General features: G+C 48.4%; 54 protein-coding genes (1 of these 54 running past the window's edge). 48 read left to right on the top strand and 6 right to left on the bottom strand.

Annotated features, from left to right (window positions below; genetic code table 11):
- From H7U36_RS10820 to H7U36_RS10805, 4 genes are all read right to left on the bottom strand, one after another.
- Positions 1-651, bottom strand: the beginning of a protein-coding gene (locus H7U36_RS10820; RefSeq protein ID WP_033126012.1) for a UDP-N-acetylmuramoyl-tripeptide--D-alanyl-D-alanine ligase. Its footprint begins 720 nt before the window's first position; the window shows 651 of its 1,371 coding nt (coding positions 1-651); its start codon is at positions 649-651; its stop codon lies off the left edge, out of view.
- Positions 652-660: 9 nt separating this feature from the next.
- A complete protein-coding gene (locus H7U36_RS10815) occupies positions 661-1,722 on the bottom strand; it encodes a D-alanine--D-alanine ligase family protein (protein WP_138302921.1) in 1,062 nt (353 codons plus the stop codon).
- A 31-nt stretch (positions 1,723-1,753) separates the two neighbouring features.
- Positions 1,754-3,205: a nicotinate phosphoribosyltransferase gene (locus tag H7U36_RS10810; RefSeq protein ID WP_033126014.1), complete on the bottom strand. Its 1,452-nt coding sequence runs from the start codon at positions 3,203-3,205 to the stop codon at positions 1,754-1,756.
- A 92-nt stretch (positions 3,206-3,297) separates the two neighbouring features.
- Positions 3,298-4,032 carry a lysophospholipid acyltransferase family protein gene (locus H7U36_RS10805; protein WP_033126015.1) on the bottom strand — a complete coding sequence of 245 codons (735 nt, stop codon included), beginning with the start codon at positions 4,030-4,032 and terminating at the stop codon, positions 3,298-3,300.
- A 210-nt stretch (positions 4,033-4,242) separates the two neighbouring features.
- Here H7U36_RS10805 and H7U36_RS10800 point away from each other — a divergent pair, with 210 nt between their 5' ends.
- From H7U36_RS10800 to H7U36_RS10745, 12 genes are all read left to right on the top strand, one after another.
- Positions 4,243-4,653 (top strand): protease complex subunit PrcB family protein, encoded by a 411-nt coding sequence (locus H7U36_RS10800; RefSeq protein WP_052084034.1) that lies wholly within the window; start codon positions 4,243-4,245, stop codon positions 4,651-4,653.
- 11 nt (positions 4,654-4,664) lie between these two features.
- On the top strand, positions 4,665-6,224 hold the full coding sequence (locus H7U36_RS10795) for a DUF3794 and LysM peptidoglycan-binding domain-containing protein (protein WP_205156140.1): 1,560 nt from the start codon (positions 4,665-4,667) through the stop codon (positions 6,222-6,224).
- Positions 6,225-6,256: 32 nt separating this feature from the next.
- Positions 6,257-7,132, top strand: a complete 876-nt coding sequence (gene ispE / locus H7U36_RS10790) for a 4-(cytidine 5'-diphospho)-2-C-methyl-D-erythritol kinase (RefSeq protein ID WP_205156139.1) — start codon at positions 6,257-6,259, stop codon at positions 7,130-7,132.
- A complete protein-coding gene (locus tag H7U36_RS10785) occupies positions 7,133-7,810 on the top strand; it encodes a GntR family transcriptional regulator (RefSeq protein ID WP_033126018.1) in 678 nt (225 codons plus the stop codon).
- Positions 7,811-7,888: 78 nt separating this feature from the next.
- Positions 7,889-8,542 (top strand): stage II sporulation protein R, encoded by a 654-nt coding sequence (spoIIR, locus tag H7U36_RS10780; protein WP_205156138.1) that lies wholly within the window; start codon positions 7,889-7,891, stop codon positions 8,540-8,542.
- A gap of 67 nt (positions 8,543-8,609) precedes the next feature.
- Positions 8,610-9,797: a cation diffusion facilitator family transporter gene (locus tag H7U36_RS10775; protein ID WP_033126020.1), complete on the top strand. Its 1,188-nt coding sequence runs from the start codon at positions 8,610-8,612 to the stop codon at positions 9,795-9,797.
- A 1-nt stretch (position 9,798) separates the two neighbouring features.
- Positions 9,799-10,515: an acyl-[acyl-carrier-protein] thioesterase gene (locus H7U36_RS10770; protein ID WP_138302917.1), complete on the top strand. Its 717-nt coding sequence runs from the start codon at positions 9,799-9,801 to the stop codon at positions 10,513-10,515.
- A complete protein-coding gene (locus tag H7U36_RS10765) occupies positions 10,509-11,339 on the top strand; it encodes a CvfB family protein (protein ID WP_033126022.1) in 831 nt (276 codons plus the stop codon). The genes H7U36_RS10770 and H7U36_RS10765 overlap by 7 nt, the downstream gene beginning before the upstream one ends.
- 84 nt (positions 11,340-11,423) lie before the next feature.
- The gene (locus H7U36_RS10760) at positions 11,424-11,657 is read left to right on the top strand and encodes a hypothetical protein (RefSeq protein ID WP_033126023.1); all 234 of its coding nucleotides are present in this window, start codon (positions 11,424-11,426) and stop codon (positions 11,655-11,657) included.
- Positions 11,658-11,738: 81 nt separating this feature from the next.
- The gene (locus tag H7U36_RS10755; protein WP_205156137.1) at positions 11,739-15,215 is read left to right on the top strand and encodes a DNA polymerase III subunit alpha; all 3,477 of its coding nucleotides are present in this window, start codon (positions 11,739-11,741) and stop codon (positions 15,213-15,215) included.
- 69 nt (positions 15,216-15,284) lie between these two features.
- On the top strand, positions 15,285-16,265 hold the full coding sequence (gene pfkA, locus H7U36_RS10750) for a 6-phosphofructokinase (protein WP_033126025.1): 981 nt from the start codon (positions 15,285-15,287) through the stop codon (positions 16,263-16,265).
- Positions 16,266-16,742: a YwiB family protein gene (locus H7U36_RS10745; protein ID WP_033126026.1), complete on the top strand. Its 477-nt coding sequence runs from the start codon at positions 16,266-16,268 to the stop codon at positions 16,740-16,742.
- A 64-nt stretch (positions 16,743-16,806) separates the two neighbouring features.
- Here H7U36_RS10745 and H7U36_RS10740 read toward each other — a convergent pair whose 3' ends face one another.
- Entirely contained in the window at positions 16,807-17,250 is a 444-nt protein-coding gene (locus H7U36_RS10740) for a hypothetical protein (protein WP_033126027.1), read from the bottom strand.
- A gap of 226 nt (positions 17,251-17,476) precedes the next feature.
- Here H7U36_RS10740 and tig point away from each other — a divergent pair, with 226 nt between their 5' ends.
- The 36 genes from tig (at position 17,477) to H7U36_RS10560 (ending at position 57,164) form a co-directional block, all read left to right on the top strand.
- The gene (tig, locus tag H7U36_RS10735) at positions 17,477-18,532 is read left to right on the top strand and encodes a trigger factor (RefSeq protein ID WP_205148864.1); all 1,056 of its coding nucleotides are present in this window, start codon (positions 17,477-17,479) and stop codon (positions 18,530-18,532) included.
- A gap of 262 nt (positions 18,533-18,794) precedes the next feature.
- Positions 18,795-19,946 (top strand): hypothetical protein, encoded by a 1,152-nt coding sequence (locus H7U36_RS10730; RefSeq protein ID WP_205156136.1) that lies wholly within the window; start codon positions 18,795-18,797, stop codon positions 19,944-19,946.
- 94 nt (positions 19,947-20,040) lie between these two features.
- The gene (locus H7U36_RS10725; RefSeq protein ID WP_205156135.1) at positions 20,041-21,018 is read left to right on the top strand and encodes a tyrosine-type recombinase/integrase; all 978 of its coding nucleotides are present in this window, start codon (positions 20,041-20,043) and stop codon (positions 21,016-21,018) included.
- Positions 21,019-21,319: 301 nt separating this feature from the next.
- Positions 21,320-21,826, top strand: coding sequence for a transcription termination/antitermination NusG family protein (locus H7U36_RS10720; protein ID WP_205156134.1), 507 nt, complete (start codon positions 21,320-21,322; stop codon positions 21,824-21,826).
- A gap of 169 nt (positions 21,827-21,995) precedes the next feature.
- The gene (locus H7U36_RS10715; RefSeq protein ID WP_205156133.1) at positions 21,996-22,523 is read left to right on the top strand and encodes a transcription termination/antitermination NusG family protein; all 528 of its coding nucleotides are present in this window, start codon (positions 21,996-21,998) and stop codon (positions 22,521-22,523) included.
- Positions 22,524-22,584: 61 nt separating this feature from the next.
- On the top strand, positions 22,585-23,196 hold the full coding sequence (locus H7U36_RS10710; protein ID WP_205156132.1) for a DegT/DnrJ/EryC1/StrS family aminotransferase: 612 nt from the start codon (positions 22,585-22,587) through the stop codon (positions 23,194-23,196).
- Between the two features lie 551 nt (positions 23,197-23,747).
- Positions 23,748-24,965, top strand: a complete 1,218-nt coding sequence (locus H7U36_RS10705; RefSeq protein WP_205156131.1) for a DegT/DnrJ/EryC1/StrS family aminotransferase — start codon at positions 23,748-23,750, stop codon at positions 24,963-24,965.
- 24 nt (positions 24,966-24,989) lie between these two features.
- The gene (locus tag H7U36_RS10700) at positions 24,990-25,676 is read left to right on the top strand and encodes a sugar transferase (RefSeq protein ID WP_205156130.1); all 687 of its coding nucleotides are present in this window, start codon (positions 24,990-24,992) and stop codon (positions 25,674-25,676) included.
- A gap of 71 nt (positions 25,677-25,747) precedes the next feature.
- Positions 25,748-26,356, top strand: a complete 609-nt coding sequence (locus tag H7U36_RS10695; RefSeq protein WP_205156129.1) for a GNAT family N-acetyltransferase — start codon at positions 25,748-25,750, stop codon at positions 26,354-26,356.
- A 2-nt stretch (positions 26,357-26,358) separates the two neighbouring features.
- Entirely contained in the window at positions 26,359-27,606 is a 1,248-nt protein-coding gene (locus tag H7U36_RS10690; RefSeq protein WP_205156128.1) for a glycosyltransferase family 4 protein, read from the top strand.
- Between the two features lie 13 nt (positions 27,607-27,619).
- Positions 27,620-28,672 (top strand): glycosyltransferase family 4 protein, encoded by a 1,053-nt coding sequence (locus tag H7U36_RS10685; protein ID WP_205156127.1) that lies wholly within the window; start codon positions 27,620-27,622, stop codon positions 28,670-28,672.
- Positions 28,673-28,675: 3 nt separating this feature from the next.
- A complete protein-coding gene (locus H7U36_RS15225; protein ID WP_243426753.1) occupies positions 28,676-29,179 on the top strand; it encodes an acyltransferase in 504 nt (167 codons plus the stop codon).
- A gap of 177 nt (positions 29,180-29,356) precedes the next feature.
- The gene (locus H7U36_RS10675) at positions 29,357-30,451 is read left to right on the top strand and encodes a glycosyltransferase family 4 protein (protein WP_205156126.1); all 1,095 of its coding nucleotides are present in this window, start codon (positions 29,357-29,359) and stop codon (positions 30,449-30,451) included.
- Positions 30,448-31,623: a glycosyltransferase gene (locus H7U36_RS10670; protein WP_205156125.1), complete on the top strand. Its 1,176-nt coding sequence runs from the start codon at positions 30,448-30,450 to the stop codon at positions 31,621-31,623. The genes H7U36_RS10675 and H7U36_RS10670 overlap by 4 nt, the downstream gene beginning before the upstream one ends.
- A complete protein-coding gene (locus H7U36_RS10665) occupies positions 31,620-32,771 on the top strand; it encodes a glycosyltransferase (RefSeq protein WP_205156124.1) in 1,152 nt (383 codons plus the stop codon). The genes H7U36_RS10670 and H7U36_RS10665 overlap by 4 nt, the downstream gene beginning before the upstream one ends.
- A 41-nt stretch (positions 32,772-32,812) precedes the next feature.
- Positions 32,813-34,153: an O-antigen ligase family protein gene (locus H7U36_RS10660; RefSeq protein WP_205156123.1), complete on the top strand. Its 1,341-nt coding sequence runs from the start codon at positions 32,813-32,815 to the stop codon at positions 34,151-34,153.
- Positions 34,154-34,173: 20 nt separating this feature from the next.
- A complete protein-coding gene (locus tag H7U36_RS10655) occupies positions 34,174-35,193 on the top strand; it encodes a glycosyltransferase family 2 protein (RefSeq protein ID WP_205156122.1) in 1,020 nt (339 codons plus the stop codon).
- Positions 35,184-36,701, top strand: a complete 1,518-nt coding sequence (locus H7U36_RS10650) for a lipopolysaccharide biosynthesis protein (protein WP_205156121.1) — start codon at positions 35,184-35,186, stop codon at positions 36,699-36,701. The genes H7U36_RS10655 and H7U36_RS10650 overlap by 10 nt, the downstream gene beginning before the upstream one ends.
- Positions 36,702-36,814: 113 nt before the next feature.
- On the top strand, positions 36,815-37,945 hold the full coding sequence (locus H7U36_RS10645) for a CapA family protein (protein WP_205156120.1): 1,131 nt from the start codon (positions 36,815-36,817) through the stop codon (positions 37,943-37,945).
- 232 nt (positions 37,946-38,177) lie between these two features.
- Entirely contained in the window at positions 38,178-39,077 is a 900-nt protein-coding gene (locus tag H7U36_RS10640; protein ID WP_243426751.1) for an ATP-grasp fold amidoligase family protein, read from the top strand.
- Between the two features lie 4 nt (positions 39,078-39,081).
- Complete coding sequence (locus H7U36_RS10635; protein ID WP_205156119.1) at positions 39,082-40,041, top strand: N(5)-(carboxyethyl)ornithine synthase; 960 nt, start codon at positions 39,082-39,084, stop codon at positions 40,039-40,041.
- Between the two features lie 304 nt (positions 40,042-40,345).
- Positions 40,346-41,434 (top strand): NAD-dependent epimerase/dehydratase family protein, encoded by a 1,089-nt coding sequence (locus H7U36_RS10630; RefSeq protein ID WP_205156118.1) that lies wholly within the window; start codon positions 40,346-40,348, stop codon positions 41,432-41,434.
- 30 nt (positions 41,435-41,464) lie between these two features.
- Positions 41,465-42,715: a nucleotide sugar dehydrogenase gene (locus H7U36_RS10625; protein WP_205156117.1), complete on the top strand. Its 1,251-nt coding sequence runs from the start codon at positions 41,465-41,467 to the stop codon at positions 42,713-42,715.
- A 43-nt stretch (positions 42,716-42,758) separates the two neighbouring features.
- Complete coding sequence (locus H7U36_RS10620; RefSeq protein ID WP_205156116.1) at positions 42,759-43,823, top strand: polysaccharide biosynthesis protein; 1,065 nt, start codon at positions 42,759-42,761, stop codon at positions 43,821-43,823.
- A gap of 220 nt (positions 43,824-44,043) precedes the next feature.
- A complete protein-coding gene (locus H7U36_RS10615) occupies positions 44,044-45,240 on the top strand; it encodes a polysaccharide biosynthesis C-terminal domain-containing protein (protein ID WP_205156115.1) in 1,197 nt (398 codons plus the stop codon).
- 32 nt (positions 45,241-45,272) lie between these two features.
- A complete protein-coding gene (wecB, locus tag H7U36_RS10610; protein ID WP_205156114.1) occupies positions 45,273-46,460 on the top strand; it encodes a non-hydrolyzing UDP-N-acetylglucosamine 2-epimerase in 1,188 nt (395 codons plus the stop codon).
- A gap of 185 nt (positions 46,461-46,645) precedes the next feature.
- On the top strand, positions 46,646-47,140 hold the full coding sequence (locus tag H7U36_RS10605; protein ID WP_033126258.1) for a hypothetical protein: 495 nt from the start codon (positions 46,646-46,648) through the stop codon (positions 47,138-47,140).
- 150 nt (positions 47,141-47,290) lie between these two features.
- Complete coding sequence (locus H7U36_RS10600) at positions 47,291-48,100, top strand: RpnC/YadD family protein (protein ID WP_205156113.1); 810 nt, start codon at positions 47,291-47,293, stop codon at positions 48,098-48,100.
- A 149-nt stretch (positions 48,101-48,249) separates the two neighbouring features.
- On the top strand, positions 48,250-49,332 hold the full coding sequence (locus H7U36_RS10595; RefSeq protein WP_275951603.1) for an NAD-dependent epimerase/dehydratase family protein: 1,083 nt from the start codon (positions 48,250-48,252) through the stop codon (positions 49,330-49,332).
- Positions 49,333-49,337: 5 nt separating this feature from the next.
- Positions 49,338-49,910: a VanZ family protein gene (locus tag H7U36_RS10590; protein WP_205156112.1), complete on the top strand. Its 573-nt coding sequence runs from the start codon at positions 49,338-49,340 to the stop codon at positions 49,908-49,910.
- A gap of 4 nt (positions 49,911-49,914) precedes the next feature.
- The gene (locus H7U36_RS10585) at positions 49,915-51,147 is read left to right on the top strand and encodes a nucleotide sugar dehydrogenase (RefSeq protein ID WP_205156159.1); all 1,233 of its coding nucleotides are present in this window, start codon (positions 49,915-49,917) and stop codon (positions 51,145-51,147) included.
- A 35-nt stretch (positions 51,148-51,182) separates the two neighbouring features.
- On the top strand, positions 51,183-52,229 hold the full coding sequence (locus tag H7U36_RS10580; RefSeq protein ID WP_207750596.1) for a polysaccharide biosynthesis protein: 1,047 nt from the start codon (positions 51,183-51,185) through the stop codon (positions 52,227-52,229).
- Between the two features lies 1 nt (position 52,230).
- Positions 52,231-53,469 (top strand): nucleotidyltransferase domain-containing protein, encoded by a 1,239-nt coding sequence (locus tag H7U36_RS10575; RefSeq protein ID WP_205156111.1) that lies wholly within the window; start codon positions 52,231-52,233, stop codon positions 53,467-53,469.
- Between the two features lie 54 nt (positions 53,470-53,523).
- Complete coding sequence (locus H7U36_RS10570) at positions 53,524-54,720, top strand: capsular polysaccharide biosynthesis protein CapF (protein WP_205156110.1); 1,197 nt, start codon at positions 53,524-53,526, stop codon at positions 54,718-54,720.
- A 17-nt stretch (positions 54,721-54,737) separates the two neighbouring features.
- Positions 54,738-55,916: a non-hydrolyzing UDP-N-acetylglucosamine 2-epimerase gene (gene wecB / locus H7U36_RS10565; protein WP_205156109.1), complete on the top strand. Its 1,179-nt coding sequence runs from the start codon at positions 54,738-54,740 to the stop codon at positions 55,914-55,916.
- A gap of 306 nt (positions 55,917-56,222) precedes the next feature.
- On the top strand, positions 56,223-57,164 hold the full coding sequence (locus H7U36_RS10560; protein WP_330637101.1) for an RpnC/YadD family protein: 942 nt from the start codon (positions 56,223-56,225) through the stop codon (positions 57,162-57,164).
- Positions 57,165-57,387: 223 nt separating this feature from the next.
- Here the strand turns inward: H7U36_RS10560 and H7U36_RS10555 are convergent, their stop codons facing one another.
- Positions 57,388-57,582, bottom strand: a complete 195-nt coding sequence (locus tag H7U36_RS10555) for a hypothetical protein (RefSeq protein WP_205156108.1) — start codon at positions 57,580-57,582, stop codon at positions 57,388-57,390.
- Positions 57,583-57,671 lie beyond the last annotated feature (89 nt).

The raw sequence follows: 57,671 nt of genomic DNA, 5'->3' as shown, positions 1-57,671 counted from the left end.
GCCCGGCTTCATGTCCTGGAACATCTGCGTCTTCTCCTGCATGATGCCCTCCTGTGTCTTGAGAAATTCCAAGTGGGCCACACCGATGTTTGTGATCACGCACACATCGGGCTGAGCCACGGTGGAGAGCTTGCGCATTTCACCGAAATGGTTGATGCCCATTTCCAGGACGGACACTTCATTTTCCTCCTTCAGGTCAAAGACAGTCAGGGGGAGTCCGGACTCGCTGTTTAAGTTTCCCTGGGTCTTGTGGACATTGTACTTCTGAGACAGGACAGAGGCGATCATCTCCTTTGTGCTTGTCTTTCCCACGCTGCCGGAGATGCCTACCACCTTTACGTCAAAGGAGTCCCGGTACAGCTTTGCGATGTCCAGAAGGGCCTGGGCCGTTGACTCCACCTGGATATAGGGGAAGGCTGTCTCCCCCAGATCCTGCTCGGACACAGCGCAAAGGGCGCCCTTTTCCATGACACCCGGGATGAAGGAGTGGCCGTCCACCCGCTCGCCCTTGATGGCTACGAACACATCGCCGGGGCCGGCCTTGCGGCTGTCGATGACCACGTGGGCAGCCTCCCTTCCAAGGAGGCTGTCGCTGCCGTGATAAATGCCCCTGCAGGCCTTTGTCATATTTTCTATTGTGAGATTTTTCATGTTCTTCTCCTATCTGTATCTGGCGTCCAGAGATTTCTCGATGATCTGTTCGCAGAATTCACCGTACTCATATCCTGCCGCCTTTGCCGCCTTGGGCAGAAGGCTGGCGCTTGTCATGCCGGGGAGAGAGTTGACCTCCAGGCAGTAGAACTGTCCGGTGTGATTGTCTACGATAAAATCAGCCCTGCAGTACACGTTCAGGCGCAGAGCCTGGGCGGCCAGCACGCCGGTCTTCTGGATGGCCTCTGTAGTCTCCTTGTCCACGGATGTGGCGGGGCAGATCTCGGAGGCGCCGCCGCTCTGGTATTTGTGGACATAGTCGAATACGCCACCATCGGGGATGATCTCCACGAGAGGCAGGGCCTGACCGTCAAAGATCCCGCAGGCATATTCCCGGCCGTCGATGAAGGGCTCAATGACCACTTCGTCCTCCTTCTCGAAGGAGACGCGCATGGCCTCCCTGAACTCCTCCTCCGTATGTACAAAGTGGACTCCGATGCTGGAGCCGCCGGAGCAGGGCTTCACCACAAGGGGAAGGGGGATCTGAAGGGTCTCAAGGGAGATGTCCTTGTTCCTCCTGGAAACATGGGTTCCGTAGGGAGTGGGAACCCCGGCGGAGTGGAAGAGATCCTTTGTCACGCCCTTATCCATGGACAGGGCGCAGCCCAGAGAGTCAGGCCCTGTGTAGCGTATTCCCAGTGTGTCAAAGGCAGCCTGCAGCTTGCCGTTCTCGCCCAGTCCCCCGTGGAGGGCCAGGAAGGTGATGTCCGCCAGACCGCACAGCTCCAGCACGTTGGGGCCCAGGAAGCTGGGGGAATCCCCGGGGCGCGAGGCCCAGAGGGCGTCAAGGTCCGGCTCGGATGTCTGGATACCTGTGGCGATCTCAAGGCCGCCTCCCGGGAGTGTGAATACGTCCTCCAGGTTTTCGGGGGCCTTCTCAAGGCCAAGGAAAGCGTCCAGAAGATAGGCGTTGTGTCCTCTCTCCCGGAGCGCCCGGCAGATACTGCCTCCGGAGCTTAAGGACACATCCCGCTCGTTGCTGTAGCCGCCTGCCAGTACAATAATATTCATAGAAATAAATCCTCCTTAAAAATAAAACCAATTAATCCATATCCATCTGATCAAGCAGAGATTTCTTCACCTCGTAGAGTCTGTCAGACAGATCCACGTAGACCTGATGGGGGTAGAAGAGACGCTTTGTCTCCTCCCACAGGGTCTTTTTCTCCTGCTTGCAGTATTCCGCTATCTCCATGACGGAGGGCGACTGGTACACGCACTCTCCATTTCGGAAAATGGGCACAAGGATCTCCCGCATGGTGTAGGAGCCGCCCGGCAGCTTTGTCTTCTTCCATGTGTCGATGGGGTCGAAGATAAGAAGATCCTTTTCTGTGTCGTAGGTCTCGTCCGCGAAGCAGATCAGGTCTGCCCGGACCTTCCCTGTGGGCTTGTCGTAAATGCGCAGAACCGTCTTGTTTCCCGGGTTGGTGATCTTCTCCGTGTTCTCGGAAATCTTGATCTTAGGTACAAACTGTCCAGATTCATCCTGGATGGCCGCCAGCTTGTAGACGCCGCCGAAGGAGGGGCAGTCCTTTGAGGTGATCAGGTTGGTGCCCACACCCCAGGAGGTGATAGCCGCCTGCTGCATCTTCAGGTCGTGGAGCAGGTACTCATCCAGATCGTTTGACGCGGAGATCACTGCGTCTGTAAAGCCCGCCTCGTCCAGCATGGTCCTGGCCTTCTTGGACAGGTAGGCCAGATCGCCGCTGTCCAGGCGGATACCGTACTTTTTCATGGAAATCCCCGCGTCCCGCATCTCCGTAAATACGCGGATAGCGTTGGGAACGCCGGATTTCAATGTGTCGTAGGTGTCCACAAGGAGGATGCAGTTGTCCGGGTAGAGCTGCGCGTAATTCTTAAAGGCCGTGTACTCGTCCGGGAAGCTCATGATCCAGCTGTGGGCGTGAGTGCCGAGAACAGGCACGTCAAAGCGCTGGCCGGCCAGCACGTTGGAGGTGCCGATACAGCCGCCGATGATGGCAGCCCGGGCGCCGTAGAGCCCTGCGTCAGGGCCCTGTGCCCGGCGCAGGCCGAATTCCATGATGCCGTCTCCGCCCGCTGCGAACACGACGCGGGAGGCCTTTGTGGCGATGAGACACTGGTGATTCAGAATGTTGAGGATGGCTGTCTCCACAAGCTGGGCCTCCATGATGGGGGCAATCACCTTCAGGATGGGCTCCTTGGGGAAGATGACCGTCCCCTCGGGGATGGCGTAGATATCTCCTGTAAAGTGGAAGCCGCTCAAATAGTGGAGGAAATCCTCGCTGAACATGCCAAGGCTGCGCAGATAGTCCACGTCCTCGTATGTGAAATTCAGATTTTTTACGTACTCAATGACCTGGTCCAGGCCCGCGCAGATGGAGTAGCCTCCGTTGTTGGGGTTTTGGCGGAAGAACACATCGAAGATGACGGTCTCGTTCTGTCCTTTTTCGTAATATCCCTGCATCATGGTAAGCTCGTAGAAGTCCGTCAGCAGGGTCAAATCGTGTCTGCTCATTGTTCTCTTTTTTAAACTCCTTTGCATTTGTATCTGAAAAAGTTATCCCAATTATAGCACCCTGGGCATAAAAAGTAAAAACAAAGTAAAAATTAAACGAGGGACTGGTTTTTTATGATAGTCTCCTGAATGATGTTCTGGCAGTAGTCCCCCAGATGCCGCCGCGTCTGCTTATCAAGCTGGTTCGGGTAGATGGGCTTTCCGTACTCCAGCACCACGTGGGTCTTTCTCACAAAGGGAAGGTGTCCCTCGAAGATGGCCTGTGTGTTGTTCATGGACATGGGGATGACGGCGCAGCCGGTCTTCTCCGCAATCTTCAGGGCTCCGTCCTTGAAGGGCAGCATGGACAGCTCCGCCCCCTTGTTCCTTGTGCCCTCAGGGAAGATGCAGATGGAGATGCCGTTCTTCACATAGTCGATGGCCTGCAGGATAGTCTTGAGCCCCTCCTTGGGGGTGCTCCTGTCCAGGAAGAGGCAGTAGAGATTTTTCATCCAGTCCCGCAGGAGAGGGTAGCGGAGCATCTCCTTTTTCGCCACATACCCGGTCAGCCGTCTGCACCTGGAGTAGGTCAGCAGGATGTCAAAATAGCTCCTGTGGTTTCCTATATAAAGGACTGGCTCGTCGGGCACGTTTTCCTCCCCGATAACCGTCACCTTCACGCCCGCGATCTTCAGCATCAGCCGGAAGGTCCACTGCACCATCCGCAGGCAGGAGTAATCCTTCGCCCTCCGGTTCACCAGACCGACAAAATGTTCCACGATGAGAACCGGTATGCCGACGATGAGATAAACGAAAAGTACGATCACAATGGCAATAAATCTTATCATAATCCAGAAGCCTCTCCTTTGTATCTATCATTTTGCATCTATCATGATGTTGGGGCCAAAACCCCAGCTGCGATGCCTGCGGATTGTTCCGTGCCGCGCATTTCTACAATTCTACTCTGGCATCATACCATAAGCATCTTACCATAAAAATGTCATTTTTCAAAGGGGTGGCGTGTATGATAATAGAGAGAAAATCTATATGGTGAATATATGAAGGGACGGAGGATACTGTGCATATTTGCCGTGGCAGCCCTCCTGCTCTCCGGGTGCGGCGCCCGGCGGGCAGACATGGACAAAAAGGGGGATCTGGAGTACGAGACGGCCTGCGGCCCGGATCTGCCGGAGACCCTGAGGCAGAAGATAGAGGAGGAGAAGGCAGAGCCTTTCCTCGCGGCATACGGGGACGGGCAGCGGCTGTACATAGCTCTGGGGTATGGGGAGCAGGAGAGCGCTGGCTACAGTATCCAGATCGAGGAAGTGTATGAGACGGAGGACGCAGTCTTCATCCGCACCTGCCTGACAGGTCCGGATGAGGGGGAGGAGGTGGCGCAGGAGGCGGACTGCCCCTGGACGGCATTGGCGACAGGCTATACGGAAAAAAGAATTTTGTGGGAAATGTAAGGAGGAGCAAAATGGAGCAGATCAAAAAGACGGTCCGGGCAGGCCGGATCGGACCTGGTGTGACAGATCAGTTTTATGTAGATGAGGATATCAACATACCGGAGGCCAAATACGATGCCTCCCGGGTGGTGTACAGCAGCGGTCGGATCCATGTGGACGAGATACGCCCGGCGGAGCACTACGCCAGAGTGACAGGCAGGCTGGCCTACCAGATCCTCTACGAGACAGAGGGAGGGGCGGATCAGCTCTCCTCTCTGGCTGGCAGGCTGCCCTTTGAGGAGATGGTCTACATGGAGGAGGAGCCCCAGGACCAGCTTTTTGCCAGGGGAGCCACGGCGGAGGTCAGCGTGACCCTGATCAATTCCCGGAAAATGAACCTGAAGGCCTCCGTGGAACTGGAGATCGGGTCTGAGGGGGTGTCTGAGGAGCAGATCACCACGGACATGGAGGATGAGTCTCCTCTCTACAAAAAGTTCTCGGAGAAGGAGATCCTGGAGCTGTGCGGCGTGCAGAAGGATGTATACCGCATCAAGGAGGAGATTCACCTGCCCGCGGCCAAGGAGAACATCGGCAGCCTCCTCCTGGGGGAGAGCGCCCTTAGGAAGCTGGATACCAGGCTGGAGGAGGGAGGCCTTGTGCTGCGGGGAGAGCTGCAGATCTTCTGCCTCTACGAGTCCCAGAATATGAAGACTGAGTGGGTGGAGCAGAGCGTGCCCTTCGAGGGACGGCTGTCCTGCGACGGGGCGGAGGAGGAGATGTACCACTGCGTGTACGCCGCCCTGGGGGAGGACAGCATCGAGGCCAGGCTGGACGAGGACGGGGAGGTGCGCATCTTCGGGGTGGAGGCGTCCCTGGAGGTGCGCTGCTGCGTCTACCGGGAGGAGAAGATCCGGATCCTGGAGGATCTGTACGCGCCGGGGCGGCGGCTGATTCCCGAGCGGGAGGAGACGGTTCTGGAGAGCCTTGTCATGCAGAATCACTCAAAGTGCAGGCTGACGGAGCAGCTGAGCCTGCCGGAGATCCGGGAGGGGACGCTCCAGATCTGCCACAGCAGCGGCTTTCTGCAGATGGAGCCGGCCCAGATGCAGGGCGGGGAAATCCTTGCGGAGGGGGTGCTGAACGTCACCTTCCTCTACGTGCGGGCGGACGACGAGCAGCCCTTTGGGATCTGGCAGGGCATGGTGCCCTTCTCCCACTCCATCGAGTGCGGCGGCGCGTCGGATGAGATGCGCTGCGACATAGAGGGCAGCCTGGAGCAGCTCTCTGTCAGCCTGCTGGGAAGCGGGGAGGCGGAGGTGAAGGCGGCCCTGTCCTTCCAGGTATTCCTGCGAAGGCCCGAGAAAGTGGAGAACATCCTGGATGTGAGCGAGCAGCCGGTGGATCCGAAGGAGCTGGAAAACGCGCCCGGCATCGTAGGCTATATTGTGAAGGAAGGGGATACGCTGTGGGATCTGGCACGGCGGTACAACACTACGGAGGATGGCATAAGGGAGGTCAACGACCTGAAGGACGGACCCCTGAGAGCGGGAGAGAGGTTATTGATTTTTAAGGCAAACATGGGTATACTGTAAGTACACTGTATACAAGATACAAGGAGAGTACAATGGATAAACTGGAGTTGAAAGCACTGGGGAAGATCAATCTGGGACTTGACATTCTGGGCCGGAGGGGAAACGGCTACCACGATGTCAGGATGGTCATGCAGACGGTCTATCTCTACGACCGTGTGACCCTGGAGAAGACGCGGGAGCCGGGCATTGAAATTTCTACAAATCTGTCCTATCTGCCGGTCAATGAAAACAATATCGCCTACAAGGCGGCGGAGCTCCTGCGCGGCGAGTTTGGGATCCGGGAGGGGATCCGGATCACCCTGGAGAAGCACATCCCGGTGGCGGCCGGAATGGCGGGGGGAAGCTCCAACGCGGCGGCGGTGCTTTTCGGCATGAACCGGATGTTTGGCCTGGGACTCTCCGAGGAGGGACTGAAGGAGAGAGGCGTGACGCTGGGGGCAGATGTGCCCTACTGCATTATGCGGGGGACAGTCCTTGCGGAGGGGATCGGCGAGATCCTGACGCCCCTTCCCCCTCTGCCCAAATGCTACGTGTTGATCGCCAAGCCGCCCCTCTCGGCGTCCACCAGGACCGTGTACGAGAAGATTGACAGAGAGGGCATTAAGAGCCATCCGGATATCGACGGGATCCTTGCGGGACTTCAGGAGGGGGATCTGCAGCAGGTGGCCGGCAGCATGGGAAATGTGCTGGAGCAGGTCATGCTGGAGGAGCATCCGGTGCTGCAAAGGATCAAGGACGTGATGATCGGGGCCGGCGCCCTGAACGCCATGATGAGCGGAAGCGGCCCCACTGTATTCGGGATCTTTACTTCCCGGGGCAGGGCCAGGGCAGCGGCGGCCAGACTGAAGAGACAGACGCCTGTGAAGCAGGCCTATGTCACAAATGTACACAATGTCAGGAGGAAATAAATGAAGGAACCGAATTTTGAAGTCAGTATGAATGAGTACCTGCCGCTGCGGGACGTGGTATTCAACACACTGCGGCAGGCCATTTTGCGGGGGGAGCTCAAGCCCGGGGAAAGGCTCATGGAGATCCAGCTCGCCAACAAGCTGGGGGTCAGCCGGACCCCCATCCGCGAGGCCATCCGGAAGCTGGAGCTGGAGGGACTTGTGCTGATGATCCCCAGGAAGGGGGCTGAGGTGGCCGAGATCACAGAGAAGAGCCTGCGGGATGTGCTGGAGGTGCGCCGGGCTCTGGAGGAGCTGGCAGTGGAGCTGGTGTGCGAGAAGATCACAGACGAGCAGATCCAGGATCTGAAGGACGCCGCGGAGGAGTTTAAGGAGTCCTTGAAGGACGGGGATATCACCCGCATTGCGGAGGCGGACGTGAAGTTTCACGACGTCATCTACATGGCTACAGACAATCAGAAGCTGATCCAGCTCCTGAATAACCTGAGAGAGCAGATGTACCGGTACAGAGTGGAGTATCTGAAGCGGTCGGATTTCCATCAGCAGCTCATCGACGAGCACGAGGAGATCATCGAGACCATTGAGAGCGGCCAGAAGGACCGGGCGGTGCAGGTGGTGTGCCAGCACGTGGACAATCAGGTGGAGGCCGTGATGGATACCATCCGGACGAAAAAATAGAGGAGCCCTGCATAAAGACCAAAAAAACTGTGAAGACTCCTGATAGATCCCCGAGGGGACAGTCAGGAGGTACATAGTATGAGAAACAGGAACCGGAATAGAAGAAAGAAGGAGGCCATCTGTCTTGGCATTGCCCTCATATGCGGGGCTCTGCTGACAGGGCTCCTTCTTGTGCAGAGGGGGATGCTGGTGGAGGCCAGGGCCCGGAGAGCGGGACAGGAGCTGAGCCGGGAGGTGCTCCGCTTCCACGTGCTGGCTGACAGCGACAGCCCGGAGGATCAGCAGAGGAAGCTGGAGGTGAAGGAGGCGCTCCTTGCTTACATGGAAGAGGCCATGCCCCTGGATGCGGACCTGGAGGAGACCTGCTCCTGGGTCCGGGAGAACCTGGACAGCCTGGAGCAGACCGCGGAGGAGAGGCTCCGGGAGGATGGGTGCTCTGACCCTGTCCGGGCTGAGCTTGTCCGGGATTATTTCCCGGAGAAGACCTACGGGGACGTTACCTTTCCGGCTGGGGAGTACACGGCGCTTCGGATCCTCATCGGAGCGGGACAGGGGCACAACTGGTGGTGCTGCCTCTACCCGTCTCTCTGCTTTACGGATGCGGTGACAGCCCATGTGCCCGAGGAGGAGAAGGAGGAGCTGGGCCGCGTCCTGGGGGAAGACGAGTACGACATGATCACGGCGTACTCAGATTTCAGGATCAGATGGTTCTTCTTCGGAGACCGGGACTAGAGCGGCAGACCTTTGGATCGCGGGACAGACGCGGCGCACAAAAGAGCATACTTGAGAGGAAAAAGACATGACAGAATTTTTGATCAGACATTTTGTAAAAGACTATGAGCAGACAGAGAAGGTGTCCGTCCGCACCCAGTATGGCACGCTGGCGTCGGTGGTGGGCATCTTCTGCAATGTGCTGCTATTTGCGGCCAAGGCTGTGATCGGCCTTCTGATGCACAGCATCTCCGTCACAGCGGACGCCTTCAACAACCTGTCCGACGCGGCCTCATCGGTTATCGGCCTGATCGGCGTGAAGATGGCGGGAAAGCCGGCGGACAGCGAACACCCCTTTGGCCACGGACGGATGGAGTACATAACGGCTCTGGTAGTCTCCTTCCTTGTCATTGAAGTGGGCTTTACCTTTTTCAAGGACGCCATCGGCAGGATACGGGAGCCCCAGCACATGGAGTTCAGCATGGTGTCCGTGCTGATCCTGCTGCTGTCCATCTGCGTCAAGCTGTGGATGAGCTTCTTTAACAGGAAGCTGGGAAAACGGATCGACTCCAAGGTGATGCTGGCCACGGCGGCGGACGCCATCGGGGATGTCATCACCACGTCGGCCACGGTCTTTTCCCTCCTGTTCTTCAGCTTTACAGGGTGGAACATTGACGGCTTCATCGGACTGTGCGTGTCCCTTGTCGTCATGTGGGCCGGCATCGGCATTGCCCGGGATACCCTGAAGCCCCTCCTGGGGGAGGCCATCGACCCGGCGGACTACAAGAAGATATCCGGCTTTGTGGAGAGCTATGACGGGATCGTGGGAAGCCATGACCTGATCGTACATAACTACGGCCCCGGACGGAACATGGCTTCCATCCACGCCGAGGTGCCCAACGATGTGGACATAGAGACCTCCCATGAGATCATTGACCGCATCGAGAGGGACGCAGTGAGAGAGCTGGGCGTCTTCCTCGTCATCCATATGGATCCGGTGGAGACGAAGGACGAGAAGATCCTGCTCGTGAAGAGGCAGGTGCAGGAGACGGTGAGCAGTATCGATCCGGAGGTCTCCATCCATGACCTTCGGGTGGTGGAGGGAAAGGAGAGAGCCAATGTGATCTTCGACATGGTGGTTCCCTACCGCTACACGAAGGAAGAAGAAAAGGAACTGACAAAAAAGGTGAGAAAAGCACTCCAGCAGATCGACCACAGATATCAGTGCGTGATCACTACAGAAAAGAGCTACATAGCACAGGGAGAGGACGAGTAATATGTATGCATTTGACAGCAGGGTGAGGTTCAGTGAGGCAGACCACCACGAGACCATTACCCTTCCGGGGATCATCAATTATTTTCAGGACTGCAGTATTTTCCACTCAGAGGATGTGGGCCTTGGGATCGACTATCTGAAAGAGAAGAAGAGAGCCTGGGTGCTCACATCCTGGCAGATCGTTGTGGACCGGTATCCAAGGATCGGCGAGCGCATCCGGGCGGCCACCTGGGCCACGGAGTTCAACGGCCTGTACGGCTACAGAAATTTCTGCATGTGGGACGAGAAGGGGGAGAGGGCAGCCTGCGCCAACTCCATCTGGGCCTTTATGGACCTGGAGAAGGGGCGCCCGGTGAAGCCCCAGCCGGAGGATATAGAAAAATACGGCACGGAGGCGCCTCTGGAGATGGAGTACGCGCCGAGAAAGATCCGGCTCCCACAAAAGCTGGAGGAGGGAAGCGCGTTCCCGGTGCGTAAATATCACATTGACACAAACGAGCATGTCAACAACTGCCAGTATGTGCAGATGGCCCTGGAGGCGCTGCGTGAGGAGATGCTTGTGAGGCAGGTGCGGGTAGAATACAAAAGATCAGCTGTGCTGGGGGACATGATCTGTCCCAGGACGGCAAGGGAAGAAGAAAGGACAGTTGTGGAGCTGTGCAGTGCGGAGGGAAAGCCGTACGCAGTTGTGGAGCTGACAGGAGAAAAGAGATGTTAGAAAAAGAATTAGGGAAAAAACAGACGCTGACTGTGGTGAAGCAGACGGAGTTCGGCGTGTATCTGGGGACAGATGAGGAAAGGGTGCTGCTTCCCAGAAAGCAGGTGCCCGCAGGAACCCGGCTGGGAGACAAGATAGAGGTATTTCTCTACCGGGACTCACAGGACCGGATCATTGCCACCACTCATGAACCGAAGATCCAGCTCGGTGAGGTGAAGCTGCTGACGGTAAAGGATACCGCTCCCATCGGGGCCTTTCTGGACTGGGGGCTGGAGAAGGATCTCTTTCTCCCCTTTAAGCAGCAGACGGCAAAGGTGAGGAAGGGGGACGCCTGTCTTGTCAGTCTCTATGTGGACAAGAGCGGAAGGCTGTGCGCCACTATGAAGGTGTACGATAAGCTGGAAAAGAGATCCCCCTACAAAAAGGATGACAGAGTCACTGGCATCATCTACGAGAAGAGCCTGAACTTCGGCCTTTTCGTGGCTGTGGACGACCGGTACTGCGCCCTCATCCCCAAGAGGGAGGCCGCGGGAAAATATAAAGTGGGAGACCGCGTCGAGGCCCGTGTGACGGACGTGAAGCCTGACGGCAAGCTGGACTTAAGCCTGCGGGAGAAGGCCTTTATCCAGATGGACAGGGACGCGGAGGCTGTCATGGAAAAGCTGTTGGCAAACGGCGGGGAGCTCCCCTTCACGGACAAGGCGGATCCGGAGCTGATCCGGGCGGAGTTCGGCTTTGGCAAGAACGCCTTCAAGAGGGCGGTGGGACGCCTGCTCAAGGAGGGAAAAATCGAGATCCGAGAAAAAACCATTGCAATCCGGTGAGATGAGGTTATAATGGTGAGTGAGCAGGGGTGTCCGCTTGCGGGCAGTACCCATATATGAATCTGAGAGAAAGGAACAAAGAGCATGAAAGTACAGAATATTACCGATATCGATAAGTTTTTTAAGGTCGTTGACGACTGCAAGGGAAGAGTGGAGCTGGTGACAGGTGAGGGAGACAGACTGAATCTGAAGTCCAAGCTGTCTCAGTACGTGTCCATGGCCAACATATTCTCCAACGGCGAGATCCCGGAGCTGGAGATCATCGCATACGAGAAAGAGGATATTGACAGACTGGTCAGCTTTATGATCAACGGGTAGTGAAACACAGAATTCTTGCGCCTCCCTTTCAAACGTAGTACAATATTTCCAAGTACCACGTCTGAAAGGGAGGCTTTTTATATGAGTTTTGCGCATCTGCACGTCCACACAGAGTACAGTCTGCTGGACGGATCCAATAAAATAAAGGAATGTATCTCCCGGGTGAAGGAGCTGGGCATGGACAGCGTGGCCATCACGGATCACGGCGTCATGTACGGCGTGATCGACTTTTACAAGGCGGCCAAGGCGGCTGGAATCAAGCCGGTGCTTGGGTGCGAGGTGTATGTGGCCCCCGGCTCCCGCTTTGACAAGGAGGCCAGAGGCAACAGCGAGAGCAGGTACTACCACCTTGTGCTGCTGGCGGAAAATGACACCGGCTACCATAACCTGATGAAGCTGGTCTCCCGAGGATTTACGGAGGGCTACTACTACAAGCCCAGGGTGGACATGGAGCTCCTTCAGGAGTTTCACGAGGGGATTATCGCCCTCAGCGCCTGCCTGGCGGGGGAAGTGGCCAGAAATATCGTGCAGGGACTCTATGAGGAGGCCAAGGAGGCGGCCCTGCGGTATGAGAAAATCTTTGGAAAGGGCAATTTTTTCCTGGAGCTCCAGGATCACGGCATGTCCCAGCAGCAGATGGTGAACCAGGCTCTTGTGCGCATGAGCCGGGAGACGGGGATCCAGCTGGTGGCTACCAACGACGTCCATTACACCTATGCGGACGACGTGAAGCCCCACGATATCCTCCTCTGCCTCCAGACAGGGAAAAAGCTGGCGGACGAGGACCGGATGCGCTACGAGGGCGGCCAGTACTACATCAAGTCCGAGGAGGAGATGAGGGGACTCTTCCCCTACGCCCTGGAGGCTCTGGAGAACACCCAGAAGATCGCGGACCGATGCAATGTGGAGATCGAGTTCGGCGTGACCAAGCTGCCCAAGTACGATGTGCCGGAGGGATACACCTCCTGGGAATACTTAAATGAACTGTGCCACAAAGGGCTGGAGGAGAGGTATAGCCCTGTCACAGAGGAGCTGAAGGAGCGGCTGAAATACGAGCTGTCCGTCATCCACGACATGGGCTACGTGGACTATTTCCTCATTGTGTGGGACTTTATCAAATACGCCAGGGACAACGACATTATGGTGGGGCCCGGCCGCGGATCCGCTGCCGGCAGCATTGTGGCCTACTGCCTGGGCATCACCAGCATCGACCCCATCCGGTACCAGCTCCTCTTTGAGAGGTTCCTCAACCCGGAGCGTGTGTCCATGCCGGATATTGACGTGGACTTCTGCTTTGAGAGAAGGCAGGAGGTCATCGACTATGTGGTGCGCAAGTACGGCCCTGACCGGGTGGTGCAGATCGTCACCTTCGGTACTCTGGCGGCCCGGGGCGTCCTTAGGGATGTGGGCAGGGTCATGGATCTGCCCTACGCCTTTGTGGACACTATTGCGAAAATGGTTCCCACAGAGCTGAACATCACCCTGGATAAGGCCCTTGCCATGAATCCGGAGCTGAAGAAGCTGTACGAGGAGGACAGCCAGGTGCGGGAGCTTGTGGACATGTCCAAGAGGCTGGAGGGACTGCCAAGGCACACCTCCATGCACGCGGCCGGCGTGGTCATCAGCCAGAAGGCGGTGGACGAGTACGTGCCCCTGTCTCTTGGCTCTGACGGCTCCGTGACCACCCAGTTCACTATGACTACCCTGGAGGAGCTGGGCCTTCTGAAAATGGATTTCCTGGGCCTTCGGACCCTGACGGTGATCCAGAACGCGGTGGAGCTGGCCCAGAAGAGCACAGGAAAAGAGATTGACATACACAGCATCGACTACAATGACAAGGAGGTGCTGGACTCCATCGGCACGGGAAAGACAGACGGCGTGTTCCAGCTTGAGAGCACCGGGATGAAGGGCTTCATGAAGGAGCTGAAGCCCCAGAGCCTGGAGGATATCATTGCCGGGATTTCCCTGTACCGGCCCGGCCCCATGGACTTTATCCCCCAGTATATCAGGGGAAAAAACAACCCGGAGCTGATCACCTACGACTGCCCCCAGCTGGAGCCGATCCTGGCACCCACCTACGGGTGCATTGTCTACCAGGAGCAGGTTATGCAGATCGTCCGGGATCTGGCCGGCTACACCCTGGGACGAAGCGACCTTCTGCGCCGCGCCATGTCCAAGAAAAAGGGAGATGTGATGCAGAAGGAGCGGCAGAACTTTGTCTATGGCAACCCGGAGGAGGGAGTGCCCGGCTGTGTGAACAATGGCATAGATGAGAAGACGGCCAACAAGATTTACGACGAGATGATTGATTTCGCAAAATACGCCTTCAACAAGTCCCACGCGGCGGCCTACGCGGTGGTCTCCTACCAGACCGCCTGGCTGAAGTACTACTACCCGGTGGAATTTATGGCGGCTCTCATGACATCCGTGATTGAAAATCCATCCAAGGTGGCAGAATATATTTACAGCTGCCGCCAGATGGGCATTGACATCCTGCCCCCTGACATCAACAAGGGCGAGGGCAATTTCTCTGTGGACGGAGGCAATATCCGGTATGGCCTGGCAGCTATCAAGAGCATCGGGAAGCCGGTGATCCACTCCATCATCGAGGAGAGGGAACAAAACGGCCTCTTCCGCAGCCTGAAGGATTTCATCGAGAGAATGTCCGGAAAGGACGTGAACAGGCGCACCATCGAGAACTTCATCAAGGCGGGGGCCTTTGACGGGCTGGGAGGCACAAGGCGGCAGTTCATGGCCATCTACGTGCAGATCCTGGACCAGGTGAACCAGGAGAGAAAATACTCCATGACCGGTCAGATGTCCCTTTTTGACCTGGTGGATGATGAGCAGAAGAAGGAGTTTGACATTCCCCTCCCGGACGTGGGCGAGTATGACAAGGAGACAAAGCTGGCCTTTGAGAAGGAGGTCAGTGGCGTGTATCTGACCGGCCATCCCCTGGAGGACTACGAGGAGAAGTGGAAGAAAAATATTTCCAGAACCACCCTGGACTTTCAGATCGATGACTCTACCAGCCGCTCCAAGGTCCGGGACGGCGCCAGGGAGACAGTGGGCGGCATGATCACGGCAAAGACCATCAAGCACACGAAAAACAATAAGATGATGGCCTTCCTAACTCTGGAGGATCTGGCGGGCACGGTGGAGATCGTCGTATTTCCCCGGGATTACGAGAAATACCAGCGGATGCTGGGGCAGGATGACAAGGTGTTTATCCGGGGCAGAGTGTCCGAGGAGGACGACGCCCCCAGCAAGCTCATCTGCGAGAGCGTGGTGCCTTTTGAGCAGACGAAGAAGGAGCTGTGGATCCAGTATAAGGACAAAGCCTCCTACATGGAGGACGAAGAGCATCTCTTTGACATGCTCCGGGCCTCCGACGGGGACGACTCGGTGGTTATTTACTGCCGGGCGGAGAAGGCGGTGAAGCGTCTTCCGGCCGGAAAAAATATTTATATTGAGCCTGGAATACTGAGCAGATTGACGAATTATTTCGGAGAAAGTTGTGTAAAAGTTGTAGAAAAACCCATTGAAAGCATAAGGTAGATAATGTAGAATGGTAAAGAATAAGAGAAAGATCCAGATTATGAATACACGACAAATGGAGGAAAAATCATGGCAGAGAAGAAGGTAATTCGTACGATCGGAGTTTTGACAAGCGGCGGTGACGCCCCTGGAATGAACGCTGCGATCCGTGCGGTAGTGAGGACAGCTTTAGGGAAAGGCTTAAAGGTAAGGGGTATCCGCAAGGGATATCAGGGACTTCTGGATGAAGAGATCATAGACCTGACTGCGAGAGATGTATCCGACACGATCCAGAGAGGAGGCACCATTCTGCAGACAGCCCGCTGTGAGGAGATGCGCACAGAGGAGGGACAGCAGAAGGCTGCGGCTATCTGTAAGAAATACGGCATTGACGGCCTGGTAGTCATCGGAGGAGACGGCTCCTTCGCGGGCGCTCAGAAGCTGGCAAACCTGGGGATCAACACCATCGGTATCCCGGGAACCATCGACCTGGACATCGCCTGTACAGAATATACGATTGGATTTGACACAGCTGTAAACACAGCTATGGAGGCTATTGACAAGGTAAGAGATACTTCCACATCCCACGAGAGATGCTCCATCATCGAGGTTATGGGAAGAGACGCCGGATGGCTGGCCCTGTGGTGCGGTATCGCCAACGGCGCTGAGAGGATCCTTCTTCCCGAGGAGCACGACTTTGATGAGGCCGCGATCATCGCGGACATCCAGGAGTGCAGAAAGCGCGGAAAGAAGAACTATATCATCATCAACGCGGAGGGAATCGGCGGCTCCATTGAGCTGGCCAAGAGAATTGAGGCGGCCACAGGCATGGAGACAAGAGCCACCATCCTGGGACACATGCAGCGCGGCGGAAGCCCCACATGTAAGGATCGTGTGTACGCTTCCATCATGGGCGCGAAGGCAGTAGATCTTCTGATTGAGGGCAAGAGCAACCGCGTAGTTGGATACAAAGGCGGCGAGTATGTAGACTTTGATATCAACGAGGCGCTGAACATGCAGAAACAGATTCCTGCTTATCAGTATGAGATCGCGAGAGAGCTGGCACTGTAAATGACAAAGGATGTATTGATCAGTATTTCCGGACTCCACTTCGGTGCAGGGGAGGAGAACGGGGAGGGCGAGCCGGTGGAGATCATCACTCCGGCCGCCTATTATCTGAAGAATGACAGGCACTACGTACTCTACGACGAGGTCGTGGAGGGCGTGCCCGGCACGGTCAAAAATACGATCAAGATCATAGGCGACAGCCTGTTCGAGGTGCGCAAAAGCGGGATCGCCAACGCCCGGATGGTGTTTGAGAAGGGCAGGATGAACATGACCGCCTACGAGACGCCTTACGGGGAAATGATGGTGGGCATCCACACGAGAGATATCACCACCGAGGTGTCAGAGGACAGGATCGACGTACACATCAGCTACGCCCTGGACATCAACAGCGAGCCCCTGTCCGATTGTGAGATAGATGTGACCATCCGCCCGGTGCAGCCGGCACAGCCGGCGCAGGGTTCTGCCCCGGAGCAGATATAAAACCAGAAAAAAACTCCAGGCCTTTCAGCCTGGAGTTTTTTTGCCTCACTATACATGATACGTACTATATTTTGTCCCGAAGCCTGGCGATAAAGCCCTTCTTCTTCGGGGGCGCTTCCAGAGGACCGCGCAGGCCTCTCACCGCTGTGATATAGATGCCGCTCACGGTTGCCTTGACTTCCTTTTTCACGGGAATCAGGGGATACACCTTTGAGTCGCACATCAGCGTCATGATCTTTGGCCCAACCTTTGCCTTCACAACCGGCACCTTGGACCGGCGCAGATACTTGGGTGTGTTTTCCAGCACGATGGAAGGAAAGCCTGCGTCTCTCAGGCGCATGGTACGCTTGTCAATGATAAGCATGGTAACTGTCTGTGCCGCGGCGTCCAGCTGCTCCTGCTGCTCAGCCTGTCTCCTCTCCGCCTTTCTGCCGAGGAAGTACAGCACGATACACGCAATGATCAAAACGACCAGAATTACTAACAAAACAATCGTCAATGTATTCACGGGGAAACCTCCTCACTATGTAATAATCGCACAGTATATTTTAACATTGTTTAGGGGGTTGCGCAATGTTTTTCTTGGAGAGATTTGGCCTTTTGCGGGGAAAGACAATGAAAAAAGCATAAACTTACTTTTATTCAAAAGCGGGATGTGCTATACTGATACGAGTATCCGGTAAAGATGAAAGACAGGGTACGGAAGAAATCATAAACGATTAAGAGGTGTAGACATGAAAAGAAAAGCAGCGCTTTTACTGGCCGGCATGCTGGTATGCTCCGCCGCGCTGGCAGGATGCTCCGGCAGCAACCAGGCGTCAAATGACTATGTGACTGTCGGCGGCTACAAAGGGATAGAAGTGGACAAGGTGGCAGATCAGGAGGAAGTGACAGACGAGGATATTGACAACTATATAGCCTCTGTTCAGCAGCAGAATGCCCAGGAGGTGACAGACCGCCCTGTCCAGGAGGGAGACATTGCCAACATTGACTTTGTGGGCAAGATGGACGGACAGGAGTTCGACGGCGGCTCCGGTCAGGGCTATGATCTGACCATCGGCTCCGGCCAGTTTATCGATGGATTTGAGGACAGCATCATCGGGCACAATGTGGGAGAGACCTTTGACTGGAACGGTCAGTTTCCGGATCCCTATACTGGAAACCCGGATTTCTCCGGCAAGCCGGTGACATTTACCATCACAGTCAACTCTATCAGCACCCTTCCCGAGGTAAACGATGACTTTGTGAAGACCGTGTCTGATGAGTCAACGACAGTGGACGAGTACAGAGAGGAAGTCAAGAAAACTCTGGAGGAGTCCGCAAAGGACAACTACGACTACAGCCTGCAGGCAGAGGCCTGGGACGCGGTTCTTGAGAAGGCAGAGGTAGAGAAGTATCCGGAGGATGAGGTGAACGAGATCAAGGATCAGCTCATTCAGCAGTACAAGGACGCGGCAGAGTCCTACGGCATGACCTACGAGGACTTTATCTCAAGCCAGATGAACACGGATGTGGCCAGCTTTGAAAAGCAGGCGGAGGAGGCAGCTCAGCAGTCTATCAAGCAGAAGTATGTCGCCGAGGCCATCGCGGATAAGGAGAAGCTGACGCCTACAGATGAGGAGTACGAGGAGCATTTCCAGGAGCTGGCAGAGTCCTACGGCTTTGAGGATGTGGACGCGCTGAAGCAGGCGGCCTCAGAGGATGACCTGAAGGACATGGTGCTCCAGCAGATCGTGCAGGAGTGGCTGGCGGACAACTGCATACAGGTGGTCAATGACTCGGCGGAGTAGATGGAAGGGCCGGGTCAGGCTACAGACAAAGAGATTTTCAGGCAGGGCGTGGCTCTGCCTTTTTTATACTTCCAGGCATAAAGTACTGCTTGACAGTATATTGTAATTAATAAATTTGGCACATGTGTCAAAAATATTCAATGGAAGAGGCTCTGTATGGAGATTGGGAGAGAACAGCCTGAAGCTACAGACAGTATTTACCCAGATTTAACAATAACCCTCCTGTTTGCTTGCTATAATGAGAGCAGACAGGAGGGTTATTATGCACAAAGACAGCAGATTTATGAGAGAGCACCCGGTTGCCCTGATCGCACTGATCATAACCGTCGTGTGCCTGGCAGCAGGACTTTCCACAGGTGTCTCGGGGTTCCTGGGAGGAAAAGAGGGAATTTCCGGTTACATTTCCACCTGGGCCTGGAGGCTTGGAGTATCCTTTGCGGCTCTGTCCGCAGCGGCGTACATTGTTGTTCGGGAGATGAACGCAAACAAGCAGAAGGGACGGAGCATAGTCCGCACCGCCCTCATGGCCCTGGGAGTGGCGGTGTGCCTGCTTCTGGTGATCTGGCTGCTGCAGGCACCTATACGAGACATTCCCTATCTGATGGCGCCGGAAGGCGCCTATGTGCGCCAGCTCAGCTATGATGTGAGCACTGGTGAAGACACAGATCATTACTATGTGGAAGGGATCAGCGCAGAGGGAAAAGAGGTGCGTTTTCAGGTAAACAGATCCACGTACAGGCAAGGAAAAGAGCTGCTGGAGGAAAATCCGGGAGTGATCATGAAAATTGACTATCTTCCCCACACAGATGTGGTGATGGAACTGGATTACAAGGAAAATCTTGACCGAGCGGCCTATCAGGACAGGATCAGCCCGGAGCTCTCGGACAACCCTGAAAGCTTTCAGATCCAGATCGGACAGGATGTGTTTACAGTGCCCGTGGCAGTCAGCAGGCTGCGGGAGAAGGGCTGGAATTTTGTGAGTCAGGAGGAGGCAAATACAATGGTCGCATCTATTTTCGCCCCCTGGGAGAGCCGCTTTGAAGACCATCCCCTGATCCACCTTGTCAACGGCAGCGGACAGACCATCACAGTGTTTGTCCGCAATACGGCGGACCACGAGGCCCCTGCGCAGGACTGCATGGCAGATGTGATTTCCCTGAGCAATGACAATCTGGAATACGAGGGGATCGATGTGTTCCTTCCCGGAGAGCTGATCCTGTCCTGGTCCGGGAAAGAACAGATGACAGAGCAATACGGGAGACCGGATGAGATAAATGAGCTGGGAGATTATGAGACAGAATATACCTATCACCTTTTGGGAGAAGAGTACGGGCACAGGCTGCGGCTGGGCTACGGGGCAAATGATCTTCTGAACTCTATCTGGATAGAAAATTGGATAGAGGCGGATGATTGAAAAACGGGGCTGAAAACGTACAGAGACACACGGAATAGAATCCCGCTAAACCGTCCGATATAATTTTTACAAAAACGAGAGGACGGTTAGATCAATGGAGAACAAAAGAGACATGTCTGCGCTGCGCCGGCAGGAGCTGGCCCACATAGCGGCCTTTTGGCTGGAAAATGTCAGAAAGAGGATCAAGGAATCCTCCTACATCAAGTACGGGAACCTGCTTAAAAATCACATTTTACCGGAGCTTGGAGAACTGTATGTCACAGAGATCTCCACAGAGCGGGTGGATTGCTTTGTCCGGAGCAAGCTGCTGGAAGGGCGCAGGGATCACAGGGGCGGTCTGGCGGAGAAGACGGTGAAGGATATACTGGCGGTCCTGAAGGAGGTATGCGGCTTTGCCGTGCAGCTGGGCTATGAGATCCCCTGCCGGTTTGAGCTGATACGGCTGCGCCAGAGGGAGAGACAGATCCGGATACTGGACAGGGAGGAGCAGAGAGCGCTGGGAGCCTTTCTCTTCCAGGACGAGGGGCTTTTAAAGACAGGGGTTCTTCTCAGCCTCTACATGGGGCTGCGGATCGGCGAGGTCTGCGCCCTCAGGCGGGAGCATATCCGCTATGAGGAGGCGGTGCTCCAGGTGCGGCTTACCATGCAGCGCATCCAGGATCCGGAGGCGCACGGCGGGAAAAGGACCAAGATCATAGTGACAGCTCCCAAGAGCGGTAAATCCCTGCGGGACATCCCCATCCCGCAGCCGCTTTTTGGAAGGCTTCTCGCTTTTTCAGAAGATGTACCGGACAACGCCTATGTCCTTACCGGGCGGCCGGACCGGTTCATAGAGCCCAGGACAATGGAAAACGTGTTTAAGCGGTACCTGAGAGAATGTCACATGCCGGACATCAACTACCATGCCCTCCGGCACACCTTTGCCACCCGGTGCATTGAGAGTGGATTTGATGTGAAGACGCTCAGCGAGATCCTGGGGCATGCCAACGTAAATATCACCCTGAACAGATATGTCCACTCCTCCATAGAGCGCAAGCGGGAGAATATGGGCAGACTTCAGGTGCTGTACTAAAGTAAAAAGCCATTGCCTGGCCGGTGAAGAGTAACTCTTCATCTGTCAGGCAATGGCTTTTTCGTAGATTAATCAGCTCTACGAAAAGCAGGTGAGAAAAATGGGAATAAAATAATATGAAATGCAGAAATAAATTGATCAAATTTGCCCTGTATCGTGAAAAAAGCAGGGAAAACGCCCTGTAATCTTACACAAACTTAATACACCGGCAAAGGTTCCCTGTTGAATTATAAAAAAAAATGCGTTATAATAGCTTCGGTTTCGTAGAGCTGATTAATCTACGAAAAACAGGAGTGATTTTATGTGGTGCATACTCAGATGCCAGTCCGAAAAGACAGAGCAGATCATGGAATCCTGCCGGAGAAATATATCCGGCCAGGTGCTGCGAGATGTTTTTACATTTACATACGAGAGAATGCGCCGCTATGAGGGTAGCTGGCACACAGAGACCAGATCCATGTTTCCGGGCTACATTTTCCTGGAGACGGAAAAGCCGGATGAGCTGTCAGAGGCGCTTGAGCCGTACCGCGGCGTGGTGTCTGTCCTGGAAAATGACAGACTGCTGCTGAAGGTACAGCCGGAGGAAGAAGAGCTCCTCCGCAGTCTGTGCGGCAGAGAGCATCACCTGGCAATGTCACAGGGCTATATCCGCAATGGGATCACCCACATAACGGAAGGACCGCTTGTGGGGATGGAAAGACGGATACGGAGGATCGACAGGCATAAGCGACTTGCAGACATTGCATCGCCGGTACAGGGGATGGAAGGTCCGGTGCGGGCGGGCCTGGAGATCACATCCAAGAGTTGAAGAACAGGAACTCGATCAATCAGAAAAATACGAAGATCAGAGCCATTGTCTGTGGTCAGTGCCATGGGGAATGGAGATTTTTGTGATAGTGGTATGTGGCAGCAGTCCGGAATTTTTTGAAATTGCGGATATGGCGGAGCATACCCAAAAAGGGGCTGCATGAAGCGATATGTGGTATGTGATACAGACAACGACAGGCAGTGAAGAAGCGCTTGTCTGCATGATCAAGGAAATGATTTCTGAGGATTTCTATAGGGAATGCTTCTATATAAAAAGGGAGTGCGCCAGGAAAGAGGGGGATGGATGGCAGATACATCTCGCAGCCATGTTCCCAGGCTATCTCTTTGTGGACACGGACAAACCAAAGGAGATGTACATGGAGCTGAAGGGAGTCCCCAAGCTGACAAAACTCCTGAAAGAGGAGGGAGAGACATTTCTGGCAGTGTCGGAGGAAGAGCAGCGATTCCTGGAAGAAATCCAGGACAGACAGCATGTGGTGAGAAGATCCCTTGTGCAGCTGGATGCTGACAGGAAGATCATCAGCGCAGACGGACCGGTAGGACTGTATCTATCCCATATCGTCAGGCAGAGGATTCGCAAGCGCTATGTGCTGATAGAGAGGGAGCTTCTGGGAGAGAAGAGAAACATCTTATTTGGGATCAGACTGGAAGAAGATAAGCTGGTAGATGACGACTGAGAGAGTCGGGACATCTGCCGGCTGCTTTTTAGTATATGAACGTATTACCAAAACGGGGTATATGAACCATAAGAGTAAAACGGAGATAGGAGAAGATATAGATGAGGAATGTACCATTCAGCCCGCCGGATGTGGGGAGGAAGAGATTAAAGAGATAGCGCAGTACTGCCATACAAACAAGGCCGTGTGTCTGAACTCAGCTACCGCCTGTCTTGCATCCATCCTGCGCCTGCAGGGAATAGGGCCGGGGGATGAGGTCATTACATCCGCCTATACATTTACGGCATCAGCCAGTTCGGTGTGCTATGTAGGGGAAAAGCTGGTACTGGTGGATGTGCAGAAGGACAGTTATGAGATGGACTACGAGCTTTTGGGAAATGCTGTCATCGAAAGAGCGAAGGCCATTATCTTGGTTGATCTGGGAGGCGTTGTGTGCGATTACGAGAAGCTATATAAAATCACGAACCGGCAGAAAAATAAATTTCATCCGAACGGCCTCATACAGGAAGCATTTGGAAGGGGAGCTGTAGTGACAGATGCAGCCTACGTTTTTGGAGCTAGGAGAAAGATGGACGGTGACTGGAAAATGTGCGGGGAGATTGCAGATTTTACCAGCTTTTCATTCCATGCAGTCAACGTCTTTGAGACGGAAAGGGAGAGAATTGATTTGTAATAAATAGACAAAAATGAGGGTGAAAATGGGTGAGAATGAAGCTGTTTTTGTTGATTTATTACAAAAATGTGCGTATCTAAGAGATGTTCAGCCGATGGATGAGATGTATAAGCGTATACGAGATGGGTTGAACCGTTGGATGAGAAGTGTAGGAATGTCTCGAAAAGACGAGTTCCGAGCGGAATGAGAAAGAACATGATTTCTGAGGCTTTATTGATATTGCACAAGGAAAGTGCTTAAAATGGGTGGTTTAGAGAGATGTTTTTGTATAGTTATTACAAAAATGAACGTCTCAAAGATGGGGTGAGCCAAGATGAGAGCGGTATAAGTGTATAGAAGAGGCATTCTCCGTTGGATGATGAAGATAAGTGTCTCAAATAGACCATTTCCGGGGAAATGGGTGGAGAAGTAACTGATTATCACAGTAAAAAATGACCACAGAAGAAGACTTAAAAGTAGAAATCAAGAGACTGCCCCTCTGGGCAGTTTCTATACATAGCATTGGATTTTAGACCACATTTATAACCACATAGGAAAGGAAGGTAATCGTAATGAAAATACCATTTTCACCGCCAGATATGACGGAGCTGGAAGCACAGGGAGCCTCTGAAGCAATCCGGTCAGGATGGATTACCACAGGACCGAAAACAAAAGAATTTGAGCGCCAGATTGCTGAATACTGCCATGTAAATAAAGCTGTGTGTTTGAATTCGCAGACGGCTTGTGCAGAAATGGCACTCCGGCTTTTGGGCATCGGAGAACAGAATGGAGGCAGTTCATCTGATGAGGTGATTGTACCGGCCTATACATATACCGCATCGGCATCTGTTGTATGTCATGTCGGAGCAAAGTTGGTGCTGATTGACTCTCAGTCAGATTCACTGGAAATGGATTATGAGGCTTTGGAGAAGGCGATTAACGAACACACAAAGGCTATCATTCCGGTTGACCTTGGCGGAATTCCATGTGATTATAATCAGATTTTTGCCATTGTGGAGAATAAAAAGAATCTGTTTAAAGCAACGAGTGCTGTACAGGAAGCACTCGGCAGAGTAGCGATTTGTTCTGATGCTGCTCATGCGTTCGGGGCAAGCTGGCATGGAAAAATGGTAGGCAGTATAGCGGATTTTTCAAGCTTCTCCTTCCATGCTGTAAAAAACCTGACGACCGCCGAGGGAGGAGCACTGACCTGGAATATTCCGGGGATTGATGATGAAGAACTGTACCACCAGGCGCAGCTTTACAGTCTCCACGGACAGTCTAAGGATGCTCTTGCAAAGACACAGCTTGGGGCATGGGAATATGACATTGTAGGCCCTTGGTATAAGTGCAATATGACAGATATTATGGCAGCAATCGGTCTGGCACAGCTGTCCCGGTATGAAGGAATACTGGAAAGGCGTAAGGAGATTATAAGCAGATATGATGCGGCGTTTAAGAAACTCGGAGTGCAGGTGCTTCCCCATTACACAGATGATCATCAGTCTTCTGGGCATCTGTATATTACAAGAGTGCCGGGTATTGGATTAGAGCAGCGTCAGGAGATTATCGTAAAGATGGCTGAAGCTGGTATCGCCACAAATGTCCATTATAAGCCGCTTCCAATGATGACAGCGTATAAGAAGCTGGGCTTTGATATTAAGGATTATCCGAATGCTTATAAACAATTCGAGAATGAGATTACATTGCCGTTGCATACGAAACTGACAGATGAGGAAGTGGAGTATGTGATTGAGAAGTATTGTGAGATTGTTCAGGAGTATATCTAACCATTGTCTTGGGAGGACGGATTGATGACATTAAGAAACTGGGATGACCTCCCAAGGTTCATGCAGTGTGAGGAAGTACGGGAATACTACGATATTCTTGCCAAGAAGAAGCTGAGTTTAAAACTGAAAAGAGCATTTGATGTTGTAGCCGGAGTCTGTGTCTTAATCGTTACTGCGATACCAATGCTTATCATTGCCATAAAAGTTGCCATAGAATCTCCTGGGGGTGTGTTCTACCGTCAGGAGCGTATTACTACATATGGGAAGAAATTTAGAATACACAAGTTTCGCACCATGGTTGCAAATGCGGATAAAATTGGCTCTACAGTAACGGTTTCTGGTGACAGCCGTATCACGCCTACGGGAGCTTTTCTGAGAAAATACCGATTGGATGAGCTTCCACAAGTGTTTGACGTGCTGAGTGGAAACATGAGTTTTGTGGGCACTAGGCCGGAGGCGACTAAGTACGTCAAGAAATACACAAAAGAAATGAGAGCGACACTGCTGCTTCCAGCAGGGATTACATCTGAAGCCAGTATTCACTATAAGGATGAAGCAGAATTGTTAGACGCAGCTGATGACGTAGACAAGGTATATGTAGAACAAGTTTTACCGGCAAAGATGAAATACAACCTTGAGAGCATAAGGAAATTTAGCTTTTGGAGTGAGATTGTGACGATGATAAGGACTGTGTTGGCAGTTATTCTGTGAGATTTCTTATCGGTCAGAAGTGCGTTATTGAGTTCCACACTCGAAATCAGATAGAGCAGAGGTGAGCAACAATGGTATCTATTAATGTTTTAGATAAGACTGATACTGACTACATACAAAAGATTTCAAAATTGCACATGGTTGCATTTCCAGATTTCTTTCTTACACAGTTAGGATTACTTTTTCTTAAAACACTTTATAAAGGGTATCTGGAAGATGATAATTCGGGAATCATTGTGGCCGAGATAAACGGCAAACTAGCTGGATTCATAGCCTATTCAAACGAGTATTCCAAGTTTTATAAAGGTTTATTAAAAAGGCGTTTGATTCAATTTGCTTTTTGCTCATTGTTGGCTGTCATTCGACACCCTTCTTTTTTTAAACGGTTGTTAGGAGCATTTAGGAAAAGTGACGATGCGAAAAAAGAGGAACCATATGTGGAGCTTGCTTCAATCTGTGTAAATCCCAAGGCTGAGGGTAGAGGCATCGGATCCCAATTGATTGATAAATTGAAAGATATTACGGATTTTGCGATTTATTCGTACATAAATCTCGAGACAGATGCCTGTGATAACGATGCAGTTAATAAGTTCTATATGAAAAATGGTTTTAAGCTAGCACGGAGTTATGTGACACCCGAAGAAAGAAAGATGAATGAGTATAGATACTATGGAGAATAGTGATGAACCTGTTATTTTTGGATTCTTATTTTGAACCGGAGACAATAGCATATACACATCTTGAGAAAAATCTTCTGGAAGGATTGGTTAAGGAAGGTAGTAAGGTGCAGGTTATCTGTCCGACACCAACAAGAGGTGTTAGTGCCCAAGTTAGAGAAGAGTATAAAGGTCGGAAGAGTGAAAAACTGCATAGTGGTAAAGTTAGGGTCAGGCGGTTTTGGGCACCACAGGAAGGTAGGAACCCAATAATCAGAGCTTTTAGATATTTCTGGTGCAATTTTCGCTCATATCAGCTTGCGGTGCGAATAAAGGGTGTTGATCTGGTATTTTCCAATAGCACACCTCCAACACAAGGGATGTTAAGTGCTTTGACAGCAAAGAGACTGTCTAAGAAGTATAAGAAGAAAGTTCCGTTTGTTTATAACCTACAGGATATCTTCCCGGATTCACTCGTAAATGCAGGAATATCAAGTAAGGGAAGTTTTCTCTGGAAGATTGGCAGAAGGATTGAGAATTACACGTATGAGAACGCTGACAAGATCATTGTAATCAGTGAAGGTTTCAAGCGAAACATCATGGCTAAGGGAGCGCCAGAGGAAAAGATAAAAGTTATCTCTAACTGGATTGATTTGGATTCCGTACACCCGATGAGTCGTGAGGATAACAAGCTTATAAATGAGTTTGGCATTGATCCTTATAAATTTCTTGTCATCTATGCCGGAAATTTTGGCGCTGCACAGGGAGCGGATATTGTTCTAAAAGCTGCCGAGAAACTAAAAGATGAATCAAATATCCAGTTCGTCATCTTCGGCGGCGGTCCATATTTCGAAGAAGCAAAAAAAACAGCTGAGAAATTGGACAATGTATTTATCCATGAACTTATGCCGGCTGATCGGATTTCAGAGGTTTACAGTCTTGGAGATGTGGCCTTGATAACTTGTAAACCGGGTACAGGGAATGCAGGAATGCCGAGTAAGACTTGGAGCATTATGGCATGTAACACACCGATTATTGCTTCCTTTGATACAGACAGCGACTTGGCAGATGTTATTAGGGATTCAAGAGCGGGTGTGTGTATTGATCCTGGAAATGTGGACGTGTTGCTTGGTGCTATAAAGGTCGCTTATTCGGAATGGGGTGTAGGTAGGCAAAACTCTCATAGCTTAAGGGAGTATGTCCGATTAAACGCTTCTAAGGAGATTTGTGTAAACAGATATATTGAGACAATCAAATCTCAGTGTAACAGGTAGTTGAAAGGTACATATGAAAGTTTTATTAGTATCAGTTAAATTTGAGAAATCCAAAGGTGGAGTTGCGGTATGGACGAAACAATACCTTGCGGGGTGTGAAGCTGTTGGAATTCGATGCGATATCGTAAATACAGAAGCCATTGGCAAGATAGCAGTGAATATTACAGCCAAGAGAAACCTAAAAGACGAATTTTTTCGTACAAGGCGAATCAATAAAGAGTTAAATAGCAGATTAAAACAAAAAGATTATGATATTGCTCATTTAAACACGAGTATAGGATTTTTTGGAATTATTAGAGACTACTATTTAGCAAGGAATATTGTAAGACATGGAATTCCTTTAGTAGTTCATTTTCATTGTGATATCCCGTACTGGGTGCGAAATCCGTTAATAAGGCGTTACCTTAGAAAGGTGTTGAAACTCAGCAAGATCAATTTTGTCTTGTGTAAAAATAGCCATCAGTATTTAAGGCGGGAATTTAAAGAGGATTCCGTTTTTGTACCTAATTTTGTAAACGAAAAATTAATTATAGAACACAAGGTAGTTAGTACAGAAATTAAAAAAATATGTTTTGCCGGAAGGGTATCAGAGGAAAAAGGTGCAAAAGAGATATTTGAGGTGGCAAAGAAGTTTCCAAATATTCAATTCAGGCTTGCCGGTGAAGTTTCTGCTGAAATGCAATCTTGGTCGAAACCTTCCAATGTGGAACTGTTAGGCTCTCTTTCGCATGATAAAATAATGAATCTTTTGGATGAATCGGATTTGTTTTTATTCCCGTCTCATACAGAAGGCTTTTCGTTGGCATTGGCTGAAAGTATGGCTAGGGGTGTTCCAGCTATAGCAACTGACGTTGGGGCGAATTCTAATATGCTTGAGACTAACGGCGGCATTATTGTCAGAGTGGGAGATACAGATGCTATGATAGATGCGGTAAGAAGGATGCAAGATTCTGTATTACGCCAGGAGATGTCAAATTGGTGCATTAAAAAGGTGAAAGAGTATTATACAGTGAATCAAGTTATGGGTAAAATAAGGCAGCTTTATATAAAAGCAATAGAGGAATAGTAAATGTCATTATATGTTTTAGGTAAAAAAGTGGAAAGGGGGTTACACAGAGTATTTTGTGAACCTCTGATAAAGAAAGCTTTTGCAAAATGTGGAAAGAATGTTCGAGTGCCGCAAGGATGCGAATTCTCAGGAATCGACAATATATCGGTAGGAAATAATGTAGCACTGGATTCAGGACTGAAAATTCTTACCACAAGGGCAAAGGTATCAATAGGAAATGATGTTATGTTTGACCCAAATGTCACTATCATTACGGGTGATCATAGAATAGATATTCCTGGTCGCCCGATGATTTCTTTGACGGACAAGGACAAACTTCCGGAGAACGATCAGGATGTAATTCTTGAAGGCGATAATTGGATTGGCGCTAATGCGACAATTTTGAAAGGTGTCAAGATTGGTTTGGGTGCAGTTGTTGCGGCGGGATCATTAGTCAATCATGATATTCCACCATTTTCCATATGGGGGGGTGCCAGCCAAGCAGCTGAAGATGAGGTTTTCTGAAGAAGAGATCAGGAAACTTTTATCAGAACAAAAATAAACCGGGTATAGCGGCATTAGAATTACTTTCGAAGTGTTTTAAAGTAATAACTTAGGCAATTATTTTCCACAAAGTAAGTTGGGTCGTTAAGGCGGTTAGATTTTACAGAAACCAAAGTGAATGATTGAGGAGTAATCGAAATGCAGCGTAAGTATGTTTTTTATATAGATTCCATGCAGCTCGGTGGAGCCAATAGAGTGATGGCCAATTTAGTTAACCATTTTTCATCAATGGGAGCAGGGGTTATTTTAATCAACGATATTGCCCCCGATAAAGATGTGCCAGAATATGAAATCATGGATTCTGTTAAAAGGATTTTTTTGGATATACATGAGAAGTCTTCCGTTCTGTCCAATATTAAGCGGATTTTTAAATTGAGAAAGATTATTAAGACAGAACATATCGATACTGTTGTTTCATTCATGGGTCCACCTAATATAAGAATGCTACTTGCTACGATGGGACTTAAATGCCGAAAGATAGTTTCAGTGAGGAATGATCCGTATAAAGAGTACGGAGACGGTCTGGTAAAGAAGGTTACTAATATTATATTTGGATTAGCGGATGGATGTGTTTTCCAGACAAAAGATGCTGCTGAGTATTTCTCCGAGAAGATACAACGGAAGTCAAAGATTATCTTCAATCCAGTTGGAAAACAGTTTTATGGAGTAAAGAGGGTTGATAATCCTCATAACATTGTCACCGTGGGGAGACTGTTCTCGCAAAAAAATCATGCGTTGTTAATTAAGGCATTTTCCAAAATTGCGCATGAGTTTCCAGATGAAAACCTGATCATTTATGGAGAGGGAGCCCTGAGATTTGAGTTAGAAGATTTAGTAAAAAGACTTGGTTTGGAGAACAGAGTGTTTTTGCCAGGCAGTTCATCTAACATCCCAGAGAAATTAGCAGAAGCAAAGCTTTTTGTTTTATCTTCTGATTATGAGGGGATGCCTAATGCGCTCATGGAAGCCATGGCAGTTGGCGTACCTGTTATAAGCACAGACTGTCCTTGTGGCGGTCCAAAAATGTTAGTGCGGGACGGTGTAGATGGCTTGTTAGTACCTTGCGGTGATGCGGATTATTTGGCAAACACATTGTGTCAGAAATTAGATGATAAAAAGAGAGAAAATATGGGGATTTCCGCAAAACAAAAAGCGGAAATTTTCAGGGAAGATATAGTCTATCGTCAATGGGAAAATTTTGTTTTTTCTGGCATTGAGGAGGGGATTGAATGAAAGTTTTATTTTTGGCTAATCAGGAACTTCCTGATCAGTCTGCTAATGCGACTAGGATTATCAATTTAGCAAAATTGTTCCGAAAGTGTGGTGTGGAACCGATATTGATTGGAACGCGTTACAATGCGGATACATTATTGCGAGGGAAATATGATGGAATAAAATATATGCATGTGGATGCACAAAATTATTTATCGTTGCCAAAAAATAAAAGACAAAAATATTTAGAGAGGCTCTTTTTGGAAGCAATGGATATTGCATGGACTCAAGATCATTTTTGTATCATTGTTGCTTCAAGTTTTTCCTTCCAAAGTATCCAATTTATATTGAATTATGCTAAGTCAAAGCGGATTGCGGTGATTTATAATTCTGTAGAGTGGTTTCAAAAAGATAACGAAAGCTTTTATGGATTGAGTGGAAAAATAAAGTTTATATATAACCGCCTTGGTCTTTTGGTGCAACATGTAAAAGTTGGGAATATTATTGGGATTTCATCGTTGCTGGAAAATTATTATAAAAAAAGAAAATGCAATACAATTCGTATTCCAACAATTGTTGATAAAGAAAAATACGTATATGTAGAACAAAATCATAATAAAAAAATAGTTATTGCATATGCAGGTTCTCCTGCAAAAAAAGATTATATTAGTAATGCAATCAAAGCATTGTTGTTGCTTAATTCAGAAGAACTACAAAGTCTGGAATTCCATCTTTACGGAATTGATGTGAAACAATTAAAGAATCTAGGAATTACTGAAGAAACCATTCATATATTACAGGATATATTGTTTGTACATGGAAGAATTCCATATTCGCAGGTACAGGAGAAAATTTCCTCGGCCGACTTTACGATTTTATTAAGACCAAATCTTCGTTATGCAAACGCTGGCTTTCCTACGAAAGTGGGTGAGAGTATGATGTGTGGTACACCTGTAATTGCAAACCATACGAGTGATCTGAATCTTTACATCAGAGACGGTGACACTGGCATTGTGGTAGATGATGAAAGTGCTGAGGCGTGTGCTGAGGGGTATAGAAAGGCATTGCGGATGAGTGTTGAAGAAAAAATCAAGATGCGTTCCAACGCACGAAAAGAAGCCGAACATGCATTTTATTACTTGAGTTATAAAAAAGAGATGACAGAATTCATCAGGAGTTTGAAAAAACAATGAAGAAGATTTTATTTGTTTTACAAGCTGTGAGGAGTGGCGGTTCCGCAATTTCCATGTTGAATTTGTTGGAGCTGTTAAAAAAAAGAGAAATTGATGTAGATGTTTTCCTTTTGGAAAGAGAAGGGGTGTTTTTAAGCCGTGCGGAAAATGTTGCAAATGTATTGCCAGAAGAAAAAATTATATCATCGGTATTATGTAAGAGAGAGAGTTTGAAGTCCAGAGGAGTCACCAGTATAGTAATTCGTATGGCATTTGTTTTATGTCATAAGATTTTTGGCATAGAAAAAACCGTGAAATGGTTTTATCAAAAAAGCGCAAGAAAACTATCTGGGAAATATGAAGTGGTTATTCCTTATCAGGAATCTCTTTCCACTGAATACGCACAATATATAGAAGCGGAGAAAAAGATCGCATGGTTTCACACAGATTATGATACATATAAGGCCTTAACGGGAGCATCGTATGCCCGAGTGTATGAGGAGTACGATAATATAGTATGCGTTACAGATCAAGCCAGGACTCGTTTTATCGAAGATATGAATTTTCCGGAAACGAAGGTATGCGTGATCCGAAATACTATTCCTATGGATTCAATTATTGAAAAGGCCAATGTGGAAACTGTTGAGTTGCAGCAACGCTCATATACATTTATTTCCATGGGAAGATTCAGTAAAGAAAAGGGATATGATCGCCTGGTTACTGTGGCAAATCGACTTAAGGCAAATAAAATTGATTTTATTTGGTATATTATTGGCAGCGGAGATTTATTTGAAATAATAGCAGATTTAATTAAAGAGAACAATTTAACGGATGATGTAATATTGCTAGGACTTCAGACAAATCCTTTTCCATATATCAAACAGTCGGATTGTTTTATAATGACTTCGAGATATGAGGCGCAGCCCATGGTATTAAATGAAGCACTTACTTTGGGAATACCTGTTATAACAACGAGGTTTGCTTCAGTAACCGAAGTAATTCAGGACAATGTTAACGGCTTGATTGTCAATAACGATGAGGATGGCTTATATGAGGGAATCACAGAATTTATTAATAATCAAGCATTAAGAGAACGCCTCATTTCTGGAGCGAGGTCATTTTCGTATGATAATGGAGAGATTCTTAATCAGGTGTTGGATCTATTATAAACAATATCTAGTATTATGAGTAAATTCAGGAGGAGAGCATTTTGACAGAAAATATTTTAGAAGGTCAAAAATGTTTATGCAAACAAGATCATAAAGCTATTTTATTTTTTGCAGAGAATCAAGTGGATCGGACATCTCGTTATGCGATTATAATTTTGCTGGTATCTACTCTTATCGTTTTTGTTAATCCCTCATTGCAGGTAATAACGGGCCCTGTTCTTGCTGCCTGTTTTATATATTTGTACTTCAAAGGGTATCAGTCATTTGTAACGAGTGTCATTATCGTTGCAAATGATTCCTTGGGTTGTATATTTATGGGACACATCTCTTTCCCATATTTATTGCTTGGTTTAATACTCTTTTCTCTCCTAAAGGAACAGTTTAAAATTAAAATAAGGAGGTCGCAGTTAATTGGTGGTTTTATAATGCTGCTTACGCTGGTTCAGCTTTTTAGTTTTCATATTATCAGTGTAAAAGGTATCTTATATACGGTGACCTTTATTATTGCCTCTAGATATAACCTGAAAAAAGATGAAGATGTGGAGTTGTTTTTTAAGGGTGTCGCAATTACTGTGTGTCTAATCAGTCTTCATACCTGTATTACGGGAGGTGTAGAGTTTTATGAACTAAATGAGTATTCTACAGAATTTTTAAGAAAAGGAATATTGGGAGTAGGAATTGGTGATTCGAATTACTCCACACTTTTACTCAATATAGGGATTGCCTGTACTCTTTTTGATAGAAATTTTAAATGGTATATGAAAGTGGGCATAACACTTCTCAATCTTTTTGCGATGACAGTTACTTTGTCTACTTCTGGGATAATAGGTTTTTTATTAACTTTAATGGGGTTTGTGATAGTAAAGAGAAGCTCTATTCCTTCTAAAGTATGGAAAAGTATTCTCCTTTTATTAGGTATGGTGTTGTTATTTGATCTTTATATTAATTTGCCAAGTACGATGCAGAATGAAACTATTAACGCTTATATAGATAGAATGCAAGATAAACTGTTTTTGGTACAGAGCGGTGATATATCATCATTTACTACTAATAGAAGTTCGATTGCAGATCAAAAGATGGACTATTTTATGAACGGTCAGGGAGTGCTAAAACAACTTTTTGGATTCAACTCACTTTTTGCTGATGGCAGCAATGCAGTGCCACATAATACCTATATTGATTTGCTGTTACAAATTGGCTTGGTAGGTATGATTTTGACATTAGGACATATTGTTACATCGGGTATTCGTGCTTGGAAAGACAAAAATAGAAACCGACGTGATTTGTTGCTCAAACTGCTGATGTTGTACTATTTTTTCAATCTAAGCTTATATTACGGGAGTTTATTTTCACTTGCGTATTTAGTTTTAATTATATTATGAGTGATGGATAGGTGAGGGAAATGGAATATATAATTACGGTTGTAGTGCCAGTATATAATGCGGAAAAATATCTGAACGAATGTGTACAGTCAGTATTGGATCAGAATGATCCACGCTGGAATTTGATTTTGGTGGATGATGGTTCTTCTGATTCGAGCGCAGAGATTTGTGACACATATGCAAAAAAAGATAAGCGCATTTCTGTGATTCACAAGGAAAATGAGGGAGCAATCATGGCTCGGAAAGTTGGTTTTTTTGCGGCGAAAACCGAGTTTTGTATTAGCTTGGATGCTGATGATTATCTGGCTAATAACTGTATTCAAAAAATTATAGCTGCAATTGAAACATATCAGGCCGATATTGTGATTTATTCATTTTCCAGCATTAAGGGTGATAAGATATTGCCGGGAGTGCCTCCTTTATTGGCTGTACAAGGAATTGTCGAGGCAGATTATGTGAAAGAGAAATTGATTTCTACAAATGACTATAATAGCTTGTGGACGAAGGCCATAAAGACTTGCTATTTGATAAATAATCCATTATATCACCAAAACGAAATAATTGCAATCGGTGAAGACAAAGTACAATTTTTGTATCCTCTGACTCAGGCAAAACACATTGCAATCGTTCCAGATGTCCTATATTTTTACCGGACGGTAGAGGGGAGTATGACTCATATTTATACTGCGGAAAAATTGATTGACCGTATGGGACTCAAGATGATTGATTATTTATATGTTTATATGCAGAAATGGCAGAAAATTTCCAGTGGAGATATGTTAGCGATGAGCACAATGTTTTGGAGAAGTATTGTGGGAATATACAATATCCTACAAAGCTCACGTGTAAAGGAAGAGGATTATAAAGCAGTCTGTGAATATGATTTTTGCGAAAATATACCGAATTATATTATTTCGTATTGGCATTGTCCCACATTAACGTGTAAGGAAAAAATGAAAATCTGGCTGTTAGTTTCGCATCATACCAGACTGATGTCATGGCTTAATGGTACTAAACGGGGGGCATACCAGTGCAACTGAAAGCTAAAATAAAATACAATCTCGTGTTCAATGTTCTGAGTCAAATGATTATATTGTTTCTTGGAATTTTACTTCCTAGGCTGGTGCTGGTATCCTATGGATCGGAAGTTAATGGGTTATTAAATACAATCTCCCAGATCTTTGTATACATCGGTTTATTGGAAGCTGGAATCGGAAACGCATCGGTAAATGCATTGTACAAACCGATTGTCGATAGAGATATCCATACGATTTCAGAAATTTATTGTGCGACAAAAAAGTATTATTGCAAAGTGACGATTATATATTTCATCTGCGTTGTTTTGTTTGCAGCAATCTATCCTTTTTGCATTACAACCTCATTGAATCATATTTCAGTGATCTTACTCATTTTATTTGAAGGAATGGGTGGAGTCATTTCATTTTGGCTTGTTGCAGCACTAAAGCAGGTGCTTATTGCTGACGGCCGTAATTACATTATTGCAAATATAACGATGCTTGTTAGAGTTTCAACGTCTATTGCAAAGATCATTATTATCTCTTTGGGATATGATGTATTACTGGTTCAGGCATCGTGGTTTGTAATTAATTGTATACAAGTTTTCAGCTATGTGTACTATTTCAAACGAAAGTATGCTTGGATAGAAAAAATAGAGAATCCTTCTATAGAATATCTTGCGCAAAAGAATGCGTTTTTGGTACATGAAATATCAGGTGTTATTTTTTCGAGTACCGATACATTTGTTATTTCTACTTTTTGTGGGTTAATAGCTGCAAGTATATACTCTATCTATAATCTGGTATTCAATTCATTGAATTCATTGATTAGTGCAGTTAATAATGGGATGCATTTTATATTAGGACAGACATATGCAAAAGACCTTGAAAAATACGTAAAGGTACACGATGCATACGACAGTATATATATGGCAGTTGTATTTTCTCTTATGTCAGTGGCATATGTATTGATTTATCCATTTGTCAGTCTTTATACTTCAGGGATTGAAGATGCAAATTATATTGTAGAGGGGCTTCCATTTTTATTTGCTCTTATCCAAATGTTATCTTGCAGCCGTGCAGTTGCTTCTAGATTGATTAACGTGGCAGGATATGCGAGAGCAACACAAAATAGAAGTATACTAGAGGCGGCACTCAATTTAGGAGTATCGCTGATTCTGGTGAATATTATAGGGATCTATGGAGCACTGATTGGCACTATAGTAGCGTTATTATATCGCACAAATGATATTATCATCTATGCGAATACAAAAATATTGAAGCGTAGTCCATGGATAACTTATAAAAAAATGTTAGCGAATTTTTTCATTTTTGGTTTAATTATTATTCTTGAACAGTATTTATGTACTTGGTTTTTGGATAAGTGTAGCTCATATTTATATCTTGCAGTGATTGCTGTTCCAGTCACTTTGGTAGTATGTATCATATACTTTGGAATTGCATTTTTGCAAAACAAAGATTTGGTAAGTGCTTTGAAGATATTTTTGCAAAACAAATCAATGCCCAAATAAGTCAAAGATAATTTTGTTTCCTTAGAAGTTCTGGCACATGTGAGTAAGAGGATAAAAATGTCTTATTATTAAGACATTATGAATACAGTATTGTTATATTGAGGTGATTCCGCATGAAAATATTAATTGGAGCAGATATTGTTCCTACTGGAACCAACGAAAATTATTTTGAAAATGCCCAGATGGAACAAATTTTAGAAAAGCCACTATATGATTTGATAAAGAGTGTGGATTATCGCATTTTCAATCTTGAGGTACCTTTGACAGATAAAGAAACCCCAATTCAAAAATGTGGTCCTAATCTTATCGCATCAACAAAAGCTATTGCAGGTCTGAAAGAGTTAGGTATAGATTTTCTTACTCTGGCTAATAATCATATTCTTGATCAGGGAGAGCAGGGATTATGGTCAACAGTTGACTTGCTAGCTAAGGTTGGAATTGCTCATGCGGGAGTTGGGGCCTCCCCGGAAGAAGCGGCACAACCACATTTCGTTCAACTGGATGGAAAAGTAATAGGCATTTACTGCTGTGCAGAACATGAATTCTCAATAGTTAGTGATAAACATGCAGGTGCAAATCCCTTTGATCCTTTGGAAAGTTTGGATCATGTTGTTGAATTGAAGAAAAAATGTGATTATGTAATCTGCCTTTATCATGGAGGTAAAGAACATTATCGTTATCCCTCACCAGGTCTTCAGAAAACCTGTCGAAAGATTGTGGAAAAGGGGGCGGATCTGGTTATTTGCCAGCATAGTCATTGTATTGGCTGTGAAGAAAAATGGCAGAATGGAACGATTATATACGGACAGGGGAATTTCCTTTTTGATCACTCGAAAAGTGAGTTTTGGCAAACGTCCGTTCTTGTACAGCTTGATCTGATTGATTTTACCATTTCCTATATCCCTATCCTGAAAAATGGAAAGGGAGTTAAATTGGCTGATTCAGATGTAGCACAAAATATTATTTCTGATATGCGGACCCGCTCAAAACAAATACTGAAACAAAATTTCATAGAGGAAGAGTATACTAGTTTTGCTAAAACAATGATTAACGGCTATTTCTTAAGGGATAGTATTTTAATGCATACTTTGCCCTTGAGAATTTTAAACAAATTGTCTGGGAACTTAATAAGTTACTGTCTTGCAAGACAGAGGATAAAACGATACAAACTTACATATGTAAACCAATATGAGTGTGAAGCACATCGTGAGTTAATTTTAAAAGCACTATCAGATGAATTATGATGATGGAACATTACTTGACAGAAATATTATTCCAATCTTAGAAATTATTAAATTTAATGTTCTTGAAAAAATATAGAATGTATTCAAAATACTATAGAAAATAATTTGAAACTATAATACATCTTTCTACAGTAGAATAATGAGCAGGAAGGAGATAAGAAATTCTCATTAGAAGTTGAATTTCTGACTGATTAGAATGAAAAGAAATATAGTCACAAAAGCACTTGAATTCATGAGAGATCCAGATTATAGATTTAAGATACTAGCGAGTATGGGAATGTATAACAAATTAGATGATGAAACTTTCTTAAAAAAATACTATCAATGTATTTTCCATAAAGAATTAAATCTTCAGACACCTAAAACATTCAATGCAAAACTTCAGTGGTTAAAGCTATATGATCGAAGACCTGAGTACACAATGATGGTTGATAAGTATAGGGTACGAGATTACATAGCTAAAAAAATTGGTAGGGAGTATCTCATTCCTTTACTCGGAGTGTGGGATGATCCGGATGAGATCGATTTTGATAGCCTTCCACAGCAGTTTGTTCTAAAGTGTAATCACAATTCTGGACTCGGAATGTGTATATGCAGAGACAAGTCAAAACTTGATGTTAAGAAAGTAAAAGCAGATCTAAGAAAGGGATTACAGCAGGACTATTATATTACTTTCAGGGAGTGGCCCTATAGGGATGTCCCACGAAAAATCATCTGTGAAAAATACATGGAGGACAATTCAACAGCAGAATTAGTTGATTATAAATTCTTTTGCTTTGATGGTCGTGTAGACTGTGTGATGGTATGCCTAGACCGTTCGAGCGGAAATACCAAGTTCTATTTTTTTGATAGGGCATGGAACTTGCTACGATATAATATCCGTGGCAAAGAAGCGCCTGAAAATTTTACAATACCAAAACCTTCGAATATGGAAGAAATGTTTGAAATCGCTGAGAAGTTGAGTAAAGGATTGCCTTTTGCTCGAATTGATCTTTACAGCGTATCAGGCAGAACATATTTTGGAGAAATAACATTTTTCCCAGACAGTGGATTTGATGTAAATTTATTACTGGAAACGGATAGACATTGGGGCGAAATGATAAGTATTTCTAAGATTAATTCGGAGGTATGAGGTAATGAATAGAACAATTGGATTTCCTATTAGTCATAAGGAGAATGAGAACAGAAGGGCTTTGGTTCCTGAACATATTAAAAAGATTAAACACCCGGAAATGTTGTACATAGAAACGGGGTATGGGGATGTACTTGGTATACCTGATGAAGATTTCATAATTTATGGTTGCAATATTGTTTCAAGAGAAGAAACGTTGTCCCAAGATATAATCTGTGACCCTAAAATAGGAGACGCTGAGTACTTGGAGTCACTCCACGAAGGCCAGGCAATCTTTGGATGGGTGCATGCTACACAGAATAGGGATATTACAGATAAAATTGTTAATAGAAAATTGACTGCTTACGCATGGGAAAATATGCATTATAACGGCAGGCATATATTCTGGCGCAATAATGAACTTGCAGGAGAGGCAGCCATAATCCATGCATTTCAGTGTTACGGGAAAATGCCTTATGAAACAGCAGTTGCTGTTCTTGGACGCGGAAACACTGCTAGAGGGGCTATTAAAGTTCTGAATATGTTTGGGGCAGATGTTATGCAATATGATCGGCGGACAGAAAATCTTTTTCGGGAAGAACTTTGGAAGTACGATGTGGTAGTTAATTGCATCCTCTGGGATGTGACCCGCTCTGATCATATCATATATAGAAGCGATTTGTCTCGGATGAAACAGAATGCAATGATTGTAGACATAAGCTGTGATCGAAATGGCGGTGTAGAAACGTGTATTCCAACTACTTTCGAAGACCCGACTTATAAGGTTGATGGCATTTTGCACTATGCTGTTGATCACACCCCTTCTTTATTTTTTAAGACATTTTCATGGGCTAACTCAGAGTTGTTAGTTCCTTACTTAAATGAGTTGATTGAGGATAAATGTGGTCAGGTGTTGAGGGATTCTATCGTGATTCGCCAAGGGACTATTATAGACCAGAGCATTAATAAGTTTCAATGTAGATAATCTTTATTTTGCTAGAAATGGTAGTAGCAATACTGTATCAGACTGTTTGGATGGCTTGGTATGACTCCCCTAATCTGATTTGTTGACCATTTATTCGTTTGTTATAGTGTCTGGCTTCATGTTTGTTTACAAAATAAGCGGAGAGGGTACACACATTATAAACTATTTATGATGAATAAGGGCACAAGACTAATGGCATTCATAAGTTGGGCATTAATGATGAGATTTAAACAATACGATTTTTAGTTGGTGAAAAATAAAAGCTTCATCCGCCAATTAGGCTATGAAGCGGGTGGAGGTAACGATGAAACAGAAAAATATATCTTTAGAAAACAAAACAATTCTCATGACAGGCGCGGGAGGCTTTATAGGAGCCAATTTGGCTTTAAAGCTGTTTGCCACAGTTAATCCTATTCAAATTATCGGTATCGACAATATGAATGATTACTACGATGTGGGGATTAAAGAGTACAGATTAAAAAAGATTGATAATGCTGTAGCTCGACATCCAGAATCATCGTGGACATTTGTAAGGGGATCTATAGCTGATAAGTCTACTGTGGATGAGATATTCCAAGATTATAAACCATCCATTGTAGTGAATCTCGCTGCCCAGGCTGGTGTAAGATACAGCATTACAAATCCAGATGCTTATATAGAAAGTAACTTGATAGGGTTTTATAACATCTTGGAAGCCTGTAGGCATTCTTATGACGGTGGAGCTACTGGTGTGGAGCACTTAGTCTACGCATCCAGTTCTTCTGTGTATGGTTCCAATAAGAAGGTTCCATACAGCACAGACGATAAGGTGGACAATCCTGTGTCACTCTACGCAGCTACTAAGAAGTCCAACGAGCTCATGGCTCATGCATACAGTAAGCTTTACAACATACCGTCCACAGGGCTCCGATTCTTTACCGTTTACGGTCCAGCAGGACGTCCGGATATGGCGTACTTTGGATTCACAAACAAGCTGAGAGCTGGTCAGAATATCCAGATCTTCAACTACGGAAACTGTAAACGCGACTTTACTTATATAGATGACATTGTGGAAGGCGTGATCCGTGTGATGCAGGCTGCGCCAGAAAAAATTACTGGAGAGGATGGATTACCAATAGCTCCGTATGCTGTATATAACATCGGAAACAATCAGCCAGATAACTTATTAGACTTTGTGGACATCTTGCAGCAGGAGCTTATTCGGGCTGGAGTGTTGGATGCAAATTACGATTTCGATGCTCATAAGGAATTAGTACCAATGCAACCTGGAGATGTTTCGGTTACCTATGCAGATACCAGTGCATTAGAAGCAGATTTTGGATTTAAACCAAGTACAGATCTGAGAACAGGTCTCCGGCGGTTTGCGCAATGGTACAAGGATTTCTATATGTAAATACTTAGATCAGAAAGAAGGTAGAAGAAGTTGGACAAACAGGGACAGTATAAAATTGCGGTTGCTGGTACAGGATATGTCGGTCTTTCTATTGCCACACTGCTATCCCAGCATCATCAGGTAATGGCTGTGGATATCGTACCGGAGAAGGTGGATCTGATTAATCAGAAAAAATCTCCAATACAGGATGATTATATAGAGGAGTATCTCACTAACAAGCCGCTGAATCTTACAGCAACACTTGATGCAGAAGTGGCGTACACAGGTGCGGATTTTGTTGTAATCGCAGCACCCACGAATTATGATCCAAAGAAAAACTTCTTCGACACATCCGCTGTAGAGGCTGTGATTCAGTTGGTGATCCAGTATAATCCGGATGCCATTATGGTTATCAAATCCACAATTCCGGTTGGCTATACAGCATCCGTTCGGGAGAAATATCACTGCGATAATATTATTTTCAGTCCCGAGTTTTTGCGGGAAAGCAAAGCACTTTATGATAATTTGTATCCAAGCAGAATCATCGTTGGTACTGACACGAAGAATGCCAGACTGGTGAAGGCAGCGAATACATTTGCAGGACTTCTGCAAGAAGGTGCTATCAAGGAGAATATTGATACCCTTATTATGGGATTCACGGAGGCAGAAGCGGTAAAACTTTTTGCCAACACTTACTTAGCTCTTCGTGTTTCCTACTTCAATGAACTTGATACCTACGCTGAGATGAAAGGACTTAATACACAACAGATTATAAATGGTGTGTGTCTGGATCCGAGAATCGGCTCTCATTATAATAATCCATCTTTCGGTTATGGTGGATACTGTCTGCCGAAGGATACGAAGCAGTTATTAGTAAATTATGAGGATGTTCCTCAGAACATGATGTCAGCGATAGTAGAATCAAACAGGACGAGAAAAGACTTCATCGCAGACCGTGTGTTGGAGATCGCAGGTGCTTACGGAAGCAATGACGAGTATAATAGCAGCAGAGAGAAAGAAGTGGTTGTTGGCGTTTACCGCCTTACTATGAAGTCAAACTCCGATAACTTCCGTCAGTCGTCTATTCAAGGTGTCATGAAGCGCATCAAGGCGAAGGGGGTCATTGTGGTTATCTATGAACCGACACTGGAGGATGGAAGCACTTTCTTCGGAAGTAAAGTCATAAATGATTTACAGAAGTTTAAGGACACATCTCAAGCAATCATTGCAAATCGATACGATCCCTGCTTGGACGATGTAAAAGATAAAGTATACACTCGCGATATTTTTTGTCGCGATTAAAAACCAACATAGCAGAAAGTATGAGCGAGGAGGCAATATTACCATGCATATCACAGAAGCATTCAAAAACAAAACTCTAGTCATCACCGGTGGCACCGGTTCTTTCGGGTCAACTGTCCTAAAGCACTTCTTAACCACCGACATCGGAGAAATCCGCATTATCAGCCGTGACGAGAAAAAGCAGGACTGGATGCGGCATACGCTGCAGGCGCAATATCCGGACTACGCCGGAAAAGTGCAGTTCTATGTGGGAGACGTCCGAAACGTTGATTCCGTTCGTGACGTGATGTATGGAGCAAATTACGTATTCCATGCAGCAGCTTTAAAGGAGGTCCCTTCCTGCGAGTTCTTCCCTATGGAAGCTGTACGCACTAATATTATCGGAACCGATAACGTGATTACTGCGGCTGTAGAAAATCATGTAGAGCGAGTGGTATTTTTATCCACCGATAAGGCGGCGTATCCCATCAATACCATGGGCATGACCAAGGCGGTCGGCGAGAAGGTGGTACAGGCCAGGGCGCAGAAAGCCTTTGAACGGGGCGGTACCGTCCTTGCCTGTACCCGCTACGGCAATGTAATGTGCAGCAGAGGATCCGTGATCCCGCTGTTTATCGATCAGATCAAGCGGAAGGCTCCGATCACCATTACCGACCCGAACATGACCCGCTTTCTTATGAACCTGGACGAAGCAGTTGACCTTGTGGCCTTTGCCTTTGAGCACGCCGAGCCGGGAGATCTGTTTGTGCAGAAAGCAGACGCAAGCACGATTGGGGATCTGGCGAAAGGGGTCATGAAGGTATTTGGAGAAACAGAGTGTAAGATCATTGGTTCTCGTCATGGTGAGAAATTGTATGAGACGCTGGTAACAAGGGAAGAGATGCTGCGGTCTGTAGATATGGGCCATTACTACCGGATTGCACCTGATGCGAGAGGGTTGAACTACGATAAATTCTATGTGGAAGGCACTGTGACCACAGAGGGCGATGAGGCATATACTTCACATAATACGAACCGTCTGGATGTGGATGGCGTGGTGAAGAAGATCATGGAAACAGACTATGTGAAGGAAGAACTGGAAGGAAGGCCGCATAGCGTGGAGGCGTAAAGCAGAACCATGGCAGATGTGGGATACATAAAACGGACACACGAACTGTTACACATAATTGCTTACAGAAACCTGCGTTAGATGGTACGATACGAATAAGGACGGGTTTATGTCGTACACACAGCCATGCGTGGAAGTGTTAAGAAAAAATTTGGTGTGCAAGAACTTCATAAACATACTAGGGGAATATAACTAGAAAAATAAAGAAAGGTGCTAGTTTATGAACATTTTAGTAACCGGTGCAAAGGGCATGGTAGGAGCCGCCCTAGTAGCCAATCTGAAAAATATCAAAGAAGGAAAGAACCGGACAAGGTCAAACATACAGATCAATGAGATCTACGAATACGATCTGGATTCAACCCCAGAACAGTTAGACGTTTACTGCCGGTCTGCAGACTTCGTATTCAATCTGGCCGGTGTGAACCGTCCGGAAAATCCGGAAGATTTCATGAAGGGAAACTTCGGCTTTGCAAGTACGCTTCTGGACACCTTGAAGAAGTACAATAACAAGGCCACTATTATGCTGTCTTCCTCCATCCAGGCCACATTGGCCGGACGTTTTGGCGACAGCGAATACGGCCGTTCCAAGAAAGCAGGGGAGGAATTATTTTTCTCCTATGCCGAGGAAACCGGGGCAAAGGTGGCCGTTTACCGTTTTCCAAACCTGATGGGGCATTCCAGGCCGAAGTACAACAGCGCTGTCAGCACCTTCTGCTGGGCCGTGGCCAACGATGAAGAGTTCCATGTAAATGACCGGAGCACCGAACTGGAGCTTCTCTATATTGACGACCTGGTGGAAGGGATGTTCGATCTTCTGGAAGGAAAAGAAGTCCATTGTGAGTTTGACGGTGTGGATACGGTCATAAATCCAAAGGGACGCTACTGCTGCGTACCGGTAACCCATAAAGTAACTCTGGGGGAGATCGTAGATCTGCTGGAGCAGTTTAAGGAGCAGCCGTCCACCCTGATGATGCCGAAGATGCCGGAGGGCTCTTTCGCGAAGAAGCTGTACAGCTTGTATCTGACGTATCTTCCGGCGGAGAAGTTTAAATATCCGCTGAAAATGAATGTGGATGACAGAGGTTCTTTCACGGAGCTGGTACACACGGCAGACTGCGGCCAGGTCAGCATCAACATCAGCAAACCGGGCATTACCAAGGGCCAGCACTGGCACAATTCCAAATGGGAGCTGTTTATTGTTGTGGCCGGGCATGGACTGATCCGGGAGCGGAATATCCATACAGGCGAGACCGTGGAGTTTGAAGTGTCAGGGGATAAGATCGAGGCGGTACATATGATTCCGGGCTGGACGCATAATATCATCAACTTGAGCGAGACGGAAAACCTGGTGACGGTGATGACCTGCAATGAGATTTTTAACCCGGAGCGGCCGGACACCTTTTTTGAACCGGTATAAGTGTGTAATCCAAAGAACGGAGCGTAAGAACGATGAGTGAAATAAGAACAGACTATTCTGAGATCCATTTTAAAGATAACGGGAAGCTGAAGCTTCTCATCATTGTCGGTACCCGTCCGGAGATCATCCGCCTGGCGGCAGTGATCAATAAGTGTCGTAAATATTTCGATGTAGTGCTTGCCCATACCGGGCAGAACTATGACTATACCCTGAACGGGATCTTTTTTGAAAACCTGAAAATTGACAATCCGGAGGTCTATATGGACGCCGTAGGGGATGACCTTGGCGCGACGGTGGGGAATATCATCAACTGCGCCTATAAACTGATGGTGCAGATCAAGCCGGACGCGCTGCTGATCCTGGGGGATACCAATTCCTGCTTATCAGCCATTGCGGCAAAGCGCCTGCATATCCCGATTTTTCATATGGAAGCGGGAAACCGCTGTAAGGACGAGTGTTTGCCGGAGGAAACGAACCGGAGGATCGTGGATATCATTTCCGATGTGAACCTGGCGTATTCCGAGCATGCCAGGAAATATCTCCATGAGTGCGGACTGCCGAAGGAAAGAGTGTATGTAACGGGCAGCCCCATGGCAGAGGTGCTGCACCAGAACCTTGCTGAGATTGAAAAGTCGGATATTCTGGAAAAACTGGGACTGGAACCGCAAAAATATATTTTGCTTTCCGCCCATCGGGAGGAGAACATTGACACGGAAAAGAATTTCCTGAGCCTGTTCACGGCAATCAATAAGATGGCGGAAAAGTACGATATGCCGATCCTGTATTCCTGCCATCCCAGAAGCCGGAACCGTCTGGCCGCTTCCGGATTTGAACTGGACCGGCGCGTGATTCAGCATGAACCACTGGGATTCCATGATTATAACCATCTGCAGATGAACGCTTTTGCGGTGGTATCGGATTCCGGAACGCTTCCGGAGGAGAGCAGCTTCTTTACTTCTGTGGGGCATCCCTTCCCGGCGGTATGTATCCGGACAAGCACCGAGCGCCCGGAAGCCCTGGACAAGGCCTGCTTTATCCTTGCCGGCATCGATGAAGTAAGTCTGCTGCAGGCGGTGGATACCGCGGTTACGATGAATCTGAATGGGGATTATGGGATTCCGGTGCCGGATTATGTGGAGGAGAATGTAAGCACAAAGGTGGTAAAGATCATCCAGAGTTATACGGGTGTTGTGAATAAGATGGTGTGGAGAAAATTTTGAAACTATTTTAGCCGGACGAAAAATCCGGCTTTTCTGGTTCTTCTAAATAGCCTGGTGACAAAGAGACGCAAAGCCTTGTAAATATTGAAAGAATGAGGATTTTGAGATGAATACTTCTTAAAAAAGCGTATAGTAAACAGACCGGATAGGAGATACGCTCAAAAATCAGGTAAAAATGAGACTATTTGGGCAATGATTATCTTGAGCGTTTCTTGAAAAATTCCATTTCTTTAGATGATAATTTTGGAAAAACTTATGTGTTTTTGTCTGATGATAATCAGACAATCATAGGATACTATAATCTTGGGATGGGATATATTGAACAGTTTGATACCGGCATTACTCGGAAAATAGGTGGCGCTGTACATATTAACTGCTTTGCGCTGGATGAGAAGTATCATGGTTTAGTACAGGCGGTGACAGAAAAAGGTCTGAAGATTAATTTGTCAGATATTCTTCTTGATGACTGTATGAGCAGGATTGAAGAAATTCGGAGAAATCATCTTGACTTTATGTTTGTTACATTAAATTCAACCAAAGAAGGTTATAGTCTATATTTAAGAAATACTTATGGAAACTTTCTAGGATATATGCTATTCTATATTCAAAGCATTATATTTCCGGCAGTTTTTTTCTTTTGCGGCGTCTGCCGTGTCTGCAATTCTGATAAGAAGATCTAAAAGAAATCTCGATGCTTTTTATTCCCATCGACAAAGCAGAGAGGTTTCCTGAAAGCTATGTTCTGAAGCTTATGTTTTTGTTTTTACAGGCTGCCTCCTGCGATTCTTGAAAAAGGAGGTACCTATGAACAGAAAACAAAAGAAACTACCATGCTGTTCAGCGACAGGAAAGAGCTGCTGGGACTCTATAATGCGGTAAGCGGAAAACAGTATAAGAATCCCGGGGCGCTGAGCGTCAACACGCTGGAGAACGCCATCTACATGGCCATCAAAAATGACCTGTCCTTTGTGATCGACTCCCGGCTCTCCCTGTATGAGCATCAGTCCACCTACAGCCCTAACCTTCCGCTGCGGATGCTTCTGTATCTGGCAGATCTGTACGCGGACCTGACGAAAAACGAAAACCTGTACGGAAGGAAAAAGGTAATGCTTCCGCCGCCCCAGTTTATCATCTTCTACAACGGGGAGGAGCAACAGCCTGACAGGCGGATACTGAAGCTGTCCGACTTATATGAGGTGGAGGAGGAAGAGCATAAGCTGGAGCTGGAGGCGGTGATGCTGAACATCAACGCGGGCCACAATCCGGAACTTATGAGGGCGTGCAAGACTCTGGCGGATTATGCCCGGAACACCGCCCGCATAAGAAGGTATGCCGCGGAGATGCCCATAGAAGAAGCGGTGGAGCGCACCATCACGGAATGTATCCGGGAGGGGATCCTTGAAGAGTTTTTAAGGAAATATCGAGCGGAGGCAAAAAGGATGAGCATATATGAGTATGATCAGGCGAGGCATATAAGGCAGGAGAGAGAAGAGGCCTGGGAAGAGGGCAAACAGGAAGGCATGGAACAGGGGCGGCTGTCCATAGTCCGCCGGATGCTGGAGGGCGGCACCAGCCTGGAAGAGATTAAACGGCTCACCGGGGCCACGGAGGTGGAAGTGGAAAGGGTGCGGAACGTGTAGGGATGACTGATACTGATAAATGAACGAAATTGGTATAAAAATATTTTCTGAAAATTTTAAATTTCCTTTTACATGGCCAGGCCGTGTAAGAGGAAATTTTTTATATCATTTTATAGCAATGAAGAATAGAAGAGAAAAGGAGAGAGCATATGCGCGTTAAACTGCAGGACAAGACTATCCTTGTCACTGGCGCAGCCGGCTTTATCGGCTCCAACCTAGTCTTGAAGCTTCTGCGGACCGCCTCGCCGGTTCGCATCATAGGCATCGATAACATGAATGATTATTACGATGTCTCTATAAAAGAATACAGATTAGAGCAGATCAGGTCCATGGCATCCTCCCATCCGGAGAGCGTATGGACTTTTATTAAGAGCTCTATTTCAGACAGAGAGCTGGTCGGAAAGGTGTTTGAAGAGCACAGGCCCTCTATTGTAGTCAACCTGGCGGCCCAGGCGGGCGTGCGGTATTCCATTACAAACCCGGACGCCTATATTGAGTCCAATCTGATCGGATTTTACAACATTCTGGAGGCATGCCGTCACTCCTACGACAACGGGGAGACAGGCGTGGAGCATCTGGTCTATGCCTCCTCTTCCAGTGTGTACGGGTCTAACAAGAAGATCCCCTACAGCACGGAGGACAAGGTGGACAATCCGGTTTCCCTGTATGCGGCTACCAAGAAGAGCAATGAGCTGATGGCGCACGCCTATGCGAAACTGTATAACATCCCCTCTACGGGGCTGCGGTTCTTTACCGTCTACGGGCCGGCGGGCCGGCCGGACATGGCCTACTTCAGCTTTACCAATAAGCTGCTGGCTGGGGAGACCATACAGATCTTTAACTATGGAAACTGCAAGAGGGATTTCACCTATGTGGATGATATTGTAGAGGGTGTAAAAAGAGTGATGCAGTCCCCTCCGGAAAAGGAGACAGGGGAGGACGGCCTGCCGGTCCCGCCCTATGCTATTTACAATATCGGCAACAACCAGCCTGAGAACCTGCTGGACTTTGTAGATATCCTGCAGCAGGAGCTGATCAGAGCGGGAGTCCTGCCCAAGGACTATGACTTTGAGGCCCACAAGAAGCTTGTGCCCATGCGGCCGGGAGATGTGCCGGTCACCTATGCGGACACCAGCGCGCTGGAGCGGGATTTTGGCTTTAAGCCGTCCATGCCCCTCCGGGAGGGACTGAGAAAATTTGCCGAGTGGTACAGAGAATTTTACATGGACTGATGTGAATGGATATTTATCAGATCATAGAAACCCACAACCGGCCCTGGACGGAGAGGGAAATGCTTGCCTTCTCTGTGATCGTTGTGATCACAGTGCTTGTGCTGGCATGGTTGGTTTATCAAAAGAAGATTGGATTGAGACAGGCTGTGGCAGGCCTTTTTTTATTGCTTTTTGCGGGGATCGTGTACGGCTCCACGGTATTTACCAGAAGTGTGACAGAGTACCAGTACAAGCTGGTCCCGCTCTGGTCCTGGTATGAAGTGTTTGTCCGCCACAGCAGGGAGATGCTGAAGGAAAATATTTTAAATATGCTCCTGCTCCTTCCGGCGGGGTTTTTGCTGCCTTTTGTCCTGGACAGGAAAACGGGCTGGAAGGAAGGGTTTTTCGCAGGGGGACTGATGTCCGCATCCATTGAGTGCATGCAGTTTGTCTTCAAAAGGGGATTGTTCGAGTGGGATGACATCCTGCACAACAGCATTGGCTGCATGGCGGGCTGCCTGCTGGGGAACATCCTGTTTGAGCTGTGGGAAAAGAGACGAGGAAAAGGAAGGATGGGTAAAAATGGAAAACAAAAATGAAAAGATGAAGATCGCAGTCGCCGGGACAGGCTATGTGGGGCTGTCTATTGCCACGCTCCTGGCACAGCACAATCAGGTCACAGCGGTGGATATTGTGCCGGAAAAGGTGGAACTGATCAACCAAAAAAAGTCGCCTATACAGGATGAGTACATAGAGGAATACCTGGCTCGCAGGAATCTGGACCTGACCGCCACTCTGGACGGGGAGGCGGCCTACAGCGATGCGGATTTCGTGGTGATCGCTGCGCCTACCAACTATGACAGCAAGAAGAATTTCTTTGACACGAGCGCAGTGGAGGATGTGATCAGGCTTGTCATCCAGTGCAACCCGGATGCGGTCATGGTCATCAAGTCCACTATCCCGGTAGGATTCACAGCCCAGGCGCGGGAGAAATACCACTGCGACAATATCCTTTTCAGCCCGGAGTTCCTGCGGGAGTCGAAAGCGCTCTACGACAACCTGTATCCAAGCCGCATCATCGTGGGGACCGATGTGGAGAACGCGCGTCTGGTCAAAGCTGCCAATACGTTTGCTGCCCTTCTGCAGGAGGGGGCCATTAAAGAGGACATCCCCACGCTGATCATGGGATTTACAGAGGCGGAGGCTGTGAAGCTCTTTGCCAACACCTATCTGGCGCTGCGTGTTTCCTATTTTAATGAGCTGGATACCTATGCGGAGGTGAAGGGGCTGAATACCAGGCAGATCATCGATGGGGTCTGCCTGGATCCAAGGATCGGTTCTCACTATAACAACCCCTCCTTCGGCTATGGCGGATACTGCCTGCCAAAGGATACGAAGCAGCTTCTGGCCAACTATGAGGATGTGCCCCAGAATATGATGACCGCGATTGTGGAGTCCAACCGGACAAGGAAAGATTTTATCGCGGACCGGGTGCTGGAGCTGGCAGGAGGATATGGAGCCAACAGCGAGTTCGATGAGAGTAAGGAGAAGGAAGTGGTGATCGGCGTGTACCGCCTGACCATGAAGAGCAATTCCGACAACTTCCGTCAGAGCAGTATACAGGGAGTGATGAAGCGGGTGAAGGCAAAGGGAGCCACGGTGATCATTTACGAGCCCACTTTGGAGGATGGGAGCACCTTCTTCGGAAGCAGAGTGGTCAACGACCTGGAGAAGTTCAAGGAGATGAGCGACTCCATCATCGCCAATCGGTATGACAGTTGCCTGGACGATGTGGAGGAGAAGGTGTACACAAGAGATTTGTTCAGGAGAGACTAACATATTTCAAATAAAAAACAAAGGAGATCAAACCAATGAGCAGTATATTTGCAGGTAAAACCTTAATGATCACCGGAGGCACCGGTTCCTTCGGGAACGCCGTCCTGGACCGGTTCTTAAAGACAGATATAGGGGAGATCCGCATATTTTCCCGCGATGAGCTAAAGCAGGACAATATGCGGCATTTTTATCAGCGGGAATTCCCCGAGTACAGCGACAAGCTGAAGTTCTATATCGGCGATGTGCGGGATATCCAGTCCGTGAAAAATGCCATGCACGGCGTGGACTACATCTTCCACGCAGCGGCCCTGAAGCAGGTGCCCTCCTGTGAGTTCTTCCCCGTCGAGGCGGTAAAGACCAATGTGCTGGGCACGGAGAACGTGCTGACCGCGGCTATCGAGGCCGGGGTGAAGAAGGTCATCTGCCTGTCCACGGACAAGGCCGCCTACCCGGTGAACGCCATGGGCACCTCCAAGGCCATGATGGAGAAGGTGATCGTGGCCAAATCAAGGACGGTTTCTCCGGAGAAGACAGCCATCTGCTGTACACGATACGGAAATGTCATGTGTTCCCGGGGCTCGGTCATCCCTCTTTTCATCAGCCAGATCAAGGAGGGGAAGGAGCTGACCGTGACAGAGCCCACCATGACCCGGTTCATCATGAGCCTGGAAGAAGCGGTGGAACTGGTGGTTTTCGCTTTCCAGAACGCCCAGAGCGGTGATATCATGGTACAGAAGGCGCCGGCCTGCACTATCGAGGTGCTGGCCCGGGCTGTGGAGGAGGTGTTCCATGCGGACAACCCGGTGAAGGTCATCGGCATCCGCCACGGGGAAAAGATGTATGAGACCCTGCTGACCAACGAGGAGTGCTCCCATGCCATTGACATGGGGAATTTCTACCGGGTACCCTGTGACAAGCGGGACCTGAACTATGACAAATATTTCAAGGACGGGGATGTGCAGAGGAACACCCTGACCGAGTTCAACTCCAGCAACACGGAGCTGCTGAACGTGGAGCAGGTGAAGGAGAAGCTGCTGTCCCTGAAGTACATCCAGGACGAATTAAAGGAGTGGGAGCAGTAAGGTGAAAAGCGGCAGGGAGCAGGCAGTGCTGGCACTGTCAGGAAAAAGCTTATTTCAGACAGAGCAAAGGATGCCGGCGCGGGACGCGGACTGGCAGGGGATCTATGAGGAATGCCGCCAGCAGGCTGTCCCTGCCCTTGCCTGGAAAAGCGTGGACAAGGAGGAGCTGCCCAAGGAGCTGGCCGATAGATGGAAGGACACTGTGGTCGCCCAGGCCTACCACAGCCTGCAGGTGACCTGGCAGCATCGGCAGGTCCATGAGCTGATGGAACAAGCCGGGATCCCCTATGTCATCCTAAAGGGCTGCGCCTCCGCAGCTTATTATCCGGCGCCCTTGGAGCGGACCATGGGGGATGTGGACTTCCTGGTCCGGCCTGCGGACCTTGAGCGGGCCGGGCAGGTGCTGGAGGCAGAGGGGTTCGTGCCCTGGGAGGAGGAGCATATCTGCCACGTGGTCTACCGGAAGGAGCGGGCGCATCTGGAGATGCATTTTGAGCCCGCCGGCGTGCCCCATGGAAGGCCCGGGGAGCTGGTCCGGGAATACCTGAAGGACATCATGGAACAGGGCAGGGAGATCGAGCTGGAAGGCGGAAAGCTCCGCATTCCCTCCCCCTTTCACCACGGACTGGTGCTCCTTTTGCATACCAGCCATCATCTGGTGGGGGAGGGCATCGGCCTGCGCCACCTCTGTGACTGGGCGGTCTTTGCGTCCTCCCTGTCAGACCAGGAGTTCCGGGCGCTTTTTGAGGAGAAGCTGAAGGCCATCGGGATGTGGCGGTTTGCCCAGCTCCTGACCCAGGTGTGCATCCGCTATCTGGGCATGCCAGAGAGGAGCTGGCCGGGGAAGGCGGGGGAGGAAGAGCGGGAGCTGACACAGGCCCTGATCCGGGATGTGTTTGCCGGCGGGAACTTTGGACGGAAGGACGAGAGCCGGAGACATGAGGTGTACCTGATATCCAGCAGAGGGAAGGACGGTGTGGGACACATCTCCCTGGGGCGGCAGTTCATCCGCTCTCTGAATGAGGTCGTGTATACCAAGCTTCCCTTATCCCGGAGGATGCCGCTGCTGCTCCCGGTGGGCTGGGCCTTTTACGGAGGCCGCTATCTGATCCGGATGCTCCGGGGCAAAAGGCCCGCGATCCATCCGGGAAGACTGGTGGAGGGAGCCGCCGCCAGGCGGTCTGTCTACGCCAGACTGGAGCTGTTTGAGACAGCTGAGACAGAGAAAGATACAAAGTAAAGGGAAACCATAGATTGTTCCTATAGACTGTTACCATAGAAGGAGGGCAACAAGATGAACATACTGATCACCGGAGCCAAGGGCTTCGTAGGCAGGAACCTGACCGCCTCCCTGGAGAGCATCCGGGACGGCAAGGACCGGGTGCACAGGATAGAGGGCCTGGAGGATCCGTCAGAGCTGACCATCTATACCTATGATATCGATTCTACCCCGGAGGAGCTGGACACCTACTGCAAGGATGCGGATTTTGTCTTCAACCTGGCAGGGGTGAACCGGCCCAAGAACCAGGAGGACTTCATGAAGGGGAACTTCGGCTTTGCCTCCACCTTATTGGACACGCTGAAGAGGCACGGGAACAAAGCCCCTGTCATGCTCTCCAGCAGCATCCAGGCCAGCCTGACAGGCCGCTTTGCCGGCAGTGAGTACGGCAAGAGCAAGCTGGCCGGGGAGGAGCTGTTTCAGGCATACAGCAAGGAGACCGGCGCGAAGGTGCTGATCTACCGCTTCCCCAACCTGTTCGGGAAATGGTGCCGCCCCAACTACAATTCCGCGGTGGCCACCTTCAGCAGCAACATCGCCAACGGCCTGCCCATCCAGGTCAATGACAGGAGCACAGAGCTGGAGCTTCTGTACATAGACGACCTGGTGGAGGAGATGCTCCTGGCCTTAAGCGGCAAAGAGCACCGGGATGAGAAGGGCTACTGCTACTGCCCTGTGACCTTTAGGAAGACCCTGGGGGAGATCGTGGACCTGCTGTATTCCTTTCAGGAGAGCCGCAGTGACCTGTCCGTGCCAGACATGAGCGATGGCTTTACGAAGCGGCTGTACGCCAACTACCTGTCCTACCTGCCGTTGGATGGCTTTTCCTATAAGCTGAAGATGAACCGGGACGTGCGGGGCAGCTTTACGGAGATCCTGCGGACCGCGGACCGGGGGCAGGTGTCCGTCAATATCAGCAGGCCCGGCATCACGAAGGGGCAGCACTGGCACCATACCAAGAACGAGAAGTTCGTGGTGGTATCCGGACGGGGCCTGATCCAGCTGCGGAAGATCGGGGTGGATGAGAACGGAAACCCCTACCCGGTGGTGGACTATGAGGTCAGCGGGGAGGAGATCACGGTAGTGGAGATGATCCCCGGCTACACCCACAACATCATCAACCTGTCAGACACAGAGGACCTGGTGACGCTGATGTGGGCCAACGAGCCCTTTGACCCGGAGCACCCGGACACCTTTGCGGAGCCGGTGTAAGAGCATGGAGGAGAAAAATGAAGACAGACTATACAGATATCCGATTTAAAGAGAACGGGAAGCTTCAGCTTCTCATCATCGTGGGGACCCGGCCGGAGATCATCCGGCTGAGCGCGGTGATCGACAAGTGCAGGAAATACTTTGACTGCATCCTGGCCCACACGGGACAGAACTATGACTATAACCTGAACGGGGTCTTCTTTAAGGACCTGAAGCTGGGGGACCCGGAGGTGTACATGGACGCCGTGGGGGATGACCTGGGAGAGACGGTGGGGAACATCATCAATGCCTCCTACAAGCTGATGGCCCAGATCCGGCCGGATGCCCTCCTGATCCTGGGGGATACCAACTCCTGCCTGTCGGCCATCCCGGCCAAGAGACTTCACATCCCCATCTTCCACATGGAGGCGGGGAACCGGTGCAAGGACGAGTGCCTGCCGGAGGAGACCAACCGACGGATCGTGGACATCATTTCTGATGTGAACCTGGCCTACTCGGAGCATGCCCGGAAATATCTCCACGAGTGCGGGCTGCCCAAGGAGCGGGTGTACGTGACCGGAAGCCCCATGGCGGAGGTGCTGCACAGGAACCTCAGCGAGATCGAAGCCTCTGACATCCTGGAGAGGCTGGGGCTGGAGCCGGGGCGCTATATCCTCCTGTCCGCCCACAGGGAGGAGAACATCGACACGGAGAAGAACTTCCTCTCCCTCTTTACCGCGATCAATAAGCTGGCAGAAAAGTATGACATGCCCATCCTGTACTCCTGCCACCCCAGATCCAGGAAGCGGCTGGAGGAGTCGGGCTTTGAGCTGGACGAGCGGGTGGTGCGCCATGAGCCCCTGGGCTTCCATGACTACAACCACCTGCAGATGAACGCCTTCGCAGTGGTGTCGGATTCCGGGACCCTGCCGGAGGAGAGCTCCTTTTTCACCTCCGTGGGACATCCCTTCCCGGCGGTGTGCATCCGGACCTCCACGGAGAGGCCGGAGGCGCTGGACAAGGGCTGCTTCATCCTGGCAGGGATCGATGAGAAGTCCCTGCTCCAGGCGGTGGATACAGCGGTGGAGATGAACCGTAGCGGGGACGACGGGATCCCGGTGCCGGACTATGTGGAGGAGAACGTGAGCACCAAGGTGGTGAAGATCATCCAGAGCTACACCGGTGTGGTGGATAAGATGGTGTGGAGGAAATGGTAATACGTAATAGGTAATCCATCTGACGCCAGCAATCGTTTAAAAAATAGGTTCAAAAATCTTATATAAAATCTTATGGAAACTGCCAGGAATATGTGCTACTATAGTTACAAAGCATTATATTTCTGGCAGTTTTTTTCATTTGCGGCGTCTGCCGTGTCTGCAAGTCTGATAAGAAGATCTAAAAGAAATCTCGATGCTTTTTATCCCCATCGACAAAGCAGAGAGGTTTCCTGAAAGCTATGTTCTGAAGCTTATGTTTTCGTCTTTACAGGCTGCCTCCTGCGATTCTTGAAAAAGGAGGTACCTATGAGCAGAAAACAAAAGAAACAGAACCGGAAGAAGCAAGACGGGAAAACGAAGGTGTATCCCGTTCCTGACCGGAACTACAAATCTTCGCTTTTTACCATGGTGTTCAGCGACAGGAAAGAGCTGCTGGGACTCTATAATGCGGTAAGCGGAAAACAGTATAAGGATCCCGGGGCGCTGAGCGTCAACACGCTGGAGAACGCCATCTACATGGCCATCAAAAATGACCTGTCCTTTGTGATCGACTCCCGGCTCTCCCTGTACGAGCATCAGTCCACCTACAGCCCTAATCTTCCGCTGCGGATGCTTTTGTATCTGGCAGATCTGTATGCGGACCTGACAAAGAATGAAAACCTGTACGGAAGGAAAAAGGTAATGCTTCCGCCGCCCCAGTTTATTATTTTCTACAACGGAGAGGAGAAACAGCCTGACAGAAGGATACTGCGGTTGTCGGATCTGTATGAGGTGGAGGAAGAAGAGCATAAGTTGGAACTGGAGGCGGTGATGCTGAACATCAACGCGGGCCACAATCCGGAGCTTATGAGGGCGTGCAAGACTCTGGCGGACTATGCCCGGTACACAGCCCGCATAAGAAGGTATGCCGCAAAGATGCCCATAGAAGAGGCGGTGGAGCGCACGATCACGGAATGTATCCGGGAGGGGATCCTTGAAGAGTTTTTAAGGAAATATCGAGCGGAGGCAAAGAGGATGAGTATATACGAGTATGATCAGGCGAGGCATATAAGACAGGAGCGGGAAGAGGCCTGGGAAGAGGGAAGACAGACAGGCAAACAGGAAGGAATACAGAAGGGAAGACAGGAAGAAAAGCAGAGTATAGCTCTCAATCTGGCAAAAATGGACATGACAGTGGAGCAGATCGCTAAGGCAGTGGAAGAGAAGGCTGCTGTGGTGGAGAAGTGGCTGGCTGATACTGACAGATGAATGAAAAGAGATGGAGATAAAAAAATTTACTGGAAAGCAGTATAAGAAGCCAGAGCTATTGAGAATATGATACGGCGGCTCGCATTCTTGCGAAGATTATTGGTAAAGCTACAGCAGCCGCCTTCCAGCTAGGTCTCCGCTGTATCACGCCGGTTGAGAACATAATAGAAAATGCCTTGTAATATGAACTCATCTTCTGATTTGTATTACAAGGCATAAGTTTTTATTCTTGACCTGCTTTAAGGGACATATTGTCTAAAGCACTGTTCATTGAACCCAGGCTGAAAACGGAAGGGGAGATTGGCTGTTTGGATGGATCACCAGGCTGAGAAAAAGAATGTTGAACAGCTCCTGTGTTTTGGGGGACGATGACTGAAATGCCACTGTCTTTTAAATAATTTTTAATTTTCCTATCCATATAATCTCCTTCCTACTACAATATATTTATGGTTAATACCCCTTACCGCCAGTAAGGAATTACCCATCTTGTTGCTTAAGCTGTTAGAA

The sequence above is a fragment of the Faecalicatena fissicatena genome, assembly GCF_016900595.1.
Taxonomy (GTDB): domain Bacteria; phylum Bacillota; class Clostridia; order Lachnospirales; family Lachnospiraceae; genus Claveliimonas; species Claveliimonas intestinigallinarum.
This window is presented reverse-complemented; position numbering and strand designations above follow the sequence as displayed.

Excerpts from the sequence above, each read along its gene's own strand:
- H7U36_RS10815 (WP_138302921.1), bottom strand. The coding sequence starts at position 1,722 with ATGAATATTATTGTACTGGCAGGCGGCTACAGCAACGAGCGGGATGTG.
- H7U36_RS10810 (WP_033126014.1), bottom strand. The coding sequence starts at position 3,205 with ATGAGCAGACACGATTTGACCCTGCTGACGGACTTCTACGAGCTTACC.
- H7U36_RS10805 (WP_033126015.1), bottom strand. The coding sequence starts at position 4,032 with ATGATAAGATTTATTGCCATTGTGATCGTACTTTTCGTTTATCTCATC.
- H7U36_RS10800 (WP_052084034.1), top strand. The coding sequence starts at position 4,243 with ATGAAGGGACGGAGGATACTGTGCATATTTGCCGTGGCAGCCCTCCTG.
- H7U36_RS10795 (WP_205156140.1), top strand. The coding sequence starts at position 4,665 with ATGGAGCAGATCAAAAAGACGGTCCGGGCAGGCCGGATCGGACCTGGT.
- ispE (WP_205156139.1), top strand. The coding sequence starts at position 6,257 with ATGGATAAACTGGAGTTGAAAGCACTGGGGAAGATCAATCTGGGACTT.
- H7U36_RS10785 (WP_033126018.1), top strand. The coding sequence starts at position 7,133 with ATGAAGGAACCGAATTTTGAAGTCAGTATGAATGAGTACCTGCCGCTG.
- spoIIR (WP_205156138.1), top strand. The coding sequence starts at position 7,889 with ATGAGAAACAGGAACCGGAATAGAAGAAAGAAGGAGGCCATCTGTCTT.
- H7U36_RS10775 (WP_033126020.1), top strand. The coding sequence starts at position 8,610 with ATGACAGAATTTTTGATCAGACATTTTGTAAAAGACTATGAGCAGACA.
- H7U36_RS10770 (WP_138302917.1), top strand. The coding sequence starts at position 9,799 with ATGTATGCATTTGACAGCAGGGTGAGGTTCAGTGAGGCAGACCACCAC.
- H7U36_RS10765 (WP_033126022.1), top strand. The coding sequence starts at position 10,509 with ATGTTAGAAAAAGAATTAGGGAAAAAACAGACGCTGACTGTGGTGAAG.
- H7U36_RS10760 (WP_033126023.1), top strand. The coding sequence starts at position 11,424 with ATGAAAGTACAGAATATTACCGATATCGATAAGTTTTTTAAGGTCGTT.
- H7U36_RS10755 (WP_205156137.1), top strand. The coding sequence starts at position 11,739 with ATGAGTTTTGCGCATCTGCACGTCCACACAGAGTACAGTCTGCTGGAC.
- pfkA (WP_033126025.1), top strand. The coding sequence starts at position 15,285 with ATGGCAGAGAAGAAGGTAATTCGTACGATCGGAGTTTTGACAAGCGGC.
- H7U36_RS10745 (WP_033126026.1), top strand. The coding sequence starts at position 16,266 with ATGACAAAGGATGTATTGATCAGTATTTCCGGACTCCACTTCGGTGCA.
- tig (WP_205148864.1), top strand. The coding sequence starts at position 17,477 with ATGAAAAGAAAAGCAGCGCTTTTACTGGCCGGCATGCTGGTATGCTCC.
- H7U36_RS10730 (WP_205156136.1), top strand. The coding sequence starts at position 18,795 with ATGCACAAAGACAGCAGATTTATGAGAGAGCACCCGGTTGCCCTGATC.
- H7U36_RS10725 (WP_205156135.1), top strand. The coding sequence starts at position 20,041 with ATGGAGAACAAAAGAGACATGTCTGCGCTGCGCCGGCAGGAGCTGGCC.
- H7U36_RS10720 (WP_205156134.1), top strand. The coding sequence starts at position 21,320 with ATGTGGTGCATACTCAGATGCCAGTCCGAAAAGACAGAGCAGATCATG.
- H7U36_RS10715 (WP_205156133.1), top strand. The coding sequence starts at position 21,996 with ATGTGGTATGTGATACAGACAACGACAGGCAGTGAAGAAGCGCTTGTC.
- H7U36_RS10710 (WP_205156132.1), top strand. The coding sequence starts at position 22,585 with ATGAACCATAAGAGTAAAACGGAGATAGGAGAAGATATAGATGAGGAA.
- H7U36_RS10705 (WP_205156131.1), top strand. The coding sequence starts at position 23,748 with ATGAAAATACCATTTTCACCGCCAGATATGACGGAGCTGGAAGCACAG.
- H7U36_RS10700 (WP_205156130.1), top strand. The coding sequence starts at position 24,990 with ATGACATTAAGAAACTGGGATGACCTCCCAAGGTTCATGCAGTGTGAG.
- H7U36_RS10695 (WP_205156129.1), top strand. The coding sequence starts at position 25,748 with ATGGTATCTATTAATGTTTTAGATAAGACTGATACTGACTACATACAA.
- H7U36_RS10690 (WP_205156128.1), top strand. The coding sequence starts at position 26,359 with ATGAACCTGTTATTTTTGGATTCTTATTTTGAACCGGAGACAATAGCA.
- H7U36_RS10685 (WP_205156127.1), top strand. The coding sequence starts at position 27,620 with ATGAAAGTTTTATTAGTATCAGTTAAATTTGAGAAATCCAAAGGTGGA.
- H7U36_RS15225 (WP_243426753.1), top strand. The coding sequence starts at position 28,676 with ATGTCATTATATGTTTTAGGTAAAAAAGTGGAAAGGGGGTTACACAGA.
- H7U36_RS10675 (WP_205156126.1), top strand. The coding sequence starts at position 29,357 with ATGCAGCGTAAGTATGTTTTTTATATAGATTCCATGCAGCTCGGTGGA.
- H7U36_RS10670 (WP_205156125.1), top strand. The coding sequence starts at position 30,448 with ATGAAAGTTTTATTTTTGGCTAATCAGGAACTTCCTGATCAGTCTGCT.
- H7U36_RS10665 (WP_205156124.1), top strand. The coding sequence starts at position 31,620 with ATGAAGAAGATTTTATTTGTTTTACAAGCTGTGAGGAGTGGCGGTTCC.
- H7U36_RS10655 (WP_205156122.1), top strand. The coding sequence starts at position 34,174 with ATGGAATATATAATTACGGTTGTAGTGCCAGTATATAATGCGGAAAAA.
- H7U36_RS10645 (WP_205156120.1), top strand. The coding sequence starts at position 36,815 with ATGAAAATATTAATTGGAGCAGATATTGTTCCTACTGGAACCAACGAA.
- H7U36_RS10640 (WP_243426751.1), top strand. The coding sequence starts at position 38,178 with ATGAGAGATCCAGATTATAGATTTAAGATACTAGCGAGTATGGGAATG.
- H7U36_RS10635 (WP_205156119.1), top strand. The coding sequence starts at position 39,082 with ATGAATAGAACAATTGGATTTCCTATTAGTCATAAGGAGAATGAGAAC.
- H7U36_RS10630 (WP_205156118.1), top strand. The coding sequence starts at position 40,346 with ATGAAACAGAAAAATATATCTTTAGAAAACAAAACAATTCTCATGACA.
- H7U36_RS10620 (WP_205156116.1), top strand. The coding sequence starts at position 42,759 with ATGCATATCACAGAAGCATTCAAAAACAAAACTCTAGTCATCACCGGT.
- H7U36_RS10615 (WP_205156115.1), top strand. The coding sequence starts at position 44,044 with ATGAACATTTTAGTAACCGGTGCAAAGGGCATGGTAGGAGCCGCCCTA.
- wecB (WP_205156114.1), top strand. The coding sequence starts at position 45,273 with ATGAGTGAAATAAGAACAGACTATTCTGAGATCCATTTTAAAGATAAC.
- H7U36_RS10600 (WP_205156113.1), top strand. The coding sequence starts at position 47,291 with ATGCTGTTCAGCGACAGGAAAGAGCTGCTGGGACTCTATAATGCGGTA.
- H7U36_RS10595 (WP_275951603.1), top strand. The coding sequence starts at position 48,250 with ATGCGCGTTAAACTGCAGGACAAGACTATCCTTGTCACTGGCGCAGCC.
- H7U36_RS10590 (WP_205156112.1), top strand. The coding sequence starts at position 49,338 with ATGGATATTTATCAGATCATAGAAACCCACAACCGGCCCTGGACGGAG.
- H7U36_RS10585 (WP_205156159.1), top strand. The coding sequence starts at position 49,915 with ATGAAGATCGCAGTCGCCGGGACAGGCTATGTGGGGCTGTCTATTGCC.
- H7U36_RS10580 (WP_207750596.1), top strand. The coding sequence starts at position 51,183 with ATGAGCAGTATATTTGCAGGTAAAACCTTAATGATCACCGGAGGCACC.
- H7U36_RS10570 (WP_205156110.1), top strand. The coding sequence starts at position 53,524 with ATGAACATACTGATCACCGGAGCCAAGGGCTTCGTAGGCAGGAACCTG.
- wecB (WP_205156109.1), top strand. The coding sequence starts at position 54,738 with ATGAAGACAGACTATACAGATATCCGATTTAAAGAGAACGGGAAGCTT.
- H7U36_RS10560 (WP_330637101.1), top strand. The coding sequence starts at position 56,223 with ATGAGCAGAAAACAAAAGAAACAGAACCGGAAGAAGCAAGACGGGAAA.
- H7U36_RS10555 (WP_205156108.1), bottom strand. The coding sequence starts at position 57,582 with ATGGATAGGAAAATTAAAAATTATTTAAAAGACAGTGGCATTTCAGTC.